This is a genomic window from Streptomyces sp. NPDC091281, assembly GCF_044757425.1.
GTDB lineage: Bacteria > Actinomycetota > Actinomycetes > Streptomycetales > Streptomycetaceae > Streptomyces.
In genome coordinates this window covers 340182-394769 of record NZ_JBIVUY010000008.1, presented here as the reverse complement: position 1 = coordinate 394769, position 54588 = coordinate 340182, and the positions used below count along the sequence as shown (strand labels likewise).

The following is a 54588-nucleotide window of genomic DNA, read 5'->3' as shown; positions in this document are numbered from 1 at the left end:
CGCCCAGGGCGCGGTGGGCGTCGCGGGCGGCCCGTCCCTCACCTCCTGCAACCTCCACCGCGTGACCCTGGTCCCCCGCGAGGAGCAGGGCCACCGCTGAGCGGGGCGGGGAAACCCGGCGACGCGTGCCGCCCGCCCCGGTTCAGTCCGTCGCGTCCAGGCCCGCCGGGCGGTCCTCCTCGTCCCAGCGGACGATCAGGACGCGGTGGACGGCGGCCCGGTCGAGGGGTCCGTGGACGTGGGGGAAGCGCACGGAGTCGGGGACGCCCGGCGGGGGCACGGGGTCGGCCGCCTCCCAGACGCAGGGCGCGCCGAGCCGTTCCTCGTCCAGCACGACGGCGAGCAGCGGACGCGGCGCGTCCCGGTAGAACGCGCCCGCGACGGCGAGCGTCGTCGCCTCGTCCGGCGCGCAGTGGATGAACCCGTCCCGGCCGAGGGAGGCGGGCGCGTAGGGCAGATCGGGGCACGCGTCCCAGTCGGACCGCGGTACGAGGTGGTAGATCACCGTCCGGTTATACGTCCCGCAGGTCACCGGTGTACCCCACGTGGTGCCGGGCTTACCCGTCTGCTGACCAGGGACGACCGTCCCTGGCAGTTGCCCGTAGCGCCCGCCGAGTCAGGGGGAGGGCTGGTCTTTTGGGCGGCGCTCACCTGGCGGTGGGTGAGCAGGGCGGGTCCGGCTCCCCGCAAGATCGTGCGGGCCGAAGTCCAGGTGGCCCCCAAAAGCAGACCTTCGGTGGCGGCGTGGCGACTTTTGGGGGACGGGGGATAGGGGGGTGGGCGTCGTACGGTCGGGGGGATCAGGTCGGTGGGTCTGCGGTGGGAGTCGGGTGGCATGAAGGTTGATGTGCGGCACGGTCCGTCCTTCGGGGTGGCGCGGGTGATGCTGGAGGCCGGGGAGGGGGTGCGGGCCGAGTCGGGGGCGATGATGGCGACCTCGGCGGGGGTCGAGGTGGAGGCCAGGGCCGAGGGCGGGCTGCTCAAGGGGTTGAAGCGGAGTGTGCTGGGGGGCGAGTCGCTGTTCGTGACCCGGTTCACCGCCGGACCCGAGGGCGGTTGGGTCGATCTCGCGGCGAATCTGCCGGGGGATGTGGTGAGCCTCGACCTCGACGGGGGTGTGAACCTCGCGCGGGGTGCGTGGCTCGCCTCGTCCGGTGGGGTCGAACTGGACACGAAATGGGGCGGGTTCAAGAACCTGGCCGGGGGTGAGGGCGGGTTCCTGGTGCGGGCCGAGGGGCGCGGTCAGGTCCTGGTGGCCTGCTACGGGGCCCTGGACGAGATCGTTCTCGGCGACGGGGAGCGGATGGTGCTGGACTCGGGGCATCTGGTCGCGTTCGACGAGAGCGTCACGTACACCACCCGCAAGGTGACCCGTGGGCTGGTGCAGACGATGAAGTCCGGGGAGGGGCTCGTCTTCGAGTTCAGCGGCCCCGGCACCCTGTGGTCGCAGAGCCGCAATCCGAGCGCTCTCATCTCGTGGCTGACGACGAGGTTGCCGTTCAGCCGAGGGTAGGACCGTCCGGCGGGCGGGGTGCGGGAAACGAAGAGTCCCACCCCGCCTGACCCGGGATGGGACTCTTCGATCGGAGCGCTGGGCAGGCCTTGCACCTGCATTTCCCCGCAGGAAGCGGGGCGTCTTTCCTTGGACGACCAACGCGTGGACCAGGCTCCCGTTCTCCGGGCGGCCCGCTCAAGATCAAGGGTACACCAGTTCTGGGGGTACCTCGCACACCGTCAGATCACCGTCGTGTCGGCCGCGTACGGCGGGTGTCAGGCGAGGTCCGTCAGGTCGAGGTCCGGGCCGACGGTGAGGGTGACGACCCCGGTCTGCGCGTCCGCCGAGGGGGCGGAGCGGGCCTTGGGGAGGCGGGAGGCGAGGACGGCGCCCTGGCGTTCCAGTCCCGCCGGGTAGGAGACGGCCGTACGGTCGACCGTGGACGGGGCGTTGCCGGTGCCGGTGACGGTGAACCCGGCCTGGCGGAGCTTCTCGGCGACGGCGGCGGCCCGCCCGGCCTGCCCGGTGCCGTTGAGGACGCGGACCGACACCTGGGAGGCGTACAGGAGTTGCTTGGTGGCGGTCGCCAACTGGGCCTTGGTGGTCTCGCGGTCCTTGGCGAGGGAGGTGAACAGGTCGGCGGCCTGCGGGTACTGCCAGACGACGTTGGCCCGGTCGGACGGGACGTCCGCCTCCCGCGGGTAGTTGGGCACGGTGAGGAACGCGAGCCGCTTGCTGGGGATGCCCTTCAGTTCGTTGGCGAGGCCGTAGATCGGCTTGATGCCCGCGAGGTCGGGGTCGGTGGTGAGGGACTTGGTGGCGGACTGGAGGACGCCGTAGAGGGCGTCGGGGCTGGTGAGCTTCGACTGGGCCTTCGTGGCGAGGGCGTTCATGAACTCCTGCTGGCGGCCGATGCGGCCGATGTCGGAGCCGTCGCCGACGCCGTAGCGGACCCGGACGTAGCCGAGGGCCTGTTCGCCGTCGACGGTCTGGCAGCCGGCGTCCAGGTCGAGGCGGGCCTTGTCCGATGTGATGGCCTGCTCGGGGCAGACCTCGATGCCGTCGAGGGCGTCGACCATGCCCTTGAAGCCGGAGAAGTCCACCGACATGAAGTGGTCGATGCGCAGGCCGGTGTGGGCCTCGACGGTCTTGATGCTGCACGCGGCGGCCCCGGCGACCTCGCCGCTGCTGCCGCCGAGCGCGAACGCCTCGTTGATCTTCGCCTTGTGCGGGGCGGAGGTCTTGCCGTCGCCCATCTCGCAGGACGGTATCTGCACCCAGGAGTCGCGCGGGAAGGACACGATCGCGGCCCATTTCCGGTTCTTCGGGATGTGCAGCACCATCAGCGTGTCCGACTGCATGGTGGTGAGGTCCTTGCCGTACTTGGCGTTGGCCCCGTCCCGGCTGTCGGAGCCGACGACCAGGATGTTCTTCGAGCCGGGACTGAGGTTCTCCGGCCGGTCGCCGCCGAGTTTGCCGTCCACGTCGGCGGCGTCGATGTTGTTGTTGAGGTCGGTGTAGATCCAGGCGCCGACCCCGCCGACGCCGAGGACGAGCAGGGAGGTCAGTCCCGCGCCCCACACGACGACCCGTCCGCGCCGTGTCAGCCGGGTGCGGCCCGTGCCGCCCGCGGCCCCCGCCGTCTTCCGGGGGTTCCCGTTCGCGCGGGGGTTCCCGGTCCCGCCGTTCGCGCCGGTCCCGCCGCTCCTGCCCGGCGCCGGAGCCCGGCGCCTTCCTGTCCCGCTCACCGGCGTTCGCTCCTTGCCTCGGCCGCTCGTCACCCCGTACACCGTGCTCGGATGGTCCCGCGGTGTGGATCACCGCCGGACGACGGAACCCTACACGCAGGGGGGAATACGTCCCGAAGGCCCGCATGGCTCACCGGACGCGCGCCCCCGCACCCGCCGGGGCGGCGCCCGAGGTGCCCGTGAGCACCCCGGACGCCGCCCGTCTCACCTGGACCGCGGACCCCGCCGGGCCGCGCGGCGCCTCATCGGCCCACCCGTCAGGGGGTGTTGATCAGCTCGTACGGCGGGACCGTCACCGTGCGGGCGCCGGGGGTGCCGCCGAGGACGACCTTGCGCAGGGAGACGTTGTTCTTGAGGTCGGTCTCCTTGAGGCGGTTGGCCGGGTTGGCGAGGACCTCGATGTAGTACGTGCCGTTCGCCAGGTCCGTGATGTCGAAGGACTGGCCGGGCCGGTACTGGGTGTAGGTGTCGCCGGAGCCGACGTCGAGCACCTCGCGCACCGAGATCGAGTTCTGCTGGCCGCACGCGGTGGACAGATCCGTGTTGTACGGGTGCCAGTTGGCGTTCTTCACCGTGTAGTCGACGGCGTCGGTGTTGGCGAGGCAGAACGCCTCCTTGCCGCTGCGGACCTCCTTGGTGCGGTCCTCGCTGAGCAGCCGGTAGCTGGCGAAGTCGGTGAAGTGCCAGTGCTCGTGGCCGATGCGCGGGTCCCACTCCATGGTGCCGGTGGGGGTGTAGCCGATCTGCTTGCCCTGGGCGTCGTAGAAGTACTGGTAGGCGTCCATGAGTTCGGCGCCGGGCTTGCGGAAGCCGTCGACGACGAGGGGCGCGGGTCCGGCGTTCCAGACGTTGGCGCTGAAGGCGAGGTAGTCCTTGCCGGGTACGTCGCCGTCCTCGCCGTCGGTGACGGCGATGTCCCAGGCGGGCAGGGACCGCAGGTCGGGCTTGGGGGCGTCGGCCGGGACGCTCGCGCGGCCGGTGGGCCGCTGGCCGTTGGCCTTGAGCGCGGGCTTGATGCGCGAGCCGTCGGTGTGGCCGCGGCCGTCGCCGAGGTGCTCGGCCTGGCCGCGGGCCTCCAGGGCGTGGGAGAACGCGGGCGGGACGGGCTCGTCGGCGCCGCGCGGCCCGTAGTGGTGCCCGGCGTCCGGCGCGGCGGCCGGGCCGCCGTGGCCCGCGTGCGCGGAGTGCGCGCCGTGGGCGCCGTGGGCGCCCGCCTGCGGGGCGGCGGAGCGCAGGCCGACCGCGCCGCCGTCCTCCGGGGGCGTGCGGACGGTCACCTTGACGGTGGCCCGGTCGTCGGCCATGCCGAAGGCGTCCCGGTACTTCTTCGCGACGGCCACGGTGGCGGTGTACTCGCCGACCGGCAGGTCGACGCGCTCGTCGTAGCCGACGGTGCTGGAGTTGGCCGCCCAGCCCTTCTCGACGCCCCACACCGAGCCGAGGGTGAAGGGGTTGGTGGGGCAGCTCTGCGGATAGTGCGAGGTGGCGGGGGCGTCCGGGTGGATGCGCCCGGAGGCGTTGTTGGGGCAGAAGCCGGAGGCGGTGGTGAGCACCTGCTTCCCGGCGGCGTCCTTCACGGACACCTCCAGGAAGCCCGGCAGCCCGCTGAAGTCCTTGACCAGCCCGGCGGGCAGCGTCTTCGTCTTCACCTTGGTGCCGTCCCGCAGGATCTGCTGGGCCACCACCGGGTCCTTGTACGACTTCCGCGTCACCTTCAGTTCCAGCGGCGCGTTCTCCACCGAGACGTAGGTGCCGAGGTCGAGTTCGACCCCGGCCTCCCCGTCCCACTCCCACCGGTCGAGCGTCACGGACTTCGACGCGGCGATCAGCTTGAGCTGCGGCACCCCCGGCTTGGCCTGCGGCGCGGCCCCGGCACCGGGCGCGGCCCCGGCGACGGCCACCACGGCGAGCGTGGCGGCCCCGGCGGACGCGGCCCGCCGGAGGTTTCTGCGGTGTTCCTGCTTGGTCATCGGTTTCCTCGTCTGCGAGTGCCGTGGTCAGTGGCATCGGACCGGACAAACGCCCGCGCCCGCCCGGCCTCCGACGCACCCCCGGCACGCCCCGGACGGTGCCGCGAACAACCTGACAGAGAGGCAAAGTCGTTACGGGGGTTGCCTGTTGGGGGGAAGTTCACCCGATACGGCTAGGGGTCCGAGGAGATCCGTGAGAAAGGTCCGAACTGCCGTGCGTGGTAGTCGGTCCGGGTGGCTCGGTGGGGAGTGGGGGGTGGCGGGAGGGGGTGGTCGGCATGCTGGGGCGGTGTTCCTGTCTCCCCGCGTGCTTCTCCGCCGTGTGCTTCCCGGCGGGCTTCTGCGTTTTCTGGTCGCCGGGCTGCTGGTGGCCGCCTGTTGCGGGTGCGGGCGGGTCGGTGGCGGGGGTGGTGAACGGGCCGTGCCGGAGGGGGCGTTCGGGGCGTACGTCGGGTACGACGGGGTCGGGGTGCGGCGGATCGCGGGGCTGGAGCGGTGGGTGGGGGCGGGGGCGGCGCCTCGGGTGGGGCGGGCCTATCTGCCGGGCGACGTGTGGAGCAACATCGAGGGCGCGCCCGGGTATCTGGAGGAGTGGGCGCGGTGGCGGCGGGCGCGCGCGGACCGGCTGTTCGTGCTGAACGTGCCGATGCTGGAGCGGACCGAGGGACGGCTGTCCGACGCGACGGTGCGGGCCGAGCTGCGCCGGGGCGCGGGCGGGGCGTACGACGGGCACTTCCGGGCGCTCGGGCGGCGGCTGGTCGGGCTCGGGGTGCCGGACACGGTGCTGGTCGTGGGGTGGGAGATGAACGGGATCACCTACACCCACCGGTGCGGGCCCGATCCCGGGGCCTGGAAGGCGTACTGGGCGCGGATCGTGACGGCGCTGCGGTCGGTGCCGGGGGCGCGGTTCCGGTTCGAGTTCACGCCGAGCCGGGGGCGGGACGCCGTGCCGTGGACCGACTGCTACCCCGGCGACCGGTACGTCGACGTCATCGGCATGGACGCCTACGACCAGCCCGCGGGGATGTCCTTCGCCGAGCAGGTGGCCGAGCCGTACGGGCTCGCGGTGCACGTGCGGTTCGCGGCGGAGCACGGGAAGCCGGTGTCGTACCCGGAGTGGGGGCTCTTCCGCAACGGCGACAACCCGGCCTACGTACGGGGCATGTTGGGCTGGTTCGCGCGGCACCGGCCGCTGTACCAGACGATCACCGACTACTGCCCGCACGGGGTGTGGGGGTGCGGGGAGAACCCCCGGTCGTCGGCGGCGTACCGGGAGGGGATGGGGCGCGGACAGGGCGAACGGGAGGGGTAGGGGGAGAGGAGTACCGGAGGCGTACGGGTAGGGGGCGGGCCGTGTGCGTGTGGGCCGTTCGGGGGAGTCGGCGGCGTGCCCTTCCCTGGGGGTCCCGCTCCGGTCTGATGATCGCAAGATGCGACGAGAACACCATGTGCGGAACCGTTACGGGGCTCTGGCCGCCCTGCTGGCCGTGGTGCTGGTCGGGCTCGGCTCGGCGCCCGCCGGGGCCGGGGGCGACGCGTTCCGCAAGGAGAACGCCCGCGCCGTCGAACGGCACGAGAAGGCCCGCGCCCAGGTGGACCGCCTGCGCTCGGCCGACGCGGGCGGCCCGAAGACCGCCTCGGCGGAACGGCGCCGCAAGTCCATCCGGGCCGACCTCTGGGACCGGCTGTGGGCGGCGTCCCGCGAATCGGGCGACCCGGTCGCCGTCGACCCGTCGGGCCGCGCGGGCCGCTGCCCGGTCGCCCGCGAGCGCAGCCGCGCCCCCGCGAACGGCGGCGGGTGGACGGCCCCGATCCGGAAGTACCGGCTGTCCGCCGGGTACGCCGAGAAGGGCTCGCGCTGGGTCCACCGGCACACCGGCCAGGACTTCGCCGTCCCGTCGGGCACCCCCGTCCACGCGGTGGGGCCGGGCACCGTGCACGCCACGACCTGCGGTGACGGCTTCGGCAACCAGGTCGTGATCCGGCACCCCGACGGCTACTTCACCCAGTACGCCCATCTCTCCCGCATCGACGTCGGCAAGGACCGGAAGGTCGTGGCGGGCCAGCGCATCGGCCTCTCCGGCGCCACCGGCAACGTCACCGGCCCCCACCTCCACTTCGAGGTGCGGATCACGCCGTACATGGGGTCGGCGGTCGCCCCGCTGCCCTGGCTGCGGCGGAAGAACGTCCAGGTGCCGTAGAGCGTGCGGGTGCCGCAGGTCGTCCGGGTGCCGCAGACCGTCCGGGTGGGGTGAGGCGGCAACGGCGGGTGCTGGATGCGTGCTTGGGGGCTGCCCCGCCGACCTGGGGCAGCCCCCCTGTGTGCCGCCGGGGGGAGTTCGGTGCCGGGCGCCTTGCCATGACAGCCTCGGGGAGCCGGCCAGCCGGCCCCCCGGCACCTCCCGATCCCCCGGGCGGCACCGCCAAGGCTGCCCCCCGGCGGACGACGGCGCACACCGGCCGCGCGAAGATCCGTACACGCAGAAGCGGGCCGCCGCCCGCGCGCCGTACGTAGGTATGGGCCGCGGGTGGCCCCTAGGGGCCCGCCACCGACGGGATCTCGGTGCGGGAGGTGATGCCCAGTTTGGCGAGGATGTGCTCCACGTGGGCGTCGACGGTGCGCTTGGAGATGACGAGGCGTTCGGCGATCTCGCGGTTGGACAGGCCGCGCGTGACGAGCGCGGCGACCTCCCGTTCGCGGCGGGTCAGCGCGTCCGTGGACCGCGGCGCGGCGCGCGGCGCCCGCTGTCCCGGCACCGCGCCCCGGCCGCCGGACGCGGGCCGCGGCACGTCGGCGTCGGCGCGGACCGCCTCCAGGACCTCCTGGCCGGACAGCCGCGCCCCCGCCTCCCGCCACCGCTCGAACGCCTCCGCGCCCAGTGCCGCCCGTACCGTCCGCCGGGTCTCCTCCTGCTCCTCCAGCAGCCGCGGCAGCAGCGCCACCGGGTCGCCGCTGAGCCGCCGGGCGTGCTCCGCGTAGCCGAGCAGCCAGCAGGCGCGCACGTGGCGTTCCTGGCGGGCCGACAGCCAGGCCAGGCCGAGGCAGGCGAGCGCCGCGACCAGTACTTCGCCGATCTCGCCCGCCGCCTCCAGGCCCCGCCGCAGGCACTCCTCGCTCTCCTCGGCCGCCCCGGCGTCCGCGGGGGCCCGGCTCCCGTCCGGGGCGCCGGTGAGCGCGAGGATGACCCCGCGGGTGGTGACCGTCGAGCCGTAGAGCTGGCGTTCGCCGCGGTCGGCGAGGTAGGCGAGGCCGGTGGCGCACAGGGCGAGCGCGCCCTCGGTGTCGCCGAACACCGCGCGCAGCAGGGCCGCTTCGTAGTGCACGACGCCGATGCCGAGCCCGTCGTCCAGCTCCAGCAGCCGCAGCCGCGCCGACTCCACGCGGGCCAGGCCCTGTTCGACGTCGCCGCCGAACGCGGCGAGCGCGCCGAGATAGGCCCCGGCGGAGACCTCCACCCGTGTCTCGGCGGCCCGTACGGCGGCCTCGTGGGCGAGCGGGAAGCGTTCCAGCGCGGTGTCCAGGTCGGCGGTCCACACGGCGAAGATGCCGGTCATGTGCAGGCCCCAGGCGCGTTCCGGGCAGTCCTGCGGGACGAGGGCGAGCGCCCGGTCGATCCAGTGCCGCCCCTCGGAGAGGGTGCCCGCGGCCCGCCAGTACGGGCCGAGCCGCGTCGCCGTCCACAGCGCGTCCACCGCCCGGCGCCCGCCCCCGGACCGGCAGCCGTGGTCCAACGCGGCCCGCACGTCCGCGATGTCGTCCCGTACGGCCCGGTGGAGCGCGGCCTGCGCGGGCGAGAGGAACTCGTCCCAGAAGCGGGCGACCAGCTCCTCGTAGTACGTGAAGTGCCGTTCCCGTACGGCCTCCCGCGCGTCCGGGGGGCCTTCCGGACCGTCCGGGCCGTCCGATCCTGCCGGGCGTCCGGCACCGTACTCGCGCAGGGTGTCGAGGAGGCGGTAGCGGGCGCCGTGGCCGTCGACGCGCTGCACGACGGACTTGTCGACGAGCCCGATCAGCGCGGTCATCACCTCCGCGACCGGCAACTCCCCGCCGCCGCAGATCCGTTCGGCCGCGGTCAGCTCGAAGGAACCCGCGAACACCGACAGCCGCGCCCACAGCAGGCGCTCCTGCGGCGTGCACAGTTCGTAGGACCAGTCGATGGCGGAGCGCAGGGTCTGGTGGCGGGTGAGGGCGGTGCGGCGGCCGCCGCCGGTGAGGATCTCGAAGCGGCGGTCGAGGCGGGCCAGCAGCTCGGCCAGCGGCACCGCGCGCAGCCGTACGGCGGCGAGTTCGAGCGCCAGCGGCATCCCGTCGAGCCGGTCGACCAAGGCGAGGGCGCCCTCGTGGTCGGCCTCGGTGAGCGTGGTGACGGCCGCGGCCCGGCTCAGGAACAGGTCGAGGGCGTCGGCCCGGTCCAGCGGGGCGATCTGCACGCAGTGCTCGCCGGGCACGTCCAGCGGCTGGCGGCTGGTGGCGAGGACGCTGAGGCCGGGGGCCTCACGGAGCAGGATGTCGCAGAGCGTCGCGCACGCGTCGACCAGGTGCTCGCACGTGTCGAGCAGCAGCAGGGTCCGGCGGTCGCGCAGATGATCCACGACCACGTCCAGCGCGCTCATCCCCGGCTGCTCGGCCAGTTCGAGCACCCCGGCGAGGGTCGCGGGCACCAACTCCGGGTCGTGCAGGGCCGACAGCTCGACGAGGCGGACGCCGTCCGCGAAACGGGAGGCCGCCGCGCCCGCCGCCCGCAGCGCGGTCCGGCTCTTGCCTACCCCGCCCGGTCCGACCAGGGTGACCAGCCGGGAACGGACCAGTCCCGCCCGGATCAGGGCGAGTTCCTCCGTCCGCCCGACGAAACCGGTCAACTCCACGGGGAGTTGACCGCCCCGCCGCTGTCCGAAGCCGAATCCCATGGCACTCCCGCGCACGCCGACCGCCGACGGCCACCGGTCCCCGGCGGCCCACCACCGGGACCATCACAGCGCACCCGCGGGCGTACCGGGGGTGCATCGCCCCGCCCGGCCGCCGGGACACCTAGGTATCACCCGCTCCGGGGAGCCGGTTCGAAAATCCGCGCGAGGGATGACGGCGGCGGGGCACGCTGCGAGCCGACCGTACGGGGGACGGGCGGGGGACGGACGGGGCACGGGCGGGGACACGGGGGGGCTGCCGCGGCTGCGGCTGCGGCTTCGGCTTCGGCTTCGGCTGCGCCGGGCGAGGGCGAGGGTTGCGGCCGTCTCGGCGCGGGCTACGGCCGTCTCGGCGCGGGCTGTGGGTGGTAGGTCGCCAGGGCCCAGATGACGAAGATGTCGATGGCGATGAGGACGATCGACCAGACCGGCGCGTAGGGCAGGAACAGGAACTGGAGGATCAGGCTCAGCGAGGCCAGCGCGATGCCCGCGACGCGGGCCCAGGCGGCGCCGGTGAGGATGCCCCAGCCCGCCACGGCCGCGATGACGCCGACGATCAGGTGGATCCAGCCCCAGCCGGTGAGGTTGATCTTGTAGACGTAGTCGCCGATCCGGCCGTACACGTCGTCGTCCGCGATGGCGGCGATGCCCTGGAACACGGCGAGGACGCCGTTGACCAGCATCAGCACACCCGCGAAGACGACTCCGCCGGCGGCCCAGCCGGTGTCCCCGGGCGGCTGCCCCGCGGACCAGCCGCCGGAGCCGGTCGGGGCATGACCCGTGCCCTGGTGGGAGGGGTCCCAGACCGGCGATCCCTGGGGCGTTCCGGGAGGAGACGCGTCGCTCATGACCGTGCCCCGCCTCTCTGTCGCTGGAGCTGGCCGGACCTGGCTGGAGGTAGGTGCACCTGGCTGGGCCCGGCTGAAGTAGCTGCACCGGCTGGGCTCGCCGACCGGGCAGGTGTCTCATCCGACGATCCGTGCGGGTGACGGTCTCCACCAGAGGGGCTGCTCCGTACGGGTGAGGGGGTGCGGGTGGACGGGCGGGCGGGGCGGGTCCGGGGGAAGCCCACCGGGAGGACCCCGATACCCGTAGCACCGTAGTCCCGTGGCACCCGTGGCACCGCGCCACGAGAAGTACGGGTACTACGGGTAGCTCTCCCGTAGTACCCGTACTCCCCGCGATCCCCGTAGTACCCGTACTCCCCACGCCGGAGGCGCCATGCCCGCCGTTCCCCGTCCGCTGCCCCGACTCCGGCCACAGCACCGGCTCCGACTCCGGCCCCGGCGCCGGCGCCGTCCGGGTGCGGGTGGGCTCGCCGCCGTACTCCTGTGTCTCGCCGCCGTGACCGCGCTGACCGGCTGTTCGGACGGCGACTCCCCGTCGTCGGTGGCCAGCGGGGCCGCGTCCGCCGCGAGCCGGGCCGCCTCGGCCGGGGAGTCGGCGGCCAGCCGCGCCGCTTCGGCCGCCGAGTCGCTCGCCTCGCGGGCCCCCGAGGCACTGGCCTCGGCGACCGCCGAGGTGGGCCGCAAACTGGACGACATCAAGGACGGCACCGACGCCGCCTCGGACGTGAAGACCGGCACTCCGAAGGCGGACGGCGACCGCAGCACCGTCGAGGTCACCGCCACCAACACCGACGACGCCACCCGCTCCTTCGCCGTCCAGGTCGACTTCACCGACGCGGGCGGCAACCTCCTCGACACCGTCCTCGACGTCGGCGCGGGCGGGTCCGGCACGGCGACGGCCCGCAGCAACCGGGACCTCCAGGGAGAGGTGAAGGCCAAGATCGGCCGGGCGGTGCGCTACTGAACGGCCCGGTCAGGCGCCCGGCGGGGGCGGCCCGGCGGGGCGGACGATGCCGTGCCGCCGGGCGTAGTGCGTCGCCGCGACGCGGTCACGGCAGCCGGTCTTGGCGAAGATCCGGTTGATGTGGGTCTTGACGGTGTTGTTGCTGAGGAACAGCGCCGCGCAGATCTCCGGGTTGCTCAGCCCTTCCGCCAGCAGGGCCAGCACCTCCGCCTCGCGTGCGGTGAGGTGGTCCGGGAGCGGGCCCGCCGGTGTCGTCGCGGGGGCCGGGTCGGCCGGTGCCCCGGCGAGCAGCGCGGCCCGGACCTTCGGGTCGAGCACGGCGTACCCGGTGGCCGCGCTGTGCAGGGTGCGGGCGATGTGCAGCCGGTCGGCGTCCTTGGTGAGGTAGGCGCGCGCCCCGGCGCGGAGCGTGTCCAGGACCATGGGGCCGTCGTCGTACGTGGTCAGCACGACGACGGCGACGTCGGGGTGCTCGGCGGTGAGGCGGCGGGTGGCGGTGACGCCGTCCATCACCGGCATGTGCAGGTCGAGCAGGATCGCGTCCGGGTGGTGCGCGGCCACCGCCTCCAGGGCCCGCGCGCCGTCGGCGGCGGTCGCCACGACGCTGATGTCGGGGAGGAGGTCGAGCATGATCGCGAGGCCCTCGCGCACGCTGGCCTGGTCGTCCGCGACGACGATCCGCAGCACGGGCTCCATGAGGCCGGGGCTCGGCGCGGGTCCCTCCGGGGCGGTGGTCGGCGGGGGCTGCTGCGGGCCGGGGCTCGGCGCGGGCCCGTCCGGGCCGGTCGGCGGGGGCTGCTGCGGGCCGGTCATCGTGGCACCCGTGCGGTGAGCACCCAACGGCCGTCCTCGACGCCGGTCTTCAGGTGCCCGCCCGCGAGCAGCAGCCGCTCCCGGATGCCGGTCAGGCCGTAGCCGCCGTCGACGGTGCTGAGCACCGGGCCGGACCGGGCGCCGTCCGGTGCCCCGGCGGGGGCGAGGGTGGGAGCGGGCACGGGGTTGCTGACGGTCAGGGTCACCGTCGTAGCCGTAGCCGTATCCGCAGCCGTATCCACGTCTGTGTCTGTGTCTGCGTCCACGTCGGCGTCGGCGTCGGCGTCGGCGTCTGCCTGCAAGGTGATGTCCACCCGCTGACCGGGGGCGTGCTTGGCGGCGTTGGTGAGGGCTTCCTGGGTGATGCGTACGAGCAGCAGGTTCCGCTCCGGGGAGAGGTCGGGCGGCGGGGTGCCGAGGGTGAGGTGTACGGGGGTGCGGTGCAGGTGACGGTGGTTCTCGGCGAGGGTCTCCAGGGCCTGGGGCAGGGGCGGGCCGTCGGCGCGCAGGGCGTGGACGGCGCGCCGGGTCTCGGTCAGTCCGTCGGCGGCCAGCCGCTGGGCGCGGGCGAGGACATCGTCGGTACGGGCCTCCTGGCCGCCCCGGGCGAGCAGCGCGCGGGCCGCCTGGATCTGGATGCCGAGCGCGCCGAGGGACTGGGCCAGTACGTCGTGGATCTCGCGGGCGAGGCGGGCCCGTTCGTCGAGGACCGCGGTGAGCCGCTGCTGGGCGCGGAGTTCCTCGGCCTGCGCGAGGAGGCGGGCGGCCTGTTCGGCGCGCAGCCGGTAGGCGCGGCGGTTGAGGCCCGCGAGGAGGGCCACGACCAGCAGCAGGGGGAAGCCCAGGAAGACGCCACGGCCCGCGCCGAAGGCCAGGGCGCCGACCTGGAGGGCCAGCACGCCGAGGGCGGCGACCACCCAGCCGTCGCGCAGCCGCGTCTCGCTCCCGGCCGCGATGACCGCCATGATGGCGAGCCCGATCATCGCGGAGCCGTGCGGCGCGGCGCTGGTCAGGGCGGAGGCGGCGGTGATCAGGCCGAGGAGGTACGGCAGCGGCGGCCAGGCGCGGTACGGGGCCGGGCTCGCGGCGGACCGGTCCGCGACGGCGCGGCGCAGATCGGCCGCCGCCCAGACGGCGAAGGCGGCGGCGGACAGCCCGTAGGCGACGGTCACCGGGACCGAGCCCGGGTGTCCGGCGGGGGTGAGCACCAGGCTGTCGATGCCGACCAGGACGAGCGCGACGGCCCGGATCAGCCACGAGGCGACGCGGAGCACGGCACTACGATACGGCTCCGGCCACCGCCGTGACGGCGGCCGGAAGCCCACCTCCACGGAGCCCTCCTTCATGGAGCCCACGCCCACGTCCACAACGCCCACCTCCACGGCGCCCCCCTGCACGGCGCCCGGAGCGGCGGCATCCGGGGCGAGGCCGAGCCGGGCAGCGAGGCCTCCCGATGCGGGGCCGCCCGACGCGAAGGCACGCGACGCGAGGGCACGCGGACTGGACAACACGGCCTCGGCCTCCGTCGGCTCGGCGGGGAACGGGAAGGGGCGGGGAACGGGAAAGTGCAGGGGGCTGGAGGGGGCGGGAAGAGACGGCCCCGGGCGGGGGTCCGTAGCGGTCGGCGGTGCACGGTCGGGGCCACCGTAGGAGCCGGGCGGGCGGCGGGGCGTCACCCCACGGGGTGAGCGGCGGGGTGAGGCGCGGGCGGCGCCCGTCACCCCGTGGCCGCAGCGGCCGGGACCGTCGGCTCGTCCCGGGGGTCACCGCGTGCGGCGACGCGGCGGACGGGGTCTCTCCCGAAGCTGGGCGGCAGGTAACCGTCCCCCGGAGAAAGGCCCCGTGGCTGCCATGGACCAAGCGATGATCATCAACGGAGTCGTGCTGTTCGCCGTGCTGGAGGCGGATCTCGGCCCGCACCGGGTCGTCGGCAGGTTCCGGCTGCTGCGTCCGGTGGTGACCGCGGCGGCGATCGTGCCGTTCTTCGCGAAGGGCCTGGTCACCGAGGGCGCCGGGCTGGCGCTGGAGATCGCCGGGGTGCTGGCGGGCCTGCTCTGCGGCCTGCTCGCGGCCCGCGCGATGGAGGTCTACCGCAGCCCGCGCACCGGCCGCCCCGTCAGCCGCGCCGCGTGGGGCTACGCCGCCGTGTGGATCACCGTCATCGGCGCGCGCGCCGCGTTCTCCTACGGGTCGGTGCACTGGTTCCCCACCCAGCTCGCCTCCTGGATGGCCGGCCACCGCATCTCCGGCGACGCCCTCACCGACGCGCTGCTGCTGATGGCGGTCACGATGATGCTGACCCGTACCGCGTCCCTGGCCGCCGGCGCCCGCGCGGTCCTGACCCGGGACCCGGCGACGGCGGCCTGAGCGGGCACGCGGCGCCCGGACCCGGCCCCGTTCCCGGCCCCCCTCTACGGCCCCGGCCCGGTGAGCCGTACGTAGGCTCGGTGGCCTCCGCTCAGCGGGCGCGCGAGGCGAACTCCCGCAGGAACAGGGCCTCCACGTGGGCCATGTGCGCGATCTCCGTCGGGTCGACGCTCTCGTTCGGGGCGTGGATGAGGCAGCGGGGTTCCTCCACGCCCATCAGGATGATCTCCGCGTCCGGGCAGGCCGCCGCGAGGACGGTGCAGAGCGGGATCGAGCCGCCCTGTCCGAGGAACGCGAGCGGACCGCCGTACACCGCGCGGACGGCGCGATCGAGAGCCGCGTAGGCCGGGCCGTCGGTCGCCGCGCGGAACGGGGCGCCGGTGCTCTCCCGCTCGACGGAGACCCGCGCACCCCAGGGCACCGCGTGGGTGAGGTGCGCGGCGAGGGCGTCGAGCGCCGCGTCGGGGTCCATGCCCGGCGGGACGCGCAGGCTGACCCGGGCGCGCGCGGTGGCCGGGACGGCGGCGGCGGAGCCGACGACCGGCGGGCAGTCGATGCCGAGCACGGTGACGGCGGGCCGCGCCCACAGCCGGTCCGCGACGGTCCCGGTCCCGGTGAGCCGTACGCCGGGCAGGACGCCCGCGTCGGCCCGGAACCGTTGCTCGTCGTAGCCCACGCCGTCCCAGGTGCCGTCGGTGTCGAGGCCGTCGACGCGGGTGGCGCCGGTCTCCGGGTCACGGAGGGTGGACAGGGCCTGGACGAGCGCGGCGAGGGCGTCCGGGGCGGGGCCGCCGAACATGCCCGAGTGGACCTCGCCGCGCAGGGTGTCCACGGTGACGACCAGGTTGGCGAGGCCGCGCAGGGTGACGGTGGCGGTGCCGGTGCCGACCTCGGCGTTGCCGGTGTCGCACACCAGCAGGGCGTCGGCGGCGAACTCCTCGGGGTGGGCGGCGACGTAGCGTTCGAGGCCGCCGGTGCCCTGCTCCTCCGAGCCCTCCGCCACGAACCGCAGGCCCACCGGCAGGTCGTCGCCGAGGGCGCGCAGCGCGGTGAGGTGCATGACGATGTTGCCCTTGCAGTCGGCGGTGCCGCGCCCGTACCAGCGGCCGTCGCGCTCGGTGAGCGTGAACGGCGGGGTGGTCCAGGCCGCGTCGTCGAGCGGGGGCTGCACGTCGTAGTGGCAGTACAGCAGGACGGTGGGGGCGCCGGGCGGGGGCGGGCGGTGGCCGAGGACGGCGTGGCTGCCGTCCGGGGTCTCCACCAGGCGGACGTCCTGGAGTCCGGCCTCGGTGACGGCGTCCGCGACCCAGCGCGCGGCCCGTCGGCACTCCTCCGCCGGGTACTGGCGGGGGTCGGCGACGGACGGGATGGCGACGAGGGCCGTGAGGTCGGCCAGGGCGCGGGGCATCAGCGCGGCGACGCGGTCACCGAGCCCGTCGGGGGAACCTCCGGGGCCGTTCCGCGCTTCCGTGTCCGGGTTCGCGGGGGAGTGCTGCGCGGGTTCGGTCATGCCGGTCACCGCCTCACCGTGGCGTCGGTCGACAGGTCGTCGAGTTGGTCCTGGATCCGGTGGAGCTTGTCCGGGCAGTAGACGCGGAGGATCTCCGCCTCGGCCATCAGCGCGGCGCCGTCGCCGATGACGGGCCGCTGGCCCACGAACGCGGCCCCGTTGGAGACGTTGATCTTCCACAGCGCCGACTTGAGGGCGCCGGCCGGGTCGTCGCAGACCTGGCCACCGTCGGTGCCCAGGATGCGTTCGACGGTGTCCGTGTCGGGCCGGGAGAATCCGGCGGCCACGGCGGCGTCAGCGAGCTGGTTCGCCTTGTCGGCGGACTCGTCACCGGTCTTCACGGTCTCGAAGCGGATGATCCCGGCAACGGCGAGGCCGAGCAGGACGACGATCGCGCCGACGTAGAGCCAGCGGTGCTCGGAGGCGAAGCGGGTGGGGCTCATCGCGCCTCACCGCCCTCGACCGCGGCGACCTGGGCCGCGGCCTCCGGGTCGCGCCAGCCGGGCTTGCGGAACTTCAGGAACGCCCAGGGGATGAGCAGACCGAGGACCACCAGGCCGGAGCCGATCATGAGGACGTACGACCAGACACTGCCGTCGCCGAACTGCGAGGGCGGCACGAACCCGATGGCGAGGGCGGCGACCGAGGCGAGCAGGCCGACCGTGCACATGACGTGCAGGGCGGGCACGCGGTAGCCGCGCGGGTGGTCGGGCTGGGTCTTCCGCAGGCGCATCGCGGCGGCGAACATCAGCAGGTAGACGATCAGGTAGACCTGCGTGGTGATGGTGGAGAAGATCCAGTAGACGCTGGAGACGTTCGGGATGAACGCGTACATCAGGGCGATGACGGTGGTGACGACGCCCTGGGTGACGAGGATGTTCTGCTGTACGCCCCGCTTGTTGAGCTTCTGGAGGAACGGCGGCAGGTAGCCCTCGCTGCGGGAGATCTCCAGCAGGCCCTTCGACGGTCCGGCCAGCCAGGTCAGCATGCCGCCGAGCGCGGCGGCGACGAGCATCACCGCGGCGACCGGGGTGAGCCAGGCGACGTGGAAGTAGGCGAAGAAGGCGTTGAACGCCTGCATCACCCCAGCCGTCAGGCTCAGTTGGTCGGCGGGGACCACCCAGCTGATGGCCAGCGCGGGCAGGATGAAGATGACGAGGACCAGGCCCATCGCCAGGAACATCGACTTCGGGTACTCCTTCGCCGGGTCCTTCAGCGAGGACACGTGCACGGCGTTCATCTCCATGCCGGAGTACGACAGGAAGTTGTTGACGATGAGCACCAGGCTGGCCAGGCCCGCCCACTCCGGCAGCAGGTGACTGGCCGTCATCGGGGCGGCCGAGTCGTTGCCCTGGCCGAGGAAGACCATGCCGAGGACGACGAGGATCGTGCCGGGCACCAGCGTCCCGATGATCAGCCCCCAACTGGACAGCCCTGCCAGCGCCTTGGTGCCGCGCGAGGACACCCATACCCCGGTCCAGTACAGGACCATGATGACGATCGCCGTGTAGAGGCCGCTCGCGGCGAGGGAGGGGTCGATGACGTACGCGATGGTGCTCGCGACGAAGGCCAGCAGGCTGGGGTAGTAGAAGATCGTCATGGCGAACTGGCACCAGACCGCGAGGAATCCGAGCGGCTTCGACAGGCCCTCGCTGACCCAGCGGTAGACGCCGCCGCTCCATCCGGAGGCCAGTTCCGCCGAGACCAGCGCGGTCGGCAGCAGGAACACGATCGCGGGGACCAGGTACAGGAACACGCAGGCCAGGCCGTAGACGGCCATCGTCGGCGCGGCCCGCAGGCTGGCCACCGAAGCGGTCGTCATCAGCGCCAGCGTCACCCAGCTGAGCAGGGGAGGCGCCCCGGCCCTGGCCGTGGTGCGCGCGGCCTGCGCCTGCCCGGACTTCGGCAGGTCGGCGGGGACGTCCATCGACGCCATGGGGGCTCCTCCTCTGGCGGGGGGGCGGGGCTCGCCCGGTACGGGGCGCAGTCGGGGGCGCGGATCGCCCGGTACGAGAACGGGCCGTGGCCCACTGCCAGCGTGCGGTGCAGTGGGGGCGCACGCAGGGCGGGTGGACCGTACGGGTGAGGGGTGGAGGGTTGGGGGGGGCCGGAGTCGTACGGGTCGACGGGGGTGGGGGCAGGGGGCGTACGGGTCAACGGGGGTGGGGGCAGGGGGCGTACGCGGGTAGGGGCGAAGGTCGTACGGGTAGGGGGCGCTCGCGGGCTCGCGCGGCGCCGGGATGCCGACCGCCCGCCCCGCCCGCACCCTGGTCCCGTGCAGCCCCCGCAGAGCACCCCCGCCCCCGACTCCGCACCCACCCCTGACTCCGGCCCCGCCCCTACCGCCCCCGTCTCCCCCGCGGCCGTGTCCGATCTGGTGCCGTTCCTCGCCCGCCTGACCACGCTCCTCCTGCGGTCCTCCGGCGAGGGGGCGCACCTGATCGGGCCGACGGTGGCGCGGTGCGCGCGGGCGTACGGCGGGGAGGCGGCGCTGCTGCTCGTCCCCGAGGCGGCCGTGCTCACCGTGACGGCGGCCGACGGGGAGACCCGTACCGTCACGGTGCGCGGCTTCCCGGAGGTGTTCCGCCTCGACCGGGACACCGCGCTGAAGCCGCTGCTCACCGACGTCGAGGCGGGCCGGGCGGGCCTGCGGGAGGCCGCCCGGCGGCTCGCGGCGATCGAGCGGGCGCCCGCGCCGTACCCCTGGTGGCTCAAGCTGCTCGGGGTGGTGCTGTTCGCGCTCGGGTTCGCCCCGCTGATGCAGGCCACCTGGTACGAGATCGCCACCACGGCCGTCCTCGGCACGCTCACCGCCGCGCTCGCGGTGGCCGCCGACCGGGTGCCGCGGCTGGCGCTGGTGCTGCCGCTGGTGGCGTCGGCGGCCGTGTCGTTCGTGACGATCGAGCTGTTCGCGGACGACCCGGCGCGCGGTGGCCCGGTCCTGCTGATGCTGCCCGCGCTGTTCTACTTCGTCCCCGGCGACTACCTGAGCGCGGCCACCGCCGAACTGGCGGGCGGCCTCATCACGACGGGCGCGATCCGTCTGGTGTACTCCGTGTTCCTGCTGGTGCAGCTGTACGTCGGTGTCCTGCTGGGCGTGCTGGTGACGGGCACCTCCACCCGCGCCCTGTTCGACGTCGCCGCCGACGCGGATCTGCCGCGCTGGGCGCTGTTCCTGAGCTGGATCGTGTTCACGGCGGGCACGGTGCTGGCGTTCGCGATCCCGTACCGCCTGTTCTGGCCGCTGCTGCTGCTCGTGTACCTGACCGTCGGCGTGCAGACGGGGATGACGAAGCTGATCGGGGAGGTGGGCGGCACGTTCGTCGCGGCGGCGGTGCTCGCGGCGGCGGCCTCGGTGATCTCCCGCCCCGCGCACCGCCCGCCCCGCCTGGTCCTCCTGCTCCCCGGCTTCTTCACCCTGACCGTCGGTTCCCTCGGCATGCGCGGCCTGACGACGCTGGCGGGCGGCCATGTCATCGACGGTTTCAAGGACTTGATGGAACTGGTGACGATCGTGACGGCGATCGCGGTGGGCATGGTGACGGGCGCGGCACTGGCCCGGCCGCGGGAACGGAGCGCTCCCGCGCGATGAGCGCGCCGGGCCACCCCGGTCCCCAGGTGACGAGCACCCACCGGGGAACCCTCAGCGGACGCTGCCCGCTTCCCCGTCGGCGGGCCCGGCGGCGTAGGCGAGCGGCGGGGCCACGGCCTGCGCGTCGGCTCCCTCGCCGACCCAGAGGCCGATGAAGAGGGCGGCGGTCGCTTCCAGGAGCCCGGCCCGGTCGAGGCCCCCTGCGGAGACGGGCGTACAGCCGAGGTCGCGCACCAACTGGCTTACGCGTACGAGGGATTGCTCATCGTCGCCGGAGACGGGCACGGCCAGGGGCCGGCCGTCGAAGACGGGCGGGTGCATCCGCCACACGTCCTCGTGGCAGAGGTTGAACGCCTTGACGACGTGCGTGTCCGGCGCCGCGTCGGCCAGGCGGCGGGCGGCCGAGGGGCCGCCGTCCGTCAGCAGCCGGAAGCCGGGCCCGACGGGATTGGAGCAGTCGAGCAGCGTCCGTCCCGCCAGCTCCGTGCCCAACTCCCCTACTACGTCGGCCCCCACGCCGTACGGCAGCGCGGCGAGGACCACGTCACCGGCCTCGGCCGCCGTCCGCAGCTCACCGGCCCTCGCCCCGCCGCCGAGCCGTGCCGCGAGCCGCTCGGCCCGTCGCACGTCCCGCCCGCCGACGGTCACCTGATGCCCGGCCCGCACCCAGTGCGTGGCGAGCGCGTCGGCCATATTGCCGGTGCCCAGTACGCCGATCCTCATCGCGTGTTCCCCCTCCGTCGCCGCCGGACCACAACCGGCCCGGCGCCGAGTCCTGTTGACGTCGTTCCCCTGACGCTAGAGAGCGGCTCGGGCACCATTCGGTACGTGACGCCGACGACGCCCGACGCCTTCCTCGCCGACTGCCGCGCCCGCCTCGCCTTCGACCTGCTCGCGAACACCTGGAACGCCGTGGTGCTCCAGGCGCTGCGCGAGGGCCCGCGCCGCCCGGCCGACCTGCGCCGGCGGATCGGGGGCATCAGCTCCAAGGTCCTGACGGAGACCCTGCGAAGACTCCAGTTCAACGGCCTGGTCGACCGCCGCCCGTGCCCCGGCGCCGCGTCCGGGGTCGAGTACCGGCTGACCGCGCTCGGCCGGACCCTGCTGGCCCCGATGGACGCCGTGGGGGCGTGGGCCTTCGCGCACGGCGACGAGGTGATGGCGGCGCAGGAGGCGGCACGGGCGGAGGGGACGGAGGGGGTGGAGGGGGACTGAGCATCCCCCAACGGCACCCCGCCGAGGTTTAGTTGACGCAGGGTTGACCGTCCGCGACCGTATGCATACTCTCCCGCGACCGAGTCCATACTTCCGCGCGGGCGAGTCATGACCGGCCCCGGACTTAGCGTGCGTTACATGTCCATGCCACAGAGGTCATCCCGTCCCGGCACGGCCGCCCCGCTCCCCGTGCTGCCGTACCGGAAGCCCACGAAGGGGCGCGACTACTGGGTCTTCGACGATGTGCTCCCGGACGTCGCCGAGGTCCGGGAGCGCTGTCTGGCGAAGGACGACTGGGTGCGCGGCCACCCGTACACGGCGGAGGCCTGGCCGGGCCTGCGGGCGATGCCGGGTCTGGAACCGGCCGAACTCGCCCGCGTGGAACGGCTGGTGCGACAGGCGACGGGGGCGCGTGAGCTGTGGGTGCAGCGGACACCGGGCGGGGGCACCCTCAACCACAACTGCGTCCAGGTGGTCGGCGAGGGGGAGTCCAGCCCGCGCCCGCACACCGACTCCCGTTCGCTGTGCCGGTACGCGGCGGTCCTCTACCTCAATCCGGCGGTCCCCAAGTCATGCGGCACCAGCTTCTACCGCCAGTCCCTGCCCGGCGGCCGCCTCGGCGGCAACGTCGTCCAGCCCCCGCACGAGAACCTGGTGGACGCTCTCGGCACCCGCTTCGTCGCTCCCGACGCCTTCGAGGAGGACCTCACGGTCCCCCACCGCGCCAACCGCCTCCTCCTCTACCACGCCAACCTCGTGCACAGCGCGACCGGTTACTGCGGGACGACGCTGGAGGAGAAGCGGATGACGGCGGTGTTCTTCTGGATGGCGTGAGGGGGCGGTCCAGGAGTCAGGGAGTAGTCCAGGAGTCAGGGGGGCAGTCCAGGAGTCAGGGGGGCAGTCCAGGAGTCAGAGGGCGGGCGCCACGGCCCGTCCGTCCCACCGACTCGGCGTCACTCCCCCGGCGTACTGACCCGCAGCCGATTGCCGTCCGGGTCACGCACCTCGAACTCACGCGCGCCCCAGGGCATTTGCTCGGCCCGCAGACCGAACTCATCTGCCACCGCGTCGACATCGTGGACGCGGAGGTAGAGGAGGGTGTCCGGGCGGGCGTCGCCGGTGTGCTCGGAGAGGAACAGGCGGACACCGCTGCGGGCGACCTCGACGAACGCGGGGAAGCCGGGCTCGAAGCGGTGCTCCCACTGCTGGGCGAAGCCAAGCCGCTCGTACCAGGCGACGGCGACGGCCGCGTTCTCGACGCGGAGGATGGGGATGACTTCCTCGACCATGGGGTCATCGTGGCAGGTGAAGGGCGATCCCGTACACGGCGACCGCGACTCGGCGGTCACGGCGGTCACGGCGGTCACGGCGGTCACGGCGGTCACCAACACGGTCGCCCGGCGCCTCGTCGTACCGCCCCACCGAGCGGGCTACCAGGCCCAGTTCGTCGCCGCGCCGGTCCCCGACCGAGACGACCCCCCACTCGCCGCGCTGCTCCCGTGGACCACCGCCCGCCTCGACCAACCCCTCACGGTCGACGGCCTCGCCCGCCGGACCGGGATGAGCACCCGCCCCTTCCACCGGACCCTGGGGGTGGCACCGGACGCGTATCGGCGGACGTTCAGGGAGCGGTGAGGGGGGTGGCGGGGTCGGCGCCTGCTCCGGCGTGCAGCGCATGGGGGGGGTTCAGGTCACGTCGGACGGCGGGCCGACACCAGCAGTGTCGCCGCCCTGCGCGGCCCGTCGGCCGTGGCGGGCCACACCTCCACCGCGACGTCCGTGAACCCGACCCGCCCCAGGAGCCCGACCCACACCCGCTCGGTCAGCACCCAGCGCGGCAGCGTGGCCGCCACCCCGTCGGGCGTCGTCATGGCGACTCTGCCGGGTGCACCGTCGGCCCGCGCGGGCGCGCCCGTCACGCAGTGGGCCAGTGTCGAGAACACCAGCCGCCCACCCGGCCGGAGTGCCGTCGCCGCGGCGGGAAGCAAGTCCTGCGGATCGGTGAAGTCGACGGCCCCGAACACGGAGTACAGCACGTCGTAGGCGGCGGGGACGGTCCGGAGGTACGCGGCCACCTCGCCGGGCACGATCCGCAGACGCGGCCCGAGATGCCCGTACAGCTCGGCGGCCGTCGCGCGCTGCGCGGGCGAGGAGTCGACGGCGTCGACCCGGGCGGGCCGGTGCCGGACGGCCAGATACGCGGCGTGCCGCCCCGCCCCCGCCCCGAGATCCGCCACACACGCCCCGTCCAGATCACCCAGAACCTCCGCACCGGGCCCGGAGTCCTGCCCCCACGTCCACCGAAACCGCTCGGGCACCTCCCGATCGGTCGCGGCACGGGCACGGCCGTAATCGTGCCAGAGGTCGGGGGTCGTCTCGGGGGTGGCTTCTAAGCCGGTCTCCGGGTCGGTGCCCGGTGGGGTCGCTGTCACTCGGTCATCCTGCGCGGGGGCGCTCGCCGGAGGGCCCGGAACCGGTCGAAGTCACCCCACGGCGTGACGGGGGCGAGCGGAACGAGCCGCGTCGGCCGGGTAAGTCTGCCGACGCCACGGGTGGAGTCGCCGCTCGAACTGTCCCCGGAGATCGCCCTCTTCAACGAGCGAGGGAACCGGCCCCAGCCGAGCGGGGAGCCCACGGAGGCCGCCGGTACGTCATCGGTGTGGCCGACGTCGCCTGGATGCGGCGTACGCCGTGTTCGACGCGGTCGGCTTGCCCTGGCGCCCGCTCTCGACCGACGGGCATCCGTCCTTGCACCAGACGACCCTCGGTACGACGCCGGAGCAGCTCTCGGGCAGAAACGTCTGGACGGCACCGACGACAGTCCGGCCGCAGCGGTCGCAGATCATCGGCGCCTCCGCACCAGCCGGTAGAGGGCCCGGCCGATGTCGCACTCGTCGGACCGGCCGACGCACAGCTCACACGTCCGGGCGTGGACGAAGAGGGCGTCGTGCGCGCGGGCCGCAGCACAACGGCGACAGGACCTGGGGAACCAGCGCTGCCCGTCGGCCTCGGCCGGTTCGCCGAGGTCCACGGCGGACTCGCCCGTCAGTTCCTCCGGACACCAGACACAGACGGCACCACGCCGCCGTACGTCGGACAGATCCTCGCGGACCGGAAGGCCAAGCAGTGCCGGGAGTGCCTGAGGGATCACCGCTGTAGGTACGTGGGGTCTTCCGTGCGCCATGCCGACTCCAGACGTTGATCAGCTCTCGCGTGGCTGCCGGGCCCGGCACGACGAGGTTCCGCTCACGACGTTAGACACCTGCCTCCAGAAGCAGCCAGCAATGTGCATCAATGTGCAGCCACTCACTTGAACAGCTTGCTGGCGGAATATAACCCTTGATCTGCCCCCGATCATCAGCACTACTGATACACATCGGTGCACGACTTTCCTCAAGGAGCGACGCCATGTCCTTGCGCTACATCGGGATCGACCCCGAGACCGGCAAGAACGGCTCACCCACCGCCTGGATCGACCCCGACACCTCCGACATCGTCATCCAGAGCTACGTCGCCGACGCGGCCACCCGGACGGAGTGCCTTCGGAACCCCGCCCCCGGGCACGCTCCCGGCATCCCCGACCACGAAGCGGTCATCCGTGTTCCCGCCCGTCTGATCCCGGTCCTCAGGGAGGCCTGCGATGCCGCAGAACGTGCCCAGCTTTGACGCGTTGATGGAGGCGGCCCGCCACAGCGCCGTCCACCTGGAGATGCGGGACCAGTACGCCGTGGGCGACGAGGCCGATGACTTCGGCGCCTGGCTCGCCGGAGGTGAGCGCGACACCGACCCCGGCTCGGAGTACTGGGCGCCCTGGGTCGACCTGATCTCCCGCGCGGTCGGCCGGGGCGTCACCGTACGACGGGCCCGCGTCGTGTCCGAACCCGTCACCGACTACATCCGGTACGAGCACGCGGCGACCGGTGTCAACGTGGCCGCGGGCGAGCTGGTGCGCTGGCTGCCCAGGCGGCGCGCGGCCGATCTGCTGCTGCCGGGCGCCGACCTGTGGATCTTCGACGGACAGCAGGTGCTGTTCAACCACTTCACCGGTGACGGCGACTGGGCCGACCCCGGCATGGAGCTACGCTCGGAACCTGACGTCGCGAAACGCTGTTCGGACGCCTTCGAGTCCGTCTGGGAGCGCGCCGTCCCGCACGACCAGTACGAGATCCGCTGACGAAGGCACCCGACCGGTACATGTCCTCCTCCCCGTCGTCCTCCGCCCAGGCCGCCCGTGAGAACGTCGCCGGGCGGCTCCGTGGACTGAGGAGGAACGCCGGTCTCACGGTGACCGAACTGGCGGCCCGCTGCGACTGGCACCACGCGAAGACCAGTCGCATCGAGAACGCCCGGACTCCTCCCTCTCCCACAGACATCCGACTGTGGTGCCGCGCCACCGACGCCGCCGAGGAGGCCGCCGACCTCATCGCGGCCTCCCAGCAGGCCGAGACCCTGTACCGGGAGTGGCGACGGCGGGTACGCACCGGGCTGGCCCGGCTTCAGGAGAGCTACGTCGAGCTGTACCGGTCCACCGCACTGTTGCGCGTGTACTCCCCGGTCCTCGTACCGGGCCTCCTCCAGACCGAGGGCTACGCCACCGCGCTGCTGAGCATGAACGCCCAGTTCCTGGAGGTGCCCGACGACGGGGCGGAGGCCGCCGTCGCGCGTCTGGAACGCTCGCGGGTGATCCACGAGCCGGGACACCGCTACGTGTTCGTCATCGAGGAGGCCGTCCTCCACTACCAGCTCGGTGACGCCGAGGCCATGGCGGCGCAGCTCGGCCACCTCCTCACGGCCGGGGCCCTGCCCGCGGTGTCGCTCGGCATCATCCCGGCCTCGACGAGCAATCGACGCCTCTGGCCGCAGGAGACGTTCGACGTCCATGACGACACCCTCGTCTCCGTCGAACTGCTCACCGCCGAGGTCAATGTCACCCAGCCCACCGAAATCGTCCTGTACACCAAGGCGTTCGAGCGACTGCGCGGCATGGCCGTGTACGGCGCCGACGCCCGCGCGCTGATCCTGCGGGCGATCGAAGCCCTGCGCTGAGCCGGGATGCGCCCCGCCCACTAGGACGCCACCGGCAGCTCGCACCACACGAACTTGCCGTGCCGCCCGAAGCGGGCCAGCGGGTGCCAGCCCCACACGTCGGCGAAGGCCCGCACCAGCGCGGTGCCGCGCCCGTTCTCCGCGTCCGTCAGGTTCGCCCAGTCGTCCGGCGGCTCGGGCGGCTCCGGGTCCGCGTCCCACGCACCCACCCGCAGCACCCCGCCCGCACAGCGCAGCCGGAAGATCGCCGGCCCCTTGGTGTGCAGCACGGCGTTCGACACCAGCTCGGAAGTGATCAGCTCCGCCGGTTCCGCAAGGTGGGCAAGCCCGTGCACGGTCAGGATCAGCCGCAGGGTGCGACGGCACACCGGAACGGCCTTCGGGTCGTTGGGGATCTGGAGGGAGTACTCCCAGGGCTCGTCGGAGGTGGTTCCAGGCATGCGTCAACTCCGTGTGTGGGGTGAGGGGTTGAGGGTGCGGTGGCAGTGCCGCGGACGTCCCGGCAGGACGAAGCGGTGCGCTTCCGCAGAGTGAGGCTCGCATCACCGACGGTAGATCTAAATGTAGAGACGCGGCAAGCAGGTCGCGTAATCTGACTCCGAACGAGTCGCGCCCGACGGCGCGTTGAACCCAGGAGCAGGCAAGGCTTTGAGGCGCGAACCAACGGCACGCCAGATGCGGCTGGCGACTGAGCTGCGCAGACTCCGGGAGGCGGCCGGTCTGACCTCACGCCAGGCCGCGGCGCTGCTGGGAGTGAGCCCCACCCAGATCACCCACATCGAATCTGGCCTCGCGGGCGTCAGCGAGGAACGCCTGCGCCGCCTCGCCTCCCACTACGCCTGTACGGACACCGAGTTCATCGACGCCCTGGTGGCCATGGCGACGGATCGGACGCGGGGGTGGTGGGAGGAGTACCGGGGGTTGCTGCCGACGTCGTTCCTGGACGTGTCCGAACTCGACCACAACGCCGCGTTCCACCAAGAGGTGGCCATCCTCTACGTGCCGGGTCTCTTGCAGACGGAGGACTACGCCCGAGCCGTCTTCTCTGCGCGCGTTCCGGAACTCACGCGCGAAGAACTGGACGTGCGCGTCGAACACCGGCTGGCTCGGCAAAGAGCAATCGACGGCAACGCGGCGAAGCCGTACAAGGTCGTGCTCCACGAGGCCGCTCTGCGGATCAGAGTCAGCGACCGGGCGGTGTGCCGGGCGCAACTTCTGCGGCTCCTGGCACTCTCCGAGGAGGCACACATCACGGTGCGCGCCGTTCCGTTCGACCTGGACGGATTCGGCAGGGCGGCGGACACGATGACCTACGTGGGCGGGTCCGTCCCAAAACTCGACACCGTGATTCGCGACGTGCCCCACGGCTCGGCGTTCATCGACTCCGACGCACAACTCGGCGTCTTCCGTGCTCGGTTCGATAAGGTCGAAGACGTCTCGCTCAACCCCGGCAAGACACGCGACTTCCTCCGCACGTTGGCCCAGGACTTGTGAGGCACATCCCGTGAACTGGCAGAAGTCCACCTACTCCGGCCCCGACGACGGCAACAACTGCGTCGAACTCGCCGCAAGCCGCGCGACCCTCCACCTCCGCGAGAGCGACGCCCCCGACACGGTCCTCACGGCCGACCCGAAGGCCTTGGCTCACTTGCTCGCGGCCCTTCAGGGGCGCACGCTGTAGAGCATCCACCGGTCGGCGAATTGACGATGCGAGGTACATCGCATGACAGCGATCCCGATCCCTGTCATCTGGCAGAAGTCGAGCTACTCAGGCCCAGACGACGGCAACGACTGCGTCGAACTCCGTTCCGTCGCTGAGGCGTTGAATCTGCGCGAGAGCGACGACCCCGCCGTCGTCCTGGCCGTCGATCCTGCCGCGATGGCCCATCTGCTCGACGCCGTGCGCTCGGGCACCCTGCCGGGGCTCCTGTGAGCGACGCCGACGGGTGGCAGAAGTCTTCCCACTCCGGCGGCGGAGACGGCTCGAACTGCGTCGAACTCCGCGCCACCGGCCCCACCCTCCACCTCCGCGAGAGCGACACCCCCGGCGCCGTCCTCACGGCCGCCCCCGCCGCCCTCGCCCACCTCCTCGAAGCGCTCCACAGGAGCGCCCTCTCTTGAGACGGGCTTCCTCGTGACTGCGAGCGCGCGTCAGAACGCCATGGACCGGCTTCGTGAACTTGCCGTGCGGCTTGAAGAGGAGCACGGCCGGGTGACGGCCTGCGAGGAAGCAGCGGCGCTGGAGCGTATCTCCCGCATCGACGGCTGGCATGACGCTCAGCCGTCGCCGTCGCCGACGCCGACGCCGACGGACTAGGTCGGCTCAGCCGAGCCCGCCCTACGGAACCGGCGGTTCAGCGCCCTCCCGTTCCGGCTCTCCGGTTCCCCCGATCCCCCCAACCCCCCGCCCGCTGTACAGCACATCCCGTGCCTGTTCCGCCGCTCTCGTGATGCTTTCCGTGATGAAGTCCAGGTAGCGGGCGATGTTTTCGAGGCGGGTGCCTGCGGGGGTGGTGGGGCCCATGATGTCGGCGCCCTGGCGGGCCGTTTCGACCATCTGGGCGGTGGAGCGGGCGCTGGCCAGCATCGACTGGTACCAGACGTCGTCGTCGACGACGTACCGCTCGCGCCGCCCCTCCTCCCGCTCCCTGCGGACCAGGCCCTGGCTCTCCAGGAAGGCGATCGCCTTCGAGATGGACGCCGGGCTGACGCCGAGGCGGTCGACCAGTTCGGCCGCCGTGAGGCTGCCCGCGTCCGTCGTGTAGAGGCACACCAGCACCCGCGACATCATCTTGTTCGACAGTCCCGTCTGCATCAGGACTGTCGTGAACTCCTCCTCGTACGCCCGGACCGCCTCCGGGTCCCGGCCGTGCGCCTGCGCGGGCGCCGCCGTGTCGCGCGGAGCGGCCGTGCGGCGGCGGTGCGCGCGGTGTTCCGTCGCGCGGTGGGCCAGGTCGGCGCGGTAGCCCGCCGGGCCGCCGTTGCGCGTCACCTCACGCGTGATCGTCGACGTCGGGCGGTCCAGCCGCCGCGCGATCTCCGCGTACGCCAGGCCGTCGGCCAGTCCCAGCGCGATCTGCTGGCGTTCCTGCTGGGTGAGTCTGCCTCCCGGCACGCCTCCGCCCTCCTCCGTCGTCCACGATGCCTGTCCGGTCGGCGTCAGCATAGCGTTCGCGGACAGACCATTGCAACGGAACGTTGACCTCCGTTGCGTTAGCTTGCAGGGTCGTTGCAATGATTTAGCGGCTATCACCTGCAATTACTTGCTCACAGTGCAACTTACTTGTTGCCGTACCCGTGAACGCAACGTAGCTTTTCGTTCATCGGAAACGCCGGGCATACGGCGATCACCCCGCGATCAGGAGCACTCCATGCAGACTTTCTCCCTCTCCCCCTCCACCCCCCTCACCCTCTCCCTCGACCTGCCCGCCGCCCGCGTCCAGCTCATCGCCGCCGATCGGGGTGACGCCACCGTCGAGGTGCTGCCCGCCGACGCCGCGAAGGGGCGGGACGTCAAGGCGGCCGAGGAGGTCACCGTCGGGCTGGTAGACGGTGTGCTGCGGATCGCCGCGCCCGCCGCCCGGAACCGGGTGCTCGGGTCCTCCGGGGCCGTCGAGGTCACCGTCCAACTCCCCAGCGGGTCGCGGGTGGAGGCCAGGACCGCCGCCGGTGCGCTGCGCGGCGTCGGGCGGCTCGGCGACGTCACCTACGAGACCGCCCAGGGCACCGTCAAGCTCGACGAGTCCGGCGCCGCCCGCATCGCCCTCCTCGACGGCGACGTCGTCGTGGGCCGGCTCGGCGGGTCCGCGGAGATCAGCACCCAGCGCGGCGACATCACCGTCACCGAGGCCGTCCGCGGCAGCCTCACCCTCACCACCCAGGCCGGGGGGATCTCCGTCGGCGCCGCCCCCGGCGTCTCCGCCTCCCTCGACGCCGGGACCTCCTTCGGCCGCGTCCGCAACAGCCTCCGCAACAGCGACGGCGCCGCCGCCCCGCTCGCCATCCGCGCCACCACCGCCTACGGCGACATCACCGCCCGCAGCCTCTAGCCGCCTCACGGCCCCGGAAACCGACCCGGCCCCAGACACCGACCCGGCCCCAGACACAGGAGAACCTCTCGATGACCGACCTCGCGATCTCCGCCCGCGGGCTGCGCAAGGCGTACGGCGACAGGACCGTCCTCGACGGTGTGGACCTCGCCGTCCCGGCGGGCACCGTCTTCGCCCTGCTCGGCCCGAACGGCGCGGGCAAGACCACCGCCGTCAAGATCCTCTCCACCCTCGTCTCCGCCGACGCCGGTGAGCTGCGCGTCGGCGGGTACGACCTCGCCACCGACGCCCACGCCGTACGCGCCGCCATCGGCGTCACCGGGCAGTTCTCCGCCGTGGACGGGCTGATCACCGGCGAGGAGAACATGCTGCTGATGGCGGACCTGCACCACCTTTCCCGGCGCGAGGGGCGCCGGGTCGCCGCCGAACTGCTGGACCGCTTCGACCTCACCGAGGCCGCGAAGAAGCCCGCCGCCACCTACTCCGGCGGCATGAAGCGCCGCCTCGACATCGCCATGACGCTCGTGGGCGGGCCGCGCATCATCTTCCTCGACGAGCCGACCACCGGGCTCGACCCGCGTTCCCGGCACACCATGTGGCAGATCATCCGCGCGCTGGTCGCCGACGGCGTCACCGTCTTCCTCACCACCCAGTACCTGGAGGAGGCCGACCAGCTCGCGGACCGCATCGCCGTCCTGCACGACGGCACGATCGCCGCCGAGGGCACGGCCGGGGAGCTGAAGCGCCTCGTCCCCGGCGGTCACGTCCGGCTCCGCTTCACCGACCCGGCCGCCCACCGCGCCGCCCGCACCGCCCTCAGCTCCCTAGGCACCCTCGGCACCCTCGGCGAGGAGACCGCCGACGCGGTCGGCACCGAAGTCACCGACAGCTCCGACGGCACCGACCTCACCCTCCGCGTCCCCGGTGACGGCAGTCAGCGTTCCCTGCGTGCCCTGTTCGACCGGCTCGACGCCGCCGGGGCGGAGGCGGCCGAGGTGACCGTCCACACCCCCGACCTCGACGACGTCTTCTTCGCCCTGACCGGCGGCGCGGCCGTCCCCCGCCAGACCACCACCGCGACCCGAGAGGCCCTCCGATGAGCACCCCGACCAGCGTCCCGACCGGCAGCCCGGTCAGCCCCGCCGTCCCGCCGCGCGGCCATCCCTTCGCCCTCGCCGTGCGCGACTCCCTCACCATGCTGCGCCGCAACCTGCTGCACGCCCGGCGCTACCCGTCGATGACCCTCAACCTGCTGCTCACGCCGATCATGCTGCTCCTGCTCTTCGTCTACGTCTTCGGCGACGTGATGAGCGCGGGCATCGGCGGCGGGCGGCCCGACCGCGCCGCGTACATCGCCTTCGTCGTGCCGGGGCTGCTGCTGATGACCATCGGCAGCACGGTCGTCGGCACCGCGGTCTCCGTCTCCAACGACATGACCGAGGGCATCGTGGCCCGGTTCCGCACGATGGCGATCCACCGCGGCTCGGTGATCATCGGGCATGTCCTGGGCAGCGTCCTCCAGTCCGTCGCCAGCGTGCTGCTGGTGGGGGTGGTGGCCGTCGCGATCGGTTTCCGTTCGGCCGACGCCACCGCGCTGGAGTGGGTCGCCGCGTTCGGGCTGCTGGTGCTGTTCGCGACCGCGCTCACCTGGATCGCGGTCGGCATGGGCCTGGTCAGCCCGAACGCCGAGGCCGCCAGCAACAACGCGCTGCCGCTGATCCTGCTGCCCCTGCTGTCCAGTACGTTCGTGCCGCTCGACTCGATGCCGGGCTGGTTCCGGCCGATCGCCGAGTACCAGCCGTTCACCCCGGCGATCGAGACCCTGCGCGGGCTGCTGCTCGGCACGGAGATCGGGCACAACGGCTGGCTCGCCGTGGCCTGGTGCCTCGCCCTGGCCCTCCTCGGCCACCTCTGGTCCTCCGCGACCTTCCGCAAGGACCCGAGGTGACCGTCCCGGCCCGGACCGTCATCCCCCGAGGACCGACGACCGCGCAACTCGCCTCAGGGGGCGGGCCGTTCGACCCGGTCCCCGACCGCCACCCGCCCCTCCCGCCGTACGTCGAAGTACGCGCCGAAGACGATCCCCTCCGCCGCCCGCCGGTACCGCGCGAGCGTCCGGAGGGGTTCGGGGCCGGACCGTACGCCCCGCTCCTGGTCGACCATCGTGATCGCGCAGCGGACCGTGCGCTCGGTGAACTCCAGGCGCGCGCCGCCCAGTTCGAGGACCGGCGACTCGTCCTCGGTGTGCGGGGCGTCCCAGCCGTCGATCACCACGTTGGGCCGGAAACGGTTCATCGGCAGGGCGGGCAGGCCCTGTTCCGCGAGCCGCGCGTTCAGCAGGGCGAGGCTCGCGCGCGACACGACGTGCACGCGGCTGTGGTTCGCCACCCGCGCCACGGGCCCCGCCCCGGTCCCGGTCCCACTCCCTTCGCCGGTCCCGCTCCCCGCGTCGGCCGCCCGGACGCGGACCAACCGGCTCGGCGCCCCCAGCACCTTCGTCACCCAGGCCGCCGCCTCCTCCCCCGCGTCCAGCCCGCCGTACGTCTGCCCCGGCAGCTCGACGGGACGGCCGACCCCGCCGGTCGCCCCCGGACCGGCCGGACCCGCCGCACCCGCCGCCTCTTCCACGTGCTCCACCCGTAGCTCGGGCGCGTCCGGTGCCCGGAGGGTGAGGCCCGTGCCGCCGCCGGGGTCCGGCTCGGGGGTGAGGAGGGCGAGCCGGGGGTCGCCGCCCTGCCAGCGCAGGCGGCCCGACGGGTCGGTGATCACCCAGGCCCGGTCGCCGGGCAGCCCGTGCACTGTGATCCTCGTCTCGGGGACCGGGATCCCCGCACCCCCCTTGACCGGGTAGTACGTCAACCGCTCCACGCTGACCTGCCCGTTCACCCCGGGTCTCCCTCCCGTCGACCGGTGACCGTACGGCCCAAGTTTTCCCCGGACGGGTGAATACTGGCGGCCCTTCGCCCGTACTCCTGTGTGTTCGACCCCGCCCGCGCACACCCGAGCACCGGCGGTATCCCCGATCAGGCAGGAGGAACGGTGCGTCTTTCGCGGAACGTGATAGGTACCGCCTTCGTGGGTGGCGCCCTGACCTTGACCCTCGCGGCACTGGCCTATCCGTCGATGCTGGGCCTGGAGACGGTGTCCACCACGAACGACCGGATCATCGCGAACACCCAGTGGGGTCCGCTGACGGAAGGCGACCGTGACTTCGTGGTCAAGGTGCGGGCGGCCGGACTCTGGGAGTACCCGCTCGGGGTGATCGGCCTCCAGAAGGGTCAGAGCAAGGAGGTGAAGACCGCGAGCGAGCACCTCATCGACGGGCACGCCGCGCTCGACATCACCTGCCGCAAGGTCGCGCCGATGCTCGGCGTCACCCTGCCGAACGTGGCGAGCCCGCAGCAGGTCGGCTTCGTCAACCAGATCAACGCGAAGACCGGCAAGGAATTCGACGTCGAGTTCGCCAACATCCTGCGCCTGACGCACGGTTCGATCTTCAACACCATCGCGAAGGTCCGCTCCACCACCAAGAACACCCTCATCCGGGCGCTCGCCGACCAGGCCAACGACACCGTCCTCGACCACATCACGGTCATGGAGAAGACCGGCCTGGTCGACTTCGACCAGACCCTCTTCCAGCAGACCACCCCGCCGAAGCTGCCCAAGTCGGACCTGACCCCGCCGCCCCCGGCCGCCGGGCAGCCGATGGTCATCCTGACCCCGCCGCCCACGGCCACCGCGGTGCCCGTGGACATCGACGGCGCGGCCGTGGTCGGCGGCCAGACCCCGCCGCCCGCCCCCGCACCGGGCGGGTGAGACGGCGGCAGGCGGGACAGCCGCAGGCGGGACGGCGGCGGGTGAAGCACCGGGCGGGATCTCCCAGGCCCAGGTTCACGCCCAGGTCCGGGCCAGGACCCCGGCTAGGCGAGCCAGACCGTCGTGTCGGGGGCGAGGCGGCCGTCGCCGGAGAGCGGGGAACTGCTCAGCAGGACCTCGCCCTCCGGCAGCGCGACCGGCTCCCCCGACAGGTTGGTGACCGAGCGCCAGCCCGCCGTACGGGCGAAGCCCAGGACGCCGGGCGGCAGCCCGTCCGTCCAGGTCAGCGCCTCGCCGTCGAGCAGCTTGCGCCGCAGCCGCAGAGCCGTGCGGTACAGCTCCAGCGTGGAGCCCTCCACCCCGTCCTGCGCCTCCACGGCGTACCGGCCGAACCACTCCGGCTGCGGCAGCCAGGCACCGCCCGCGCCGAAGCCGTACGAGGGGCCCGTCCGGGTCCACGGCAGCGGCACCCGGCAGCCGTCGCGGCCCTTGCGGACCCGGCCCGTCTGCTCCCACACCGGGTCCTGGAGCACCTGCACCGGCAGCTCCGCCACCTCGGGCAGGCCGAGTTCCTCGCCCTGGTAGACGTACGACGAGCCCGGCAGCGCCAGCATCAGCAGCGTGGCCGCCCGCGCCCGGCGCAGCCCGGCCGCCTCGTCGACGCGGGGGGCGTGCCCGCCGGACAGCAGCCAGGTGTTCTCGTCCGTGCCGGGCGGCAGCGACAGCCGGGAGGCGTGCCGTACGACGTCGTGGTTGGACAGGACCCAGGTCGCCGAGGCGCCGACCGCGCGGGCCGTGGCCAGCGAGGCGTCGACGACCTCGCGCAGCGCGTCCGCGTCCCAAGGGGTCTGGAGGTACTCGAAGTTGAAGGCCTGGTTCAGCTCGTCCGGGCGGGCGTACAGCGCGCGCCGCGCGCCCGGCACCCAGGCCTCGGCGACGGCCGTGCGGGGCGGGGAGTAGGTGTCGAGGAGGCGGCGCCAGTCGCGGTAGACCTCGTGGACCTCGTCACGGTCGTAGAACGGGTGCGTGCCGGGCGGGAAGGCGGCCAGGGACTCCTCGGCGTGCGTGTCCGGGGTGCGCAGATCGCGCAGCGGGTCGCGCAGGTCCTTGACCAGGGCGTGCGCCACGTCGATCCGGAAGCCGTCGACGCCCCGGTCCGCCCAGAAGCGGAGCGTGGCGCGGAAGTCCTCGCGGACCTCTTCCTCGTCCCAGTTGAGGTCGGGCTGTTCGCGGGCGAAGAGGTGGAGGTACCACTGGCCGTCCGCGACGCGCTGCCAGGCGCTGCCGCCGAACACCGACTGCCAGTCGGTGGGCGGGAGTTCGCCGTGCGGGCCGCGTCCGTCGCGGAAGACGTAGCGGGCGCGGGCGCGCGAGCCGGGCCCGCTGGCCAGCGCCTCCTGGAACCAGACGTGCCGGTGCGAGGTGTGGTTCGGCACGATGTCGACGATCACCTTGAGGCCGAGCCGGTGCGCCCCGGCGACCAGCGCGGCGAAGTCGTCCAGGGTGCCCAGGCGCGGGTCGACGTCGCGCGGGTCGGCGACGTCGTAGCCGCCGTCGGCGAGTTCGGACGGGTAGAACGGGCTGAGCCACAGCGCGTCCACGCCCAGCGCGGCCAGGTGCGGCAGCCGTGCGGTGACACCGCGCAGGTCGCCCAGGCCGTCGCCGTCGGCGTCCGCGAAGCTGCGCGGATAGACCTGGTAGACGACCGACTGGCGCCACCAGTCGGGGTCACGGGAGGAGAGGTCGGCGGCGGCCCCGGCGGGGGTGGTCTCCGGGGCGGGCGCGGGTACGGCGGCGGCTCGGGCGGAGGGCCCGGTGGTCGGCCGGGCGGTCGGTTCGGCGGTCGGTTCGCTGGAGTCGGTCACACCCACCAGCCTGTCCACTTTGCCGGGAAGGGGAACGCACGCACCCTGCGGAACAGATCATTCCTTTCGTGCGGGGAACGTGACGAAAACTTGAACTTCCGTGCCCCAGGCTCAAGTTGACAGTCTTCCGTACCGCGTTCCACGATGAGGCCACGCCGTGGCACACCTGACCGACGAGCCCGGTGTCTTCTCTCCCTCCGCCCCGCCACCCCGGCTTCCTGTTGCCGTGGCGGGCCCCGCCCAGATGGGAATCTGATGTCCATAGCGAGACGTGTTTCCGTGCGCCGCCTGCTGGGGACGGGCGTCGCCTCACTCGCCCTGTGCACCGCGACCGTGGCCGCCGCATCCGGCGCCTGGGCGCACGACGGCGCCCCCGGCGGCGAGGGCTGGTCCGACGGCGGCCAGTACCGCCCCGGCACCGGCGCGGGCACCGAGACGGAGACCGACCGCTGCCAGTTCTCCCTGGACGGCACGCGCTTCTTCGACTCCGTCAAGGTCGACGACCAGAACCTGCGGCCCACCGACGACGGCAAGGTGCACATCACCGTGCGGGCCGCCGACAAGGCCACGACCTGCACCGCGTCGCTCGCCTCCTACCTGGCGCACGGCCCGGACTTCCGCACCTCCGGCGAGCAGGTCTTCATCGACTTCGACACGGTGACGGTCAAGCCCGGCGCGACCGACACCCTCGACATCGCGGTGCCCGACGAGGGCTGCTTCGCACAGGTCGACCTCTACCGGGGCGCCGTGAAGTTCGACGGCGAACTGGACGCGAAGGACGGCTTCCAGCACGGCGAGCTGCCCAAGGGCCCGGACCGCCCGGTCATCAAGGACAAGCTGATCGCGGCCTGGAACGGCGGCACCAAGGAGTGCTCGGCGCCGCCCGCCGAGGAGCCCCCCACGGAGCAGCCGCCGGGTGAGCAGCCCCCGGCCGAGCAGCCGCCGACCGAGGAGAAGCCGCCGACGGAGGAGAAGCCGCCGGCCACGCCCGAGCAGCCCGGCACCCCGTCCGGCAGCCCCTCGGACACGCCGTCCGACACCCCGTCCGTGTCGCCCTCCGCGTCCACCCCGGCCCCCGCGCCGACCCCCAACGGCGGAGGCGGCGGCGACCTCGCCGAGACCGGCGCCAACAGTGCCACCCCGCTGATCGCCGGGGGCGCGGCGGTGCTGCTCGCGGGCGGCGCGGCCATCGTCGTCGTCACCCGCCGCCGGAAGGCCTCGCAGGCGTAACCGGCTTCAAGGGGGCGGACGTTCGGGCACCCGCCGCAGCCGCCGCACCCGCCGCAGCCTGCGGCTCACGGCGGACGGCTCGTGCCGGATGACTCACGGCGGACGGCTCACGGCGGACGGCTCACGGCGGACGGCTCACGCCTTCTCGACCGTCGTGAGCCACAGGCTGACGTAGCGCTCGACGTCCACCCCCAACGCCACTTCCACCAGCGGCCGTTCACGCGCGCCGTGGTGGATCTCGGCCTCGCCGGGGACGGCCCGCCGGTCCACGATCGTCTGACCGCGGGTCGGCCCCGGCGCCAACGCCACCTCCACCGGGAGGGGTTCGGTGGTCAGGCCGCCCGGGTCGACGACCGCGCACACGGCCCCCGCGTCCCCGAGGCCGCCGGTCGGCGCCGGATCGGCGGCCGACGCCGGGTCCCGGTGGGCGAGGAGTTCGCCCGCCAGCCGCAGCCGCGGCTCCCCACTGGCCCGCAGCCGCGCCACGTCCGCCGCCGGGACCACCACCCGCGTGAACACGTCCAGCCCGTACATCGTGATCGGCACCCCCGCCGTCAGCAGCACGGCGGCCGCCTCCGGGTCGTGCCACACGTTGAACTCCGCGACCGGTGTGGCGTTCCCGGTCGTCACCGCGCCGCCCATGAAGACGATCCGCTCGATGTTGCGGACCACCTCGGGGTGCGTGCGCAGCAGCAGGGCGATGTTGGTGAGCGGCGCCGTCGGGATCAGCGTGACCGGGCGCGGCGAAGCGAGGATCTCGCGCCGCAGCAGCGTCACCGCGTCCACGTCCGCCGCCCGCCGGGTCGGCGCGGGCAGCCCGAGGTCGCCCATGCCGTCCTGGCCGTGCACGTGCCGCGCGGTGCGCAGCGGCTCGATCAGCGGGCGTTCCGCCCCGCGCGCCACCGGGATGTCCCCGGCCCCGGCCTGCTCCAGCACGGTCAGGGTGTTGCGGACGACGCCGTCGACGTCGGTGTTCCCCGCGACACAGGTCACCGCGCGCACGTCCAGCCCCGGATGCCGGACGGCGAACAGCAGGGCCAGGGCGTCGTCGATCCCGGTGTCGCAGTCGATGATCACCGGAATGGGCTGACCGGTCACGGCGGCGCTCCTCACTGTGGGCACGGCGGCAGGCAGGGGTACGCAGGGGTACGACAGACAGCACCGTACGTGCCCACGCACCGCCCCGCCCGGGACACCGGCCGCCCGCGGCGGACCGTGGGCAGCGAGCCGTAGGGGACGCCCGTACGGGGCGCGCGGAGGCCGGTCGCGCCGCGGGGCGGACGCCCCGTTAACCCGGACGGACCGCCGCGCTGGTCGGCGGGGCGCGGTGGTGTTGCCGTGGGAGCAGGCATCCCCGCGGGCCGCCCCCGCGCCCCGCTCCCCGCGCCCGCGCGTCGGCCCTTCCTGGAGGCTCCCCCGATGACCCGCCGTACCCTCCTCGTCCCGGTCCTCGCCGTCACCGGGCTGGTCGCCCTCACCTCCTGCGCCACCCTCGGCCTGGAGCACCCGCCGACCGCCCGGCAGGCCCTGCCCACCGTCACGCCGTCCTCGGCGCGGCCGTCCGCGCCGGTGACCACGCCGGTGCTGACCGACGCGCAGGCGCACGAGGCGCTGATCAGCGACGTCGACCTCGGCGAGCCGTGGACCCCGACGCGGGGGACGGCGACCTGGCGGGACGGCATGCTCAAGGCGGCCACCCCGACCGCCGACTGCCAGAAACTCCTGGACTCCCTCTACGCCGACGAGCTGCTCGGCGCCCCCGCCCAGGCCGTCGTGGCGCTCGACGACGCCGACACCGGGGCCCAGCTGCGCTACCAGGTCACCGACCGGCGCCCCGCCGACGTGGACCGGGTCCTCGCCTGGATGCGGACGCTGCCGCAGAAGTGCGCCCGGTTCACCGCCAAGACCCCGGACGGGACCGTGCTGGACGCCACCGTCGCCGAGCAGCCGCTGCCCGAGGTGGGCGACGCCCGGCAGGGCCTGCGGGTCACCGTCACCAACTGGGACACCGACGGCGACCCGGTCGCGCTCGCCCTCGACGTCGCCGTGGTCCGCGCCGGTCAGGACACCTTCGCCCTCACCAACGGCGGCCTCGACGCCGTCCCCAACGAGGCCACCCAGGCCGCCGTCCAGCTCGGCGTGCAGCGGCTCACGGACGTCAGGAAGCAGGGGCGGGTGCAGGTGTAGCCGGGGAAGGGCGGCCCGGCGGCTGCGGGTGCGGGTGCGGCGGCCCGGCGGCGGCCCGCCGGGACCCGCCCGTGCGCCGCGCTACAGCGGCGGCTGGGCCGGGGCCGGGCCGAGGGTGGTGGTGCCGGGGACGGTACGGTGCCCGAGGCCCGTGCGGTACGCGTCGAGGGCCGCCTCCACCCGGCCGGTACGGCGCAGCAGGTCGCCCAGGAGACGGCACAGGTCGGCCAGGTCACCCGCCGCCCCGGCCCGCTCCAGCAGGCTGAGGGCGCGGACGTAGTGCTCCTCGGCGGCCTCCGTGTCGCGGGCGTCCTCCGCGATGATGCCGAGCAGGCGGTGCGCCCCGGCCGCGTGCACCGCGCCCCGCTCCGGGGAGAGGTCCCCGAGCACCTCGCGCAGCAGGACGGCGGCCTCCTCCGACTTGCCCCGCCGGTGCAGCACGTCGGCCAGCTCCACCGCGACCTGGCTGCTGTAGAGGGCGGCGCGGGACGCGGAGAGCATCTGCTGCGCCTGCTTCAACTCCTCCTCGGCCCTGTCCAGTTGGTTGTTCTGCGCGTAGACGTAGCCGCGCATCCAGTGGCAGTTGGCGAGTTCGGTCCGCAGGTGCAGCTGGCGGTACAGCTCGGCGGCCTTGCCGAGGGAGGCGTCGGCCTCGGCGAGACGCCCCTCGGCGAGCAGGGTGCGGGCCACCGAGCGGTGCATCCGGGCGACCAGCGCGGGGTCCCCGGCCTGCGGCGCGAGCGACAGCGCGAACTCGGCGGCCTGGGCGGCGCGGGCGTGGGCGCCCATGTCCATGTAGGGGCCGATGGCGGAGGCGTAGAGCAGCAGCAGCGCGTCCGGGTCGTGCAGGCCGCCCCGGTTCAGCTCGTCGAGGGCGGACTCCAGCAGGTAGACGGCGTACCGGAGTTCGCCCGCCAGGTAGTGGGCGACGGCCCGGCCGCGCAGCGCGGGCACCCGCACCGGCAGCGGGGCACCGGCGAGACACGCCTCGGCGCGCTCGAAGTAGCCGCGTGCCGCCTCCAGTTCGCCGGTGTCGATGCCGCACTCGCCGAGCCCGAGCAGCGCGGTCGCCTGCTCCTCGGCCAGCCCGTGCGCCTCCGCCTCGGCGAGCAGCACGGCAAACTGCCGCGCCGCCTCCTCGGCCTCCCCGGTGGCGAGCGCCCGCTGGGCCTCGGTGAGGCGCAGCCGCAGATCGGTGACGAGCCGGGCGGACCGGCCGGTGGCCAGCTCCTCGAAGGCGACGCCCAGCCGCTCCGCGATGTGCTTGAGCGCCTCGTCGGAGGGCCGCACCCGGCCGGACTCCAGCGTGGAGACATAGGCGGGGGTGTACGTCGGCTCCGCCAACTGGCGCTGTGTCAGGCCCTGTTCCACGCGCAGCCGCTGCACCCGGCGTCCGATGACCTCCGGTTCGTCCCGCTCCCCTGTGCCGCGACTCACTCCAACTCCCCTTGGCCCTCTTGCCGTTCGGCTCACCGAGCCCCTAGGTTAAACGGCGTATTAAGCATGCTTAATACATGGTTGAAGTGAACAACGACTGCGGTTGTCGCTTATTGTCCGCTGTCGGTTTCCCCGTCCGCCGCCGTACCGACGCTGCGAGGTCGCCGTGCAGGATCGCACATCCGCACCCCCCGGGCGCCCGACGGGGCGCCTCGCACGCGCCCTCGCCGCCGCGGTCCTCGCCGCCACGGCCCTGATCACCGCCGCCAACGCGGTCCCGGCCCGCGCGACCGACACCCCGCCGCTCACCACGAGCACCACCGGCACCACGGTCACCCAAGAACGCCCCGCCCGCTGAGCCACCCCGCCCCGGCCCCGAACCCGGTCCCAGCCCCGGCCCCGGCCCCGGTCGCACGAGGTCGGCGCCGAAGCGTCCGAAGCATCTGACGGGACTGGTGCATCCGACCGGACTGGTGCGTCCGGCGGGTCTGGTGCGTCCGGCGGGTCTAGTGCGTCTGGAGCTGGCGGAGCTGTTCCCGTACGTGGTCGAGGGCGCCCTCGCGGCGGCCCGGCACGCGGGTGCGCAGCGCGGTGAGGTCCGGCCCGAGACTGCGGGCCCGTACGGGGTCGGGAATCCGGCCCCACTGGTGGTGCGCCCGGTCCACGGCCGCCTCCACCGCCGCCGCCCGCGCGGACTGGCCCGCGGCGAGCCGCGCCTCCGCCACCGCCATCCAGGTGCGGCAGCTCCGCTCGGGGTCCCCGGCGAACATCGCGAGGTCCGCGCGGACCTCCGCCCAGTGCAGCGCCTCCTCCGACCCCGGCCCGCGCGCGGCGAGCGCGGCCCGCTCCTGCCCGGCGGCCAGCGCGTCGGCCCCGGCATGGTCCCCGGCCCGCACGGCGGCCGAGATCAGCGCGTGCGGCTCGACGGCGTCCGCGCCCGCGGGCGTGGGCTCGGGGGCCGAGGAGGGAACCGGAGGCACCGGCCCGGAGACCCGCGCGGCAGGCACAGACACCGGCACCGCCCCGGCCTCAGGAACCGGCACCGCCACCGGCTCCGCCCCGGCCTCAGACACCGGCACCGATACAGCCCCCGTCCCAGCCCCAGCACCGGCCCCGGCCCCGGCCCCGGCCCCCGCACCGTCGGCCCCACCGTCGGCCGCCCCGGAGATCACCAGATCCCCCGTCTCCCCTTCCCGCACGACCCGTTCCATCGCCATGAGGTGCAGTTGCTCCACCGGCGGGCGGCCCCCGCTGCGCAGGATCGTCGCGACGGCCTTCATGTAGGTCGGCGCGGCGAGCCCCCGCCGCCGGGCGGGCGGCGCGATCCGGCCGTGGGCGGTGACCCCGGCCCCGCAGTCCAGGGGCCGCCCGTCCAGCAGGCGCCAGGTCTCCGCGTCGGCGCGCAGGTCGAGCAGGAGGTCGGTCGTGCCGGGCTGCCGCAGCCGCAGTTCCTCCCGGAACCAGTGCCAGGGCAGGCCGGTGTAGCGGACGGTCGCGGGCGTGGTGCGGGCCAGGGCCAGGTGGGGCAGTTTCTGGCGGCGGTCGAGCTGGAGCTGCCCGGCGACGAACACGGTGAGCGGGCCGGGCGCGGTGGCGGCGGCCCGCAGCCGGGTCAGCACGGCCTGCGGGTCCAGCGGGTCGGCGAGTTCGACGACGTTCGCGGTGTCGGTGCCGGAGAGCACCGCGGGCGGCACCGCCCCGAGGACGGGGAGCACGGAGGCGGCGTCGACCAGGCAGCCCCGGCCCATCGGTGAGGCCGCCAGCAGCAGCACGGTTCCGGGCATCGCGCCTCCCCCTGTCGGTCACGTACGTCAGCTGTCGATCACGTACGTCAGCACCGTAGCCGCTGACACCCCGCGGGAGGGCGTCAGGACGGCAGATGTCCTCGTACGGGGTCTTCGTCGCGCGGGGTGTCCGGCCGGGCCCGGCGGACCGCGAAGATCGTCGTGTCGTCGGCGAGGCGGCCCCGGCAGTGGCGCAGGGTGCCGTCACGGACGAAGGCGACCAGCCGGTCGGGGTCGGCGGTGCGCGGGACGCGGGCGACCCCGGCGGCGAGGTCCTCGGCGAGGGCGTAGAACGTGCCGGAGCGGTCGCGGGCCTCGGTGACGCCGTCGGTGCACAGCAGCAGCGTCTCCTCGGGGGCGAGGGCCGTGCGCCGTACCTCGGGCGGCGCGAGCGGGGCGAGGGCGGCGAGGCCGAGGGGCAGTCCGTCGCCGTGCGGCAGGACGCGGACGCCCGCCGGGCCGACGGCGAGGGGCGCGTCGTGGCCGAACCGGACGAGGTCCACGACGCCCTCGGTGCCGTCGGGGAAGTCCAGCAGCACGGCGGTGGCGAACCGGTCGCCGTCGTCGCGGCCGAGGGCGACGGTGTGCTCGCGGTGGCGCCGCATCCGTGTCTCCAGCCGGTCGGCGACCGTCCGCAGGTCGGCCTCGTGGTAGGCGGCCTCGCGGAAGGTGCTGAGCAGCGCGGCGGCCGCCTCCACCGCGCCGAGGCCCTTGCCCTGGACGTCGCCGAGCAGCACCCGCGTGCCGTGCGGGCCGGGCTGGATGTCGTAGAAGTCGCCGCCCACGCGGGCGTCGGCGTCGGCGGAGAGGTAGACGGCGGCGTGGTCGAGGCCGCCCCAGACGGGCGGCAGCGGGCGCAGCACCGTACGGCGGGTGGTGTCGGCGATGTGCCGGATGTGCAGCAGCCGTCCCTCGCCGCGCACCCGCAGCGCGGCGGCGAGCACGGAGAGGACGCCGCCGATCAGGACGAGGACGAAGTCGGCCGGACCGGCGCGGTACTGGTCGGGCCAGGCGGCGTCGCCCGCGACGAAGGTGAGGAGGGCGAGGACCGCGAAGAGGGCCGTCGTCCACACCCCGCACAGCGCGGCGGCGATGGCCGCGACGAACACGCACCAGGACACGACGCGGAACTCGCCGCTGGTGTTGTAGTCGGCGGCGGCGATACCGACGAGGGTGAGCAGAGGGACCAGCCAGGTCACGCTGTGCCCGCGGATCTGGAGGAGCTGCTGCCGCCGGACGACCTCCCGGCGGCGGGGGCGCAGGCGGGCCAGGCGCGGGTGGCGGGCGGGCGGCGGAGCGCCCGACCGGTCCGCGGGGCGGGTGCGGCGCCGGGGCCGGGTGCGGCGCGGGGGACGCGCGGTCGGCCCCCTGCCCCGTCGGTCGCTCACCGCAACAGCGAAGCACGGCCCGGCGGGCCCCGCATCCGGGCCGCCGGGCCGCCCCGACTTGCCCCGGCCGCCCCCCAGGTGTGCCCTGGAGACCAGGGGCGGGAGAGACGAGAGGAGCGGTCCCATGGCACATGCGGCACCCGCGCCGGGGATGCGGCGGCGGACCCGGTCCACCCCGGCCGACGTCTTCGGCGACCGGACCCACCTGGTGATGACGTGGGCGGTGCCCGTCGGGCTCGCGCTCGTCTACGGCTACTGGGCGGCGGCGAACCGGCGCAACGCCGGTCCGATCACCGGCTGGAACGTCCTGTTCGGCTTCGTCGTCGCCCTCGTCTTCGCGGTCCTCTACGTCGCCGTGCGCGCCGTGGCGTCGCGGGAGCGCCGTGAGGTGCACGCCGCGCTGTGGGGCGCGTTCACCGGCTGCGCCCTCGGGTTCCTGGTCAACCAGACGGGAGCGAGCGTGCTGTTCTCGGCCGGGGTCTCCCTGGTGGTCGCCGCGGGCACGGCCGTGACCTTGTTCTACCGCTACTACACCCACGAGGACGCGGAGGGCCACCACCTCACGTAGCCGCTCTCGGCTCCCCGTCCCCCGACCGGCCTCCCCCGGCTCGCGCAAGGCCCCCGTACGGCCTTGCCTGGAGACGTGTCCCGGAGCCTGCGGACCGCCGTGTCGGCCGCCCTGATCGCGCTGTCCTGCCTCCTGCTGCCGTTCGGCGCGCTGGCGGCCTGGGCGGCGTACGACCTGACGGACACCGGCCGGTACGTGACGACGATGGCGCCGCTCGCCTCCGACCCGGACGTACGGGACGCCGTCGTGGACACCGTGGGCGACGGCATCCTGCGCCGGGCGACCGCCGAGCGCGGCCCGCTGCACCCCGAGGTGTCGCCGTTCGTGCACGACGCGGTCCGCTCCTTCACCCACACCCGCGCCTACCGCACGGCCTGGGACGCGGGCAACGAGGCGGCCCACTCGGCCGTGATGGCGGCCCTGCACGACGACCGTTCCGGCGAGGTCACCGTCGACCTCGCCCCGGTCGCCACCCGTATACGGGAGCAACTGGCCGCCGAACGGGTCCCGTTCGCCGACCGGGTGCCGCTCGCCCACACCCGCGTCGCGCTGCTGCCGCCCGGCGAGCTGACCACCCTCCGGAAGGGGTACCACGTGCTCGACGTCGCCGGATTCTGGCTGCCGCTCGCGGCCGTCGTCCTCGCCGTGGCCGGGATCGCGGTCGCGGCCTGCCGCCGCCGGGCGGTCACCGCGGCGGCCCTCGGCACGGCCCTCGGCGGCGCCTTCCTCGGCCTGGCCGTCGCTCTGGGCCGCCGGCTGACCCTCGCGGACCTCCCGGACCCGGCGCACCGGCCCGCCGCGGGCGCCGTCTACGACGCGCTCACCACGACCCTGCGCGCCACGTCCTGGTTCCTGCTGGCCGTCGGCCTCGGACTGGCCGCGACCGTCCACCTCGCCCAGGCCGTCCGCGCGGCCCACCGCCGCCGCACCGCCCCCGGCCCGGTGCCCGCCCCGGCCCCGCCGGAGCCGACCCACGCACAGGTCTGAGCCGCCGTAACCACCTGGCCGGGGCGCGCAGGGCGCGGCTACCGTCGTCCTCCATGACCACCACGACCGCCACCCAGCCAGCCACCGGGCCCACGCCCCCGCCGACCACGACCCTCTGGCGCCCCACCGGCCCCGAGGAACTGGCGCTGGTGGCGGCCTCCGGGTGGCGGGCCTGGCCGCCGCGCCTGCCCGACCAGCCGATCTTCTACCCGGTCCTGAACGAGGACTACGCGATCCGCATCGCCCGCGACTGGAACGTGCCCGCCTCCGGCGTCGGCCACGTCACCCGCTTCGAGGTCGACAGCGCGTTCCTGCGGCGGTACCCGGTGCGGCAGGCGGGCGGGTCGACCATCCTGGAGCTGTGGGTACCGGCGGAGGAGCTGGATGAGTTCAACGCGCACATCGTCGGGACCATCGAGGTCGTACGGGAGTTCCGCTGACGGGTCCGGGGCCGGTGGCCGCCCGCGGGGGCGGGGGCGCCGGTTCGGGGCGTGGTGCGCGGGGCTGCTGCTGGCCGGGGTGAGCGTGGTCGTCGGCTGCCGGGCGGCCGGCACCGACGCCCTGACGCCGGTCCCGCAGCTCCTCGCCTTCCTGCCCTGGCTGCTGGTGCCGACCGGCCTCGCCCTGCTGCTGACCCTGGTCACCCGCTGGTGGACCGGCCTGGTGTGGGGCGTGGCCGTCCTCGCCCTGCTCGCCTGGTTCACCGAGCCCTACGGCACCGCCGACGAGCCGACCGGCCCCGCCGTCGCCCGGCTGCGCGTCCTCACCGCGAACGTGGAGTTCGGCCAGGCGACGGTGCCCCTCATCGACGCGGTCCGCCGCGAACGGCCCGACGTCGTCTTCGTCGCCGAGTGCGAGTACGGCTGCCAGGCGGCCCTGGAGCGGCGGCTCGGGTCGGCCTACCCGCACCGGGCGGCCGTCCCCGGCGACACCTCCGTCGGCTCGGTGATCCTCAGCCGCCACCCGCTCACCCCGGCCCCCGCCGTCCCCGGCCGGATGGGCATGCCCGGCGCGGTCGCGGACGTCGACGGCCACCGCGTACGGCTGCAACTCGCGCACCCCAAGCCGCCGTTGCCGCGCCAGGTGAGCCTGTGGAAGCGGGAGCTGGACCGGCTGCGGGACTTCGCCGGCGTACACCGCGACGACGGCCCGCTGATCCTCGCCGGGGACTTCAACGCCTCCCAGGACCACGCCGCGTTCCGCCGCGTCCTGGACACCGGCCTGCGGGACGCGGCCCGCCTCGCCGGGAAGCACCGGGAGCCGACCTGGCCGACGCGGACGACACCGGCGTTCGGCACGCAGATCGACCACGTCCTGGTCTCCGCCGGCTTCTCGGCGGACCGCGCCCGCTTCCTGGACCTGCCGGACACCGACCACCGCGCCCTGCTGGTCGACCTGACCCTGCACACGGCGCGCTGAGGCCCGCCGGGAGGGGGCTGAGCGGGGGCGGGGACGACGGCGGCCCGCAGACCACCACCGCCCCCCTCCACGCTTCCTCAGACGCCGATGTCGTCGCCGTCGGCGCGCCAGACGGCGACGACGGCCGGGCGGACGATGCGCCCCGGTCCGTCGGGCCAGGTGCTCTTCGGGTTCTCGACGGTGGCACCGTCCAGCTCGCCCGGATGCTGCACGGCGACGAGGACGCGCCGCTCCTGGATGAGCGGACCGCAGGTCTCGGCGCCCTTGGGCACCGTGAGGAACTGCTTCAGCTCACCGCGCCGCTCGCCGCGGGTGGCGACGCCGAACAGGCCGTCGTGCGAGCCGAGCTGGGCACCGTCGGTGGAGATCCACAGGTTGCCGTGCGGGTCGAAGGCGACGTTGTCCGGGCAGGAGATCGGGCTGACGTCGTCCTTGGGGAAGCCCGCGAAGTAGGTCGCCGGGTCGTCGGGGTCACCGGCGACGAGGAAGAGCGACCAGCCGAACGTCGTGGCCTCGGCGCGGTTGCGGTGCTCGGTCAGCTCCAGGACGTGCCCGTGCTTGTTGGCGTTGCGCGGGTTGGCCTCGTCGGCGGCCGGGTTGGCGCCGACACCGCGGTTGGTGTTGTTGGTGAGGGCGACGTAGACCTTGCCGCTGACCGGGTTGGGCTCGATGTCCTCGGGGCGGTCCATCTTGGTGGCGCCGACCTTGTCCCCGGCGAGCCGGGTGAAGACGAACACCTCGTCGGCGCTCATGCCGGGGACGTGCGAGACGGCGCCCTTGGCGGTGGCGGTGGCGAGCGGTATCCACTGCCCGGCCCCGTCGAACTCGCCGTCGTTGGGGAGCTTGCCGGTGCCGTCGATCTCGATGGCGGGGGAGTCGCCGGTGAGCTTGGCGACGTAGAGGGTGCCCTCGTCGAGGAGGGAGAGGTTGTGCTCGCGGGCGGAGCGGCTGCCGCCGTGCCGCATCCGCTTGCTGCTGACGAACTTGTAGAAGTAGTCGAAGCGCTCGTCGTCGCCGGTGTAGACGACGGGGCGGTCGTCGTCGGTGAGGCGGACGGTGGCGGCCTCGTGCTTGAACCGGCCGAGCGCGGTGTGCTTGCGGGGCACGGAGTGCGGGTCGTACGGGTCGAGTTCGACGACGTAGCCGAAGCGGTGGACCTCGTTGGGCTCCTGGGCGACGTCGAAGCGCTGGTCGAAACGCTCCCACTTGCGCTCGGAGGCGCCCATGCCGATGCCGTACCGCTTGTCGGTGGGGCGGGAGCTGTTGGCGAAGTACTGGTTGAAGTTCTCCTCGCCGTGCAGCGTGGTGCCCCACGGGGTGGTGCCGCCGGAGCAGTTGTTGAGCGTGCCGAGGACTGTGCGGCCGGTCGGGTCGGCGGAGGTGCGCAGCAGCGGGGACCCGGCGGCGGGCCCGGTGAGCCGGAACTCGCTGGTGGCGGTGAGACGCCGGTTGAGCGGGTGCCGGGGCACGGCGACGAGCTTGCCGGTACGGCGGTCGCCCTCGACGACGACGGCGGAGAGCCCGTGCGCGGCCCAGGCGATCTCGACCTGGGTGCGGGTGGGGTTGGCGGCGTCGTAGCCGCGGAACATCAGGATCTCGTCGGTGTACTCGTGGTTGGCGACGAGGAGCTGGCGGTGGCGCTCGCCGGGCAGCGGCAGCAGGGCGAGGAAGTCGTTGTTGTAGCCGAACTGGCCCGCCTGGGCGGCCGGGGTCTGGTGCTCGGCGTCGAAGGCGGGCGCCCCGCGCAGGATGGGCTCGCCCCAGCGGATGACGACGTTCTGCCGGTACCCGTCCGGGACGGTGACGGCGTCGGCGGTGTTCGGCGCGACGCTGCTGTACCGCAGGCCGCGGGCACCGCGGCTCGGTTTCGGCTTCTGCGGATGCCCTCCGTGGTGACCGCCGTGGGCGGGCAGCCCCTGCGGGGTGGCGGCCGAGGCGGGCGCGGGATCGACGAGCCCGCCGGCCCCGGCGGCTCCGGCGACGGTCACGACGGCGGCGGCCCGCATCATCGAGCGGCGGCTGAGGGCGCCCGCGATGACGTCACCGACGTAGGCGTTGTCGCTGGTGTTGGGCACGTCCTGGAAACAGGCGTCACCGCAGCGGAAGCGGCAGGTCAGGGCGGACCGTCCGCCGGGGTGGGAATGGGACATTTCAGAGGAACGGGACGGTGTGGCGATGAGCGGCAGCAGCTTGCGCACCTTGAATCTCCCCTTAAGTACGCTTGGTGTGATCGTGACGCTAGGCGTACGTACGTGCGGAGGCGCTGACGCTGGGTGAACGAGGGGTGAACGCCCGGCAGCCGGTGGCCGGTTGAGAGCGGCCGGGGCTTGACGGCGACTTTGCGAACGGGACGGCGGGGCGGGTGGCCGCGGGCGGCCCGGAGGCGGTGTTGACACACCCCCGCTTCCTCTACTCACCCCTGCCCAAGATCACCCCCTGGGGCCGCTAACCTTACGTGTCCGTCCTGGCCAGGGATTGACGGGGATCAACTCACGCGAAGGGTTGCGTACATGGGCATTCTCACTCTCCTGCGGAACGCGTTCGGCCGGTCACGCAAGCAGCGGACCCCCGAGACGGAGGGTGCGGACCGGGTTCCCTCGCAGCCCGAGAGCACCCCGGAATCCGCCACCGCACCGATTCCCGCCCCGGCCCCCGAGCCGGCCTCCCCCGAGCCGACGGCACCGGAGCCGACGGCCACGGTCCCGGAGCCCCGCACGTCCCAGGACGAACACGACCTGGTGGCAGCGGCCTTCGACAACATCACGGTCCCGAAGCCGAGCAGGCCGGTGGAGGAGGGGCCCCTGAACGGGGGCGAGGCGGAGGCTGCGCCTGGGGCGCAGGCGGAGGCTTTGACGGGGGGTGCGGTTGGGGCGGAGCCTGGGGTTGAGGCGGAGCCTGGGGTTGAGGCTGCGGCCGAGCCGGTGGCGGAGGTTGAGGCTGCGCCTGGGGCGGTTGCCGAGGCTCCGGCTGAGGCGGTTGCCGCTGACGCTGCGTCCGAGCCGGTGGCGGAGGTTGAGCCGGTGGCTGAGGCTCCGGCTGATGCGGTTGCCACTGACGCTCCGGTGACCGAGGCTGCGCCTGAGGCGGAGCCGGTGATCGAGGTGGAGCCGGTGGTCGAGGCTGCGCCGGTCGCGGAGGTTGCTCCGGTCGTGGAGGCTGCCCCGGTCGAGGAGAAGCCCGAGGCTGTGGCGCCGGTGGCCGAGGAGGCTGCCGCCGCGGTCGAGGAGCCGGTCGCGGTCGAAGACCCGGTGGTGGAGCCCGCTCAGGTGACCGAGCCGGAGCCCGCGGTCGAGACCGCCCCGGTGAGTGAGCCCGAGCCCGCCAAGGAGACCGCCCCCGTGGCGGAGGCGCCGGTCGTGGCCGAAGAGCCGGTGGCGGAGCCCACTCCGGTGACCGAGCCCGAGCCCGCGGTCGAGACCGCTGCGGTGGCCGAGTCGCCCGTCGCGGCCGAAGACCCGGTGGCTGAGGCCCCGGTCGTGGAGGAGCCCACGACGGAGTCCGCCCCGGCGGCCGAGGAGACGGTCCCGGCGGAGCCGGTGGCCGAGCCCGTGGCGGAGTCAACCGAGACCGCGCCGGTCGCGGAGACGCCCGAGCCGGTCGCGGCCGCCGAGCCCGCTGTGGCGGAGGAGCCCGCGCCGCTGGCCGAGGAGTCCGCCCCCGTATCGACGCCGACGCCGCAGGCGGAGGCGGAGGCCGGGGCGACCACCCCGGAGCCCGAGGTCGCCGACGGCGAGGAAGCCCCGCAGGGGCCACCCGCACCCGACAACGCATCCCGCACGGGTGGTGCGGGTGGGAACGACCCGGCCGAAGGCGAAGCCGAGGCCGGACCGACCCCCCTCCCCGCAAGCACCCCCCTCCCCGCCCACCTCCTCACCGCCCACACCGCGGCCACCCCCACCCTCACCCACCTGAACCTCACCTCCACCACCGCCCACGTCTACCTCGTCCTCGACCGCTCCTCCTCCATGCGCCCGTACTACAAGGACGGCTCGGTCCAGGCCCTGGCCCACCAGACCCTGGCCCTGGCCGCCCACCTCACCCCCACGGGAACCCCGGAGGACACCTCGGTCCACGTCGTCCTGTTCTCCACCGAGGTCGACGGCACGACGGACCTCACCGTCACCGACCCCGAGTCGAAGATCGACGACCTGCACGCGGGGCTGGGCCGTATGGGCCGTACGAGCTACCACGCCGCCATCGAGGCGGTGGTGACCCACCACGAGAAGACGACCGCGGCCACCCCCACCAGCACCCCCACCCCCGCCCTGGTGGTCTTCCAGGTGGACGGCGCCCCGGACGCGAAGACCCCGGCGACGGCCGCTCTGACGGACGCGGCGAAGAACCACCCCGCGCTGTTCTTCTCGTTCGTCGGCTTCGGTGAGCACGACAACAAGGCGTTCGACTATCTCCGCAGGCTGAAGACCCCGAACACGTCGTTCTTCCACGCGGGCCCGACGCCCCTGGAGCTGACCGACCAGGAACTGTACGAGGGCGTCCTGAAGAACTGGCGCCCGTAGACGGCACGGCACCCGCCATCGGCACCACCCCCACCCCCCGTCCCCCATCTCCCACCCCCGGGCCGCCCCTTCCACCCTCTAAAACGGGAAGCGGGCGGCCCCCCCATGTCGGCTACGATTTCAAGCTTCCGAGCACGTACCTACCTGGGAGCAGCCACGATGGCTCGACACCTCATCACCAGCGCCCTTCCGTACATCAACGGGATCAAGCACCTGGGCAACATGGTGGGGTCCATGCTCCCGGCGGACGTGTACTCCCGGTACCTGCGCCAGCGCGGCCACGACGTCCTGTACATCTGCGCCACCGACGAGCACGGCACCCCCGCGGAGCTGGCCGCGAAGGAGGCCGGCCTGTCGGTCGCCGAGTTCTGCGCGCAGGCGCACGACGCGCAGAAGGCGGTGTACGACGGCTTCGCGCTGGCGTTCGACTACTTCGGCCGCAGCTCCAGCGAACAGAACGTCGAGATCACGCAGCACTTCGCGCGCCGCCTGAACGAGAACGGCTTCATCGAGGAGCGGGCGATCCGGCAGGTGTACTCGCCGGTCGACGGCCGCTTCCTGCCGGACCGCTACGTCGAGGGCACGTGCCCGCACTGCGGCTACGACAAGGCGCGCGGCGACCAGTGCGAGAACTGCACGCGCGTGCTGGACCCGACGGACCTGATCAATCCGAGGTCGGCGATCTCGGGGTCGACGGAGCTGGAGGTGCGCGAGACGAAGCACCTGTTCCTGCTCCAGTCGAAGCTCCAGCACGAGGTGGAGGAGTGGGTCGCGCGGCACGAGGCGGACTGGCCGCAGCTGGCGTCGTCGATCGCCCGCAAGTGGCTGACGGAGGGCCTGCACGACCGGGCGATCACGCGTGACCTGGACTGGGGCGTGCCGGTCCCGGCGGACACGTGGCCGGAGCTGGCGGCCGAGGGCAAGGTCTTCTACGTCTGGTTCGACGCGCCGATCGAGTACATCGGGGCGACGAAGGAGTGGTCGGACGCCGACCCGGAGCACCGTGACTGGAAGTCGTGGTGGTACGAGGCGGACGCGTCGGTGCGCTACACGGAGTTCATGGCGAAGGACAACGTCCCGTTCCACACGGTGATGTTCCCGGCGACGGAGCTGGGCGTGCGGGAGCCGTGGAAGAAGGTCGACTACGTCAAGGCGTTCAACTGGCTGACGTACTACGGCGGGAAGTTCTCCACGTCGCAGAAGCGGGGTGTCTTCACCGACCAGGCGCTGGACGTCCTCCCGGCGGACTACTGGCGCTACTTCCTGATCGCCAACGCGCCCGAGTCGGACGACTCGTCGTTCACGTGGGAGCACTTCACGGCGACGGTGAACAAGGACCTGGCGGACACGCTGGGCAACTTCGTCAACCGCGTCCTGTCGTTCTCCCGCAAGCGCTTCGGCGACGCGGTGCCCGAGGGCGGGGTGCCGGGGGAGGCGGAGGCGCGTCTCGGCGAGGAGATCGCGCGGCTGCTGGCGGAGTACGAGACGCAGATGGAGGCGCTCCAGTTCCGCAAGGCGGCGGCGGCGCTGCGGGCCCTGTGGTCGGCGGGCAACTCGTATCTGGAGGAGAAGGCGCCCTGGCTCCAGATCAAGACGGACCAGGAGGCGGCGGCGCTGACGCTGCGTACGGCGATGAACCTGATCCACCTGTACGCGGTGGTCTCGGAGCCCCTGATCCCGTCCTCGTCGCGCGCCATGCGTGAGGCGTTCACGCTCCCCGACGACACGGCCACCTGGACCACCCAGGAAGAGGCCCGCACCCTCACCGGAGTCCCCGCGGGCACCCCCTTCACGGTCCCCCCGGTCCTCTTCGCCAAGCTCACGGAAGACGACCTGACGGCCTACAAGGAGCGCTTCGGAGGCGTGACGGAGTAACACCCCTCACCCCCTGAGAAAGGGAGGGAGACGCCCACAGCGTCCCCCTCCCTTTTCAACGCCCCGAGGCAAACCCCACAAACCCACCCCACACGCCGGGTGAAACCACAAGCCGCGCCCCATCAGCCCACTTGGAGTCCCGCACGTACACAGTGCCGGGAGCGAGAGCCAACTCGACGCACGAGTCCCCTTCGTTCCCGTCGCTGTACGTGCTCTTGAACCACTCCAGAGCCAGCTCGACACAGGAGTTGCCGTCATTGCCGCTGCTGTAGCTGCTCTTGAACCAAACGAGCCCGGCGGACGACTGACGCATCCGAACCTCCCACCGACTGCGCGGCGCCGATCAGCGCTCCGAGGCGTGAGCCACGAAGCTGGCCCACGCATCCGGCGTGAGCACGAGCCGCGATCCCGCGACCTGCTTGGAATCCCGCACGTGCACCGTGCCCGGAGCAAGGGCGAGTTCGACACATGATTCGCCGTCCGTGCCACCGCTGTACGTGCTTTTGAACCACGTCAGAGCCAGCTCGACGCACGATTCGCCATCCGTACCGTCGCTGTAGCTGCTCTTGAACCACACCAGCTCAGCCACGCCCGCCGTGGATGACTCACGCATCCAGCTCTCCTCACAGTTGACCGATGCCGACCGTCAGCGCCCGGAGGCGTGAGCCACGAACCCCGCCCACGCACCCTGAGTGAGCGCGAGCCGCGGCCCGTCGGCCTGCTTGGAGTCACGCACGTGCACCGTGCCGGGAGTGAGAGCCAACTCGACGCACGAAGTGCCGTCGTTGCCACCGCTGTAGCTGCTCTTGAACCACACCAGCTCGGCGAGGTCCCCGGCGGATGTCTTGCGCATCATGTTTCTCCCCGCTCTAGCGCCGCCACGTCATTGTGCCCCCGGCCTACCGACGCGGCGACGCCTCTTCCAGGCCGAAGTGGACGGATAGAGGCCGGGTGTCGTTCGAAGGCCGGCTGAACTCGCTCCGGCCCGGATTC

Annotated in this window: 55 protein-coding genes and 1 pseudogene (1 of these 56 cut by a window edge); 31 read left to right on the top strand and 25 right to left on the bottom strand. The window is 73.5% G+C overall.

Going from position 1 to position 54588, the window contains the following annotated elements; all coding sequences use genetic code 11:
• Positions 1–100: the 3' end of a luciferase family protein gene (locus tag ACIQPQ_RS23010; RefSeq protein ID WP_383769574.1), read on the top strand. 305 nt of this gene lie to the left of the window's left edge; only the last 100 of its 405 coding nucleotides appear in the window; its start codon lies beyond the left edge, outside the window; its stop codon occupies positions 98–100.
• Positions 101–142: 42 nt separating this feature from the next.
• On the opposite strand, the gene ACIQPQ_RS23005 is transcribed toward ACIQPQ_RS23010, so the two are convergent.
• A complete protein-coding gene (locus ACIQPQ_RS23005; protein WP_401306393.1) occupies positions 143–505 on the bottom strand; it encodes a DUF952 domain-containing protein in 363 nt (120 codons plus the stop codon).
• 330 nt (positions 506–835) lie between these two features.
• Between ACIQPQ_RS23005 and ACIQPQ_RS23000 the strand changes: the two genes are divergently transcribed.
• Positions 836–1513, top strand: coding sequence for a TIGR00266 family protein (locus ACIQPQ_RS23000; protein ID WP_401306390.1), 678 nt, complete (start codon positions 836–838; stop codon positions 1511–1513).
• Positions 1514–1770: 257 nt separating this feature from the next.
• Here the strand turns inward: ACIQPQ_RS23000 and ACIQPQ_RS22995 are convergent, their stop codons facing one another.
• Both ACIQPQ_RS22995 and ACIQPQ_RS22990 read right to left on the bottom strand, forming a co-directional pair.
• Positions 1771–3102, bottom strand: a complete 1332-nt coding sequence (locus ACIQPQ_RS22995; protein WP_401306487.1) for an LCP family protein — start codon at positions 3100–3102, stop codon at positions 1771–1773.
• Between the two features lie 398 nt (positions 3103–3500).
• Positions 3501–5213, bottom strand: coding sequence for a lysyl oxidase family protein (locus tag ACIQPQ_RS22990; RefSeq protein WP_401306388.1), 1713 nt, complete (start codon positions 5211–5213; stop codon positions 3501–3503).
• 307 nt (positions 5214–5520) lie between these two features.
• Between ACIQPQ_RS22990 and ACIQPQ_RS22985 the strand changes: the two genes are divergently transcribed.
• Together ACIQPQ_RS22985 and ACIQPQ_RS22980 are read left to right on the top strand one after the other, a co-directional pair.
• Positions 5521–6525 (top strand): glycoside hydrolase family 26 protein, encoded by a 1005-nt coding sequence (locus ACIQPQ_RS22985; protein ID WP_401306385.1) that lies wholly within the window; start codon positions 5521–5523, stop codon positions 6523–6525.
• A gap of 118 nt (positions 6526–6643) precedes the next feature.
• Positions 6644–7414: a M23 family metallopeptidase gene (locus ACIQPQ_RS22980; protein ID WP_401306382.1), complete on the top strand. Its 771-nt coding sequence runs from the start codon at positions 6644–6646 to the stop codon at positions 7412–7414.
• A 334-nt stretch (positions 7415–7748) separates the two neighbouring features.
• Here ACIQPQ_RS22980 and ACIQPQ_RS22975 read toward each other — a convergent pair whose 3' ends face one another.
• Both ACIQPQ_RS22975 and ACIQPQ_RS22970 read right to left on the bottom strand, forming a co-directional pair.
• On the bottom strand, positions 7749–10121 hold the full coding sequence (locus tag ACIQPQ_RS22975; protein WP_401306379.1) for a LuxR C-terminal-related transcriptional regulator: 2373 nt from the start codon (positions 10119–10121) through the stop codon (positions 7749–7751).
• Positions 10122–10456: 335 nt separating this feature from the next.
• Positions 10457–10966, bottom strand: a complete 510-nt coding sequence (locus ACIQPQ_RS22970; protein ID WP_383769591.1) for a hypothetical protein — start codon at positions 10964–10966, stop codon at positions 10457–10459.
• Between the two features lie 496 nt (positions 10967–11462).
• On the opposite strand from ACIQPQ_RS22970, the gene ACIQPQ_RS22965 reads away from it, so the two are divergent.
• Entirely contained in the window at positions 11463–11930 is a 468-nt protein-coding gene (locus ACIQPQ_RS22965) for a hypothetical protein (protein WP_401306377.1), read from the top strand.
• A 9-nt stretch (positions 11931–11939) separates the two neighbouring features.
• Here ACIQPQ_RS22965 and ACIQPQ_RS22960 read toward each other — a convergent pair whose 3' ends face one another.
• Both ACIQPQ_RS22960 and ACIQPQ_RS22955 read right to left on the bottom strand, forming a co-directional pair.
• Positions 11940–12626: a response regulator gene (locus tag ACIQPQ_RS22960; RefSeq protein WP_401306485.1), complete on the bottom strand. Its 687-nt coding sequence runs from the start codon at positions 12624–12626 to the stop codon at positions 11940–11942.
• A 113-nt stretch (positions 12627–12739) separates the two neighbouring features.
• Entirely contained in the window at positions 12740–14017 is a 1278-nt protein-coding gene (locus ACIQPQ_RS22955; RefSeq protein WP_401306374.1) for a sensor histidine kinase, read from the bottom strand.
• Positions 14018–14606: 589 nt separating this feature from the next.
• On the opposite strand from ACIQPQ_RS22955, the gene ACIQPQ_RS22950 reads away from it, so the two are divergent.
• The gene (locus ACIQPQ_RS22950; protein WP_401306372.1) at positions 14607–15110 is read left to right on the top strand and encodes a hypothetical protein; all 504 of its coding nucleotides are present in this window, start codon (positions 14607–14609) and stop codon (positions 15108–15110) included.
• A 91-nt stretch (positions 15111–15201) separates the two neighbouring features.
• Here ACIQPQ_RS22950 and ACIQPQ_RS22945 read toward each other — a convergent pair whose 3' ends face one another.
• The 3 genes from ACIQPQ_RS22945 to ACIQPQ_RS22935 are packed head-to-tail and all read right to left on the bottom strand — an operon-like array spanning position 15202 to position 18556.
• The gene (locus tag ACIQPQ_RS22945) at positions 15202–16620 is read right to left on the bottom strand and encodes a dipeptidase (RefSeq protein WP_401306370.1); all 1419 of its coding nucleotides are present in this window, start codon (positions 16618–16620) and stop codon (positions 15202–15204) included.
• 5 nt (positions 16621–16625) lie between these two features.
• On the bottom strand, positions 16626–17063 hold the full coding sequence (locus ACIQPQ_RS22940; protein ID WP_401306367.1) for a hypothetical protein: 438 nt from the start codon (positions 17061–17063) through the stop codon (positions 16626–16628).
• Positions 17060–18556, bottom strand: a complete 1497-nt coding sequence (locus ACIQPQ_RS22935; protein ID WP_401306364.1) for an APC family permease — start codon at positions 18554–18556, stop codon at positions 17060–17062. The genes ACIQPQ_RS22940 and ACIQPQ_RS22935 overlap by 4 nt, the downstream gene beginning before the upstream one ends.
• A gap of 339 nt (positions 18557–18895) precedes the next feature.
• On the opposite strand from ACIQPQ_RS22935, the gene ACIQPQ_RS22930 reads away from it, so the two are divergent.
• Positions 18896–20212, top strand: a complete 1317-nt coding sequence (locus ACIQPQ_RS22930) for a threonine/serine exporter family protein (RefSeq protein WP_401306361.1) — start codon at positions 18896–18898, stop codon at positions 20210–20212.
• A gap of 51 nt (positions 20213–20263) precedes the next feature.
• Here the strand turns inward: ACIQPQ_RS22930 and ACIQPQ_RS22925 are convergent, their stop codons facing one another.
• Positions 20264–20935, bottom strand: a complete 672-nt coding sequence (locus tag ACIQPQ_RS22925) for an NADPH-dependent F420 reductase (RefSeq protein WP_401306359.1) — start codon at positions 20933–20935, stop codon at positions 20264–20266.
• 105 nt (positions 20936–21040) lie between these two features.
• Between ACIQPQ_RS22925 and ACIQPQ_RS22920 the strand changes: the two genes are divergently transcribed.
• Together ACIQPQ_RS22920 and ACIQPQ_RS22915 are read left to right on the top strand one after the other, a co-directional pair.
• Positions 21041–21427: a winged helix-turn-helix transcriptional regulator gene (locus ACIQPQ_RS22920; protein ID WP_401306356.1), complete on the top strand. Its 387-nt coding sequence runs from the start codon at positions 21041–21043 to the stop codon at positions 21425–21427.
• Between the two features lie 138 nt (positions 21428–21565).
• On the top strand, positions 21566–22261 hold the full coding sequence (locus tag ACIQPQ_RS22915; protein WP_401306353.1) for a DUF6445 family protein: 696 nt from the start codon (positions 21566–21568) through the stop codon (positions 22259–22261).
• A gap of 119 nt (positions 22262–22380) precedes the next feature.
• Here the strand turns inward: ACIQPQ_RS22915 and ACIQPQ_RS22910 are convergent, their stop codons facing one another.
• On the bottom strand, positions 22381–22716 hold the full coding sequence (locus ACIQPQ_RS22910) for a glyoxalase superfamily protein (protein ID WP_401306351.1): 336 nt from the start codon (positions 22714–22716) through the stop codon (positions 22381–22383).
• Positions 22717–22729: 13 nt separating this feature from the next.
• Here ACIQPQ_RS22910 and ACIQPQ_RS22905 point away from each other — a divergent pair.
• A pseudogene (locus ACIQPQ_RS22905) lies at positions 22730–23062 on the top strand (AraC family transcriptional regulator); the annotation flags it as partial.
• A 56-nt stretch (positions 23063–23118) separates the two neighbouring features.
• On the opposite strand, the gene ACIQPQ_RS22900 reads toward ACIQPQ_RS22905, so the two are convergent.
• Complete coding sequence (locus tag ACIQPQ_RS22900) at positions 23119–23859, bottom strand: class I SAM-dependent methyltransferase (RefSeq protein WP_401306348.1); 741 nt, start codon at positions 23857–23859, stop codon at positions 23119–23121.
• A gap of 976 nt (positions 23860–24835) precedes the next feature.
• Between ACIQPQ_RS22900 and ACIQPQ_RS22895 the strand changes: the two genes are divergently transcribed.
• The 3 genes from ACIQPQ_RS22895 to ACIQPQ_RS22885 are packed head-to-tail and all read left to right on the top strand — an operon-like array spanning position 24836 to position 26473.
• A complete protein-coding gene (locus ACIQPQ_RS22895) occupies positions 24836–25093 on the top strand; it encodes a hypothetical protein (protein WP_401306346.1) in 258 nt (85 codons plus the stop codon).
• Positions 25068–25601: a DUF6879 family protein gene (locus ACIQPQ_RS22890; RefSeq protein WP_401306343.1), complete on the top strand. Its 534-nt coding sequence runs from the start codon at positions 25068–25070 to the stop codon at positions 25599–25601. Before ACIQPQ_RS22895 ends, ACIQPQ_RS22890 begins: the two co-directional genes overlap by 26 nt.
• Before the next feature lie 20 nt (positions 25602–25621).
• Positions 25622–26473: a helix-turn-helix domain-containing protein gene (locus ACIQPQ_RS22885; protein WP_401306340.1), complete on the top strand. Its 852-nt coding sequence runs from the start codon at positions 25622–25624 to the stop codon at positions 26471–26473.
• 20 nt (positions 26474–26493) lie between these two features.
• On the opposite strand, the gene ACIQPQ_RS22880 is transcribed toward ACIQPQ_RS22885, so the two are convergent.
• Positions 26494–26913, bottom strand: coding sequence for an ATP-binding protein (locus ACIQPQ_RS22880; RefSeq protein WP_401306337.1), 420 nt, complete (start codon positions 26911–26913; stop codon positions 26494–26496).
• A 235-nt stretch (positions 26914–27148) separates the two neighbouring features.
• Here ACIQPQ_RS22880 and ACIQPQ_RS22875 point away from each other — a divergent pair, with 235 nt between their 5' ends.
• Genes ACIQPQ_RS22875 through ACIQPQ_RS22855 form a run of 5 tightly spaced genes read left to right on the top strand, consistent with a single transcriptional unit; the run spans position 27149 to position 28790 of the window.
• Entirely contained in the window at positions 27149–27967 is an 819-nt protein-coding gene (locus tag ACIQPQ_RS22875) for a helix-turn-helix domain-containing protein (protein WP_401306335.1), read from the top strand.
• 10 nt (positions 27968–27977) lie between these two features.
• Positions 27978–28154 carry a DUF397 domain-containing protein gene (locus ACIQPQ_RS22870; RefSeq protein ID WP_401306333.1) on the top strand — a complete coding sequence of 59 codons (177 nt, stop codon included), beginning with the start codon at positions 27978–27980 and terminating at the stop codon, positions 28152–28154.
• 42 nt (positions 28155–28196) lie between these two features.
• Positions 28197–28406, top strand: a complete 210-nt coding sequence (locus tag ACIQPQ_RS22865) for a DUF397 domain-containing protein (protein ID WP_401306331.1) — start codon at positions 28197–28199, stop codon at positions 28404–28406.
• Entirely contained in the window at positions 28403–28594 is a 192-nt protein-coding gene (locus ACIQPQ_RS22860) for a DUF397 domain-containing protein (RefSeq protein WP_401306329.1), read from the top strand. The genes ACIQPQ_RS22865 and ACIQPQ_RS22860 overlap by 4 nt, the downstream gene beginning before the upstream one ends.
• Positions 28595–28607: 13 nt before the next feature.
• Complete coding sequence (locus tag ACIQPQ_RS22855) at positions 28608–28790, top strand: hypothetical protein (RefSeq protein ID WP_401306327.1); 183 nt, start codon at positions 28608–28610, stop codon at positions 28788–28790.
• A 21-nt stretch (positions 28791–28811) separates the two neighbouring features.
• On the opposite strand, the gene ACIQPQ_RS22850 is transcribed toward ACIQPQ_RS22855, so the two are convergent.
• Positions 28812–29588 carry a helix-turn-helix domain-containing protein gene (locus tag ACIQPQ_RS22850; protein WP_401306325.1) on the bottom strand — a complete coding sequence of 259 codons (777 nt, stop codon included), beginning with the start codon at positions 29586–29588 and terminating at the stop codon, positions 28812–28814.
• A 256-nt stretch (positions 29589–29844) separates the two neighbouring features.
• Between ACIQPQ_RS22850 and ACIQPQ_RS22845 the strand changes: the two genes are divergently transcribed.
• The 3 genes from ACIQPQ_RS22845 (at position 29845) to ACIQPQ_RS22835 (ending at position 32470) form a co-directional block, all read left to right on the top strand.
• A complete protein-coding gene (locus tag ACIQPQ_RS22845) occupies positions 29845–30522 on the top strand; it encodes a DUF4097 family beta strand repeat-containing protein (protein ID WP_401306323.1) in 678 nt (225 codons plus the stop codon).
• A gap of 71 nt (positions 30523–30593) precedes the next feature.
• The gene (locus ACIQPQ_RS22840; RefSeq protein ID WP_401306321.1) at positions 30594–31622 is read left to right on the top strand and encodes an ATP-binding cassette domain-containing protein; all 1029 of its coding nucleotides are present in this window, start codon (positions 30594–30596) and stop codon (positions 31620–31622) included.
• Between the two features lie 95 nt (positions 31623–31717).
• Positions 31718–32470: an ABC transporter permease gene (locus ACIQPQ_RS22835; RefSeq protein ID WP_401306483.1), complete on the top strand. Its 753-nt coding sequence runs from the start codon at positions 31718–31720 to the stop codon at positions 32468–32470.
• A 53-nt stretch (positions 32471–32523) separates the two neighbouring features.
• On the opposite strand, the gene ACIQPQ_RS22830 is transcribed toward ACIQPQ_RS22835, so the two are convergent.
• Positions 32524–33408 (bottom strand): MOSC domain-containing protein, encoded by an 885-nt coding sequence (locus ACIQPQ_RS22830; protein ID WP_401306319.1) that lies wholly within the window; start codon positions 33406–33408, stop codon positions 32524–32526.
• A 189-nt stretch (positions 33409–33597) separates the two neighbouring features.
• On the opposite strand from ACIQPQ_RS22830, the gene ACIQPQ_RS22825 reads away from it, so the two are divergent.
• Positions 33598–34338 carry a DUF4142 domain-containing protein gene (locus ACIQPQ_RS22825; RefSeq protein WP_401306317.1) on the top strand — a complete coding sequence of 247 codons (741 nt, stop codon included), beginning with the start codon at positions 33598–33600 and terminating at the stop codon, positions 34336–34338.
• Between the two features lie 104 nt (positions 34339–34442).
• Here ACIQPQ_RS22825 and ACIQPQ_RS22820 read toward each other — a convergent pair whose 3' ends face one another.
• The gene (locus tag ACIQPQ_RS22820; protein WP_401306315.1) at positions 34443–36203 is read right to left on the bottom strand and encodes a glycoside hydrolase family 13 protein; all 1761 of its coding nucleotides are present in this window, start codon (positions 36201–36203) and stop codon (positions 34443–34445) included.
• A gap of 255 nt (positions 36204–36458) precedes the next feature.
• Between ACIQPQ_RS22820 and ACIQPQ_RS22815 the strand changes: the two genes are divergently transcribed.
• Positions 36459–37433, top strand: a complete 975-nt coding sequence (locus ACIQPQ_RS22815; protein WP_401306313.1) for an LAETG motif-containing sortase-dependent surface protein — start codon at positions 36459–36461, stop codon at positions 37431–37433.
• A 135-nt stretch (positions 37434–37568) separates the two neighbouring features.
• Here ACIQPQ_RS22815 and ACIQPQ_RS22810 read toward each other — a convergent pair whose 3' ends face one another.
• Entirely contained in the window at positions 37569–38531 is a 963-nt protein-coding gene (locus ACIQPQ_RS22810) for a nucleoside hydrolase (RefSeq protein WP_401306311.1), read from the bottom strand.
• 321 nt (positions 38532–38852) lie between these two features.
• Between ACIQPQ_RS22810 and ACIQPQ_RS22805 the strand changes: the two genes are divergently transcribed.
• Entirely contained in the window at positions 38853–39620 is a 768-nt protein-coding gene (locus ACIQPQ_RS22805) for a hypothetical protein (RefSeq protein ID WP_383769654.1), read from the top strand.
• Between the two features lie 81 nt (positions 39621–39701).
• On the opposite strand, the gene ACIQPQ_RS22800 is transcribed toward ACIQPQ_RS22805, so the two are convergent.
• Positions 39702–41057 carry a helix-turn-helix domain-containing protein gene (locus tag ACIQPQ_RS22800; RefSeq protein WP_401306309.1) on the bottom strand — a complete coding sequence of 452 codons (1356 nt, stop codon included), beginning with the start codon at positions 41055–41057 and terminating at the stop codon, positions 39702–39704.
• Positions 41058–41223: 166 nt separating this feature from the next.
• On the opposite strand from ACIQPQ_RS22800, the gene ACIQPQ_RS22795 reads away from it, so the two are divergent.
• On the top strand, positions 41224–41415 hold the full coding sequence (locus ACIQPQ_RS22795; RefSeq protein ID WP_383769659.1) for a hypothetical protein: 192 nt from the start codon (positions 41224–41226) through the stop codon (positions 41413–41415).
• A gap of 148 nt (positions 41416–41563) precedes the next feature.
• On the opposite strand, the gene ACIQPQ_RS22790 is transcribed toward ACIQPQ_RS22795, so the two are convergent.
• Entirely contained in the window at positions 41564–42841 is a 1278-nt protein-coding gene (locus tag ACIQPQ_RS22790) for a hypothetical protein (protein ID WP_401306307.1), read from the bottom strand.
• Positions 42842–42924: 83 nt separating this feature from the next.
• A complete protein-coding gene (locus tag ACIQPQ_RS22785) occupies positions 42925–44112 on the bottom strand; it encodes a PP2C family protein-serine/threonine phosphatase (protein ID WP_401306480.1) in 1188 nt (395 codons plus the stop codon).
• 241 nt (positions 44113–44353) lie between these two features.
• On the opposite strand from ACIQPQ_RS22785, the gene ACIQPQ_RS22780 reads away from it, so the two are divergent.
• From ACIQPQ_RS22780 to ACIQPQ_RS22765, 4 genes are all read left to right on the top strand, one after another.
• Positions 44354–44797, top strand: coding sequence for a hypothetical protein (locus ACIQPQ_RS22780; protein WP_401306305.1), 444 nt, complete (start codon positions 44354–44356; stop codon positions 44795–44797).
• A gap of 75 nt (positions 44798–44872) precedes the next feature.
• A complete protein-coding gene (locus ACIQPQ_RS22775; RefSeq protein ID WP_401306303.1) occupies positions 44873–45784 on the top strand; it encodes a hypothetical protein in 912 nt (303 codons plus the stop codon).
• 53 nt (positions 45785–45837) lie between these two features.
• A complete protein-coding gene (locus ACIQPQ_RS22770) occupies positions 45838–46224 on the top strand; it encodes a hypothetical protein (protein WP_401306302.1) in 387 nt (128 codons plus the stop codon).
• On the top strand, positions 46169–47203 hold the full coding sequence (locus ACIQPQ_RS22765; RefSeq protein ID WP_401306301.1) for an endonuclease/exonuclease/phosphatase family protein: 1035 nt from the start codon (positions 46169–46171) through the stop codon (positions 47201–47203). Before ACIQPQ_RS22770 ends, ACIQPQ_RS22765 begins: the two co-directional genes overlap by 56 nt.
• A gap of 77 nt (positions 47204–47280) precedes the next feature.
• On the opposite strand, the gene ACIQPQ_RS22760 is transcribed toward ACIQPQ_RS22765, so the two are convergent.
• A complete protein-coding gene (locus ACIQPQ_RS22760; protein ID WP_401306299.1) occupies positions 47281–49401 on the bottom strand; it encodes a PhoX family protein in 2121 nt (706 codons plus the stop codon).
• A gap of 312 nt (positions 49402–49713) precedes the next feature.
• On the opposite strand from ACIQPQ_RS22760, the gene ACIQPQ_RS22755 reads away from it, so the two are divergent.
• Together ACIQPQ_RS22755 and metG are read left to right on the top strand one after the other, a co-directional pair.
• Positions 49714–51720, top strand: a complete 2007-nt coding sequence (locus ACIQPQ_RS22755; protein ID WP_401306298.1) for a VWA domain-containing protein — start codon at positions 49714–49716, stop codon at positions 51718–51720.
• Between the two features lie 159 nt (positions 51721–51879).
• Complete coding sequence (gene metG, locus ACIQPQ_RS22750; RefSeq protein WP_401306297.1) at positions 51880–53595, top strand: methionine--tRNA ligase; 1716 nt, start codon at positions 51880–51882, stop codon at positions 53593–53595.
• 55 nt (positions 53596–53650) lie between these two features.
• On the opposite strand, the gene ACIQPQ_RS22745 is transcribed toward metG, so the two are convergent.
• The 3 genes from ACIQPQ_RS22745 to ACIQPQ_RS22735 are packed head-to-tail and all read right to left on the bottom strand — an operon-like array spanning position 53651 to position 54451.
• Entirely contained in the window at positions 53651–53908 is a 258-nt protein-coding gene (locus ACIQPQ_RS22745) for a DUF397 domain-containing protein (protein ID WP_383769685.1), read from the bottom strand.
• 30 nt (positions 53909–53938) lie between these two features.
• Positions 53939–54208 carry a DUF397 domain-containing protein gene (locus ACIQPQ_RS22740; protein WP_401306296.1) on the bottom strand — a complete coding sequence of 90 codons (270 nt, stop codon included), beginning with the start codon at positions 54206–54208 and terminating at the stop codon, positions 53939–53941.
• 33 nt (positions 54209–54241) lie between these two features.
• On the bottom strand, positions 54242–54451 hold the full coding sequence (locus ACIQPQ_RS22735) for a DUF397 domain-containing protein (RefSeq protein ID WP_401306295.1): 210 nt from the start codon (positions 54449–54451) through the stop codon (positions 54242–54244).
• Between the last annotated feature and the right edge of the window lie 137 nt (positions 54452–54588).

What these genes read in the sequence shown, in the direction of transcription:
- ACIQPQ_RS23000 (WP_401306390.1), top strand. Translation starts at nt 836, where the DNA reads ATGAAGGTTGATGTGCGGCACGGTCCGTCCTTCGGGGTGGCGCGGGTG.
- ACIQPQ_RS22990 (WP_401306388.1), bottom strand. Translation starts at nt 5,213, where the DNA reads ATGACCAAGCAGGAACACCGCAGAAACCTCCGGCGGGCCGCGTCCGCC.
- ACIQPQ_RS22980 (WP_401306382.1), top strand. Translation starts at nt 6,644, where the DNA reads ATGCGACGAGAACACCATGTGCGGAACCGTTACGGGGCTCTGGCCGCC.
- ACIQPQ_RS22975 (WP_401306379.1), bottom strand. Translation starts at nt 10,121, where the DNA reads ATGGGATTCGGCTTCGGACAGCGGCGGGGCGGTCAACTCCCCGTGGAG.
- ACIQPQ_RS22970 (WP_383769591.1), bottom strand. Translation starts at nt 10,966, where the DNA reads ATGAGCGACGCGTCTCCTCCCGGAACGCCCCAGGGATCGCCGGTCTGG.
- ACIQPQ_RS22960 (WP_401306485.1), bottom strand. Translation starts at nt 12,626, where the DNA reads ATGGAGCCCGTGCTGCGGATCGTCGTCGCGGACGACCAGGCCAGCGTG.
- ACIQPQ_RS22950 (WP_401306372.1), top strand. Translation starts at nt 14,607, where the DNA reads ATGATCATCAACGGAGTCGTGCTGTTCGCCGTGCTGGAGGCGGATCTC.
- ACIQPQ_RS22945 (WP_401306370.1), bottom strand. Translation starts at nt 16,620, where the DNA reads ATGACCGAACCCGCGCAGCACTCCCCCGCGAACCCGGACACGGAAGCG.
- ACIQPQ_RS22940 (WP_401306367.1), bottom strand. Translation starts at nt 17,063, where the DNA reads ATGAGCCCCACCCGCTTCGCCTCCGAGCACCGCTGGCTCTACGTCGGC.
- ACIQPQ_RS22935 (WP_401306364.1), bottom strand. Translation starts at nt 18,556, where the DNA reads ATGGCGTCGATGGACGTCCCCGCCGACCTGCCGAAGTCCGGGCAGGCG.
- ACIQPQ_RS22925 (WP_401306359.1), bottom strand. Translation starts at nt 20,935, where the DNA reads ATGAGGATCGGCGTACTGGGCACCGGCAATATGGCCGACGCGCTCGCC.
- ACIQPQ_RS22915 (WP_401306353.1), top strand. Translation starts at nt 21,566, where the DNA reads ATGTCCATGCCACAGAGGTCATCCCGTCCCGGCACGGCCGCCCCGCTC.
- ACIQPQ_RS22910 (WP_401306351.1), bottom strand. Translation starts at nt 22,716, where the DNA reads ATGGTCGAGGAAGTCATCCCCATCCTCCGCGTCGAGAACGCGGCCGTC.
- ACIQPQ_RS22895 (WP_401306346.1), top strand. Translation starts at nt 24,836, where the DNA reads ATGTCCTTGCGCTACATCGGGATCGACCCCGAGACCGGCAAGAACGGC.
- ACIQPQ_RS22890 (WP_401306343.1), top strand. Translation starts at nt 25,068, where the DNA reads ATGCCGCAGAACGTGCCCAGCTTTGACGCGTTGATGGAGGCGGCCCGC.
- ACIQPQ_RS22885 (WP_401306340.1), top strand. Translation starts at nt 25,622, where the DNA reads ATGTCCTCCTCCCCGTCGTCCTCCGCCCAGGCCGCCCGTGAGAACGTC.
- ACIQPQ_RS22880 (WP_401306337.1), bottom strand. Translation starts at nt 26,913, where the DNA reads ATGCCTGGAACCACCTCCGACGAGCCCTGGGAGTACTCCCTCCAGATC.
- ACIQPQ_RS22875 (WP_401306335.1), top strand. Translation starts at nt 27,149, where the DNA reads ATGCGGCTGGCGACTGAGCTGCGCAGACTCCGGGAGGCGGCCGGTCTG.
- ACIQPQ_RS22865 (WP_401306331.1), top strand. Translation starts at nt 28,197, where the DNA reads ATGACAGCGATCCCGATCCCTGTCATCTGGCAGAAGTCGAGCTACTCA.
- ACIQPQ_RS22845 (WP_401306323.1), top strand. Translation starts at nt 29,845, where the DNA reads ATGCAGACTTTCTCCCTCTCCCCCTCCACCCCCCTCACCCTCTCCCTC.
- ACIQPQ_RS22840 (WP_401306321.1), top strand. Translation starts at nt 30,594, where the DNA reads ATGACCGACCTCGCGATCTCCGCCCGCGGGCTGCGCAAGGCGTACGGC.
- ACIQPQ_RS22835 (WP_401306483.1), top strand. Translation starts at nt 31,718, where the DNA reads ATGCTGCGCCGCAACCTGCTGCACGCCCGGCGCTACCCGTCGATGACC.
- ACIQPQ_RS22815 (WP_401306313.1), top strand. Translation starts at nt 36,459, where the DNA reads ATGTCCATAGCGAGACGTGTTTCCGTGCGCCGCCTGCTGGGGACGGGC.
- ACIQPQ_RS22805 (WP_383769654.1), top strand. Translation starts at nt 38,853, where the DNA reads ATGACCCGCCGTACCCTCCTCGTCCCGGTCCTCGCCGTCACCGGGCTG.
- ACIQPQ_RS22790 (WP_401306307.1), bottom strand. Translation starts at nt 42,841, where the DNA reads ATGCCCGGAACCGTGCTGCTGCTGGCGGCCTCACCGATGGGCCGGGGC.
- ACIQPQ_RS22780 (WP_401306305.1), top strand. Translation starts at nt 44,354, where the DNA reads ATGGCACATGCGGCACCCGCGCCGGGGATGCGGCGGCGGACCCGGTCC.
- ACIQPQ_RS22770 (WP_401306302.1), top strand. Translation starts at nt 45,838, where the DNA reads ATGACCACCACGACCGCCACCCAGCCAGCCACCGGGCCCACGCCCCCG.
- ACIQPQ_RS22765 (WP_401306301.1), top strand. Translation starts at nt 46,169, where the DNA reads ATGAGTTCAACGCGCACATCGTCGGGACCATCGAGGTCGTACGGGAGT.
- ACIQPQ_RS22755 (WP_401306298.1), top strand. Translation starts at nt 49,714, where the DNA reads ATGGGCATTCTCACTCTCCTGCGGAACGCGTTCGGCCGGTCACGCAAG.
- metG (WP_401306297.1), top strand. Translation starts at nt 51,880, where the DNA reads ATGGCTCGACACCTCATCACCAGCGCCCTTCCGTACATCAACGGGATC.
- ACIQPQ_RS22745 (WP_383769685.1), bottom strand. Translation starts at nt 53,908, where the DNA reads ATGCGTCAGTCGTCCGCCGGGCTCGTTTGGTTCAAGAGCAGCTACAGC.
- ACIQPQ_RS22740 (WP_401306296.1), bottom strand. Translation starts at nt 54,208, where the DNA reads ATGCGTGAGTCATCCACGGCGGGCGTGGCTGAGCTGGTGTGGTTCAAG.
- ACIQPQ_RS22735 (WP_401306295.1), bottom strand. Translation starts at nt 54,451, where the DNA reads ATGATGCGCAAGACATCCGCCGGGGACCTCGCCGAGCTGGTGTGGTTC.